Raw genomic sequence first — 56,646 nt, 5'->3', positions numbered from 1 at the left:
TTTCCTTATCTGCTTGGCACTGTGTAGTGCTGCAGGCTATGTACCCTTATCGGTCCAGCCCCGGCCAAACTTTAGAAAATTTTTGTGCGAGTGGAATGCCTGCCCGCAGTGTGCTGCCAGACGTATCAAAGCAAGATGCCGCCCGGTACGGTTACCGGGCGGCATCTTGCGGTATTGCTTGCGCTGCGGGGCAGGCTTATTCCACGTTCTGGATCTGCTCGCGCATCTGTTCTATCAGCACTTTCAGCTCTACCGAGGCCTGGGTGGTTTCGGTGGAAACCGATTTGGAGCCTAGCGTATTGGCTTCGCGGTTCAGCTCTTGCATCAGGAAGTCCAGGCGTTTGCCAACCTGGCCACCGGTTTTCAGGATGCGGCGTACTTCCGCCAGGTGGGTCGTCAGGCGTTCCAGCTCTTCGTCTACATCGATCTTCTGGGCAAACAGGGCAAATTCCTGCTTGATGCGATCGTCGTCTACATTGCCCAGTGCTTCTTGCAGGCGTGCGGCCAACCTGGTGCGGTAAGCTTCCAGAATCACCGGCAGGCGTGGTTTGACGTCTGCGATAATGCGGTCCATACCGCTGATCCGGTCTTGCAGTACCTGGGCCAGTTTGCTGCCCTCGCGCCCGCGGGTATCGCGGAAGTCGCCCAGTACGGCGTTCAGGCCTTCCAGGCACAGCTGGTGCAGCACTTCCGGCGCCAGCGAGTTCGATTTGAGCACGCCAGGCCAGCGCAGCAGCTCGCCCATGCCCAGGTCGCGTACTTGCGGGGCTAGCTCGCGTACTTCGGCGCTGACTGCCAGCAGGCGTTGTACGGTGTCGCGGTTCAGCTCCAGCTGTGGGGTATCATTGTCGGTCTGGTTCAGGCCGATGCGGCATTCCACTTTACCGCGGGTCACGCGGCCGCCGATCAGCTCGCGCAATTGTGGTTCGATAATGCGCAGCTCTTCCGGCAGGCGCATTTGCACGTCAAGATAGCGGTGATTGACCGCACGCAGCTCGATCGACAACAGGCCACCCGGAAACTCGCGGGTGGTAGAGGCAAAGCCTGTCATGCTTAAAATCATGGGGGCTCCCGAAACAGAATGAATAATTGGAAACAGACCCCGGATCGTTCTATCGATCCAGAGGCTGGCACACTATAACAATGGACACTACGCAATCCAAGCAGCGAGCACTGCCGGTAGGTACCCGGCTGGAAGACTACACCGTGGTGCGCAGCCTGAGTTCCGGCGGCTTTAGCGAGGTTTACCTGGCACTGGACCAGTACGACCGCAAATACGCTATTAAGGAATACCTGCCGCTTTCCATGACCGGGCGGCGCGGGCAGACCGATGTCACTGTACTGAACGAGCTGGACCGGGAGGCGTTCAAGCTGGGGTTGAAGTGTTTCTTTGAAGAGGCGCGCATTCTGGCCGCCATTCAACACCCCAATATCGTGCGGGTGACGAACTTCTTTCGTGCCAACCAGACGGTCTACATGGTGATGGACTATACCGAAGGCAGACCGCTGGCCAAGGAAATCGAGCTGTCACCCAAGGGCCTGGCCGAGCCGCGCCTGCGCCGCTTGTTTGCCGAGCTGATAGGCGGCCTGCGCGAGGTGCACCTGCAGCATCTGCTGCACCTGGATATCAAGCCGGCCAACATATACCTGCGCCGTAACGGCACGCCGGTGTTGCTGGACTTTGGTGCCGCACGGCAGACGCTGGGCCGGGCGCAACACCTGGCCAGCATGTTTACCCCCGGCTACGCGGCGCCCGAGCAGTACGATGCCCAGGCCAAGCTGGGGCCGTGGACGGATATCTATGCGCTGGGGGCCTGCATGTACGTGGCCATGGGCGGGGACAAGCTGCAGTCTGCCGACCAGCGCCTGAAACAGGACAAAGTCGTGCCGGCCAGCAAGGCGTTTGCCCGCTACTATTCGCCCGCCCTGCTGGCACTGGTAGACGAGTGCCTGGGGCTGGACCCGCTCACCCGCCTGGCCAGCCTGAGCGAAATGCAAAAGCGGCTGCGTGACAAAAACTATGTTACACCCGAGCCACCGCGCGGCGTAGCCGCCTGGTTTGGCCGGCTGATAGGGCGATAAGCATGAAGTTTGCCATTGCGGTAGATACCCGGGTAGGTAGCCGCCCCTATAACGAAGACCGCATCGGGGTAGTCTGTACCCAGCAAGCCCAGCTATTGGTACTGGCCGATGGCATGGGTGGCCACGCCCATGGCGAGGTGGCGGCGCAGATTGCCGTAGACGTATTTAGCGAGCTGTTCAAAAAAGCTGCCAAGCCGAAGCTGCAGCACCCGCGGCGCTTTTTGCTCAATGCCGGGCAAGAGTCGCACCAGGCCATACTGGACCACGCCATTCGCCACCGCATGAGCGAAGTGCCCAGCACCACGCTGGTGGTAGCGGTGATTCAGGATGGCGAGGCCTGGGTGGCGCATGCCGGTGATTCGCGCTTTTATCTACTGCGCGACGGCCAGGTAGCCTGGCGTAGCCGCGACCATAGCCATGTACAGCGCCTGATCGATACCGGCTTTCTGAACGAGGCCGACGCGCACGACCACCCGGCCCGCAACCGCATCTACAACTGCCTGGGCGCCATAGGCGAGCCGGATATCGAGCTGGCAGACACCCAGGCACTGGCAAACGGCGATACGCTGCTGCTGTGTTCCGATGGCGTGTGGGGGCCGCTGCGCGACGATGAAATCGCCCGCGCCTTTGTTGGCCGCTTGCCCGCCATGGTGGTGCCGGCTTTGCTGAGCGTGGCAGACAAGCGCGCCGGCGTGCACAGCGATAACCTGAGCGCCATTGCCTTGCAGCTACTGTCCGACGAGCAGTATGTGCCCGGGCGTGATGGTTTCATTGATAGCGAAACCCTGGCCGATACCCAGGCAGAACAAACCTGGCAGTCCACCCTGATGGACAGCGAGCTGACCCAGGGCTTGCCCCGCGGCTGACAGGCGTCAGCCCGCTGGCGCTTTGCGTTAGAATGCCGCTTTCTGACGCACCCCGAGAAACCGCATGCGCCCATCCCAACGCGCCGCAGATGCCCTGCGCACCGTCCGTCTTACCCGCCACTACACCAAACATGCCGAAGGCTCGGTGTTGATAGAGTGTGGTGATACCAAAGTGATCTGCACCGCCAGCGTAGAAGAGTCGGTGCCATCATTCCTTAAAGGCAAAGGTCAGGGCTGGGTAACGGCAGAGTACGGCATGCTGCCACGCTCTACCGGCAGCCGCATGCGCCGCGAAGCCGCCAGTGGCAAGCAGTCTGGCCGCACGCAGGAAATCCAGCGCCTGATTGGCCGTAGCCTGCGCGCGGTGGTAGATCTGCAAAAGCTGGGCGAGCGCCAGATCCTGATCGACTGCGATGTGATTCAGGCCGATGGTGGCACCCGTACCGCCAGCATTACCGGTGCCTTCGTGGCGCTGGCCGATGCCATTGCCGGGCTGCTGGCCGCAGGCAAGCTGACAGAATGCCCCTTGCGTGACCACGTGGCAGCCATCTCGGTGGGGGTAGTGGCTGGCCAGCCGGTGCTGGACCTGGACTATATCGAGGATTCCGGCTGCGAAACCGATATGAATGTGGTGATGACTGGCGATGGCCGTTTTATCGAGGTACAGGGCACGGCAGAAGGTGCGCCGTTTAGCCGTGACGAGATGAACGCGCTGATGGCGCTGGCCGAAAAAGGTATTGGCGAGCTGGTAGCCCTGCAAAAGCAAGCGCTGGCAAGCTAGCCAGGCGCGTGCGGCCAACCTTGGCGGGCAACGCCGCCATCATGAAAAAAGGGCACCAAGCGGTGCCCTTTTTCTATCCTGCAGCCGGATTACTTGGCAGCGGAAGCGGCTTTTTTAGCCTTGACAACTTTTTTCTCGGCTTTCTTTTCAGCCTTCTTTTCTACTTTCTTTTCAGCAGCAGGTGCGGAAGCAGCAGGCTTCTTGGCATCAGCAGCGAAACCAGCGGAAGCAGCAACAGCGAAAGCCAGACCAGCAGCAACCAGAGTCAGTTTTTTCATGGTGAAATCCTTTGCAAAATAGGGTGTATACGTTGGGTTCAACGCTTGGCGCCATGTTAGGTAGCTGCAGGCTGCTTGTCTGTTATGAATTGTTCATCGTTGTATCGCTTTGTTGCTCAGGCCAGCTCAAGGTAAAGCGCGCCCCGCCTAGCGTGCTGTCATCGATGCGGATCTGGCCATGGTGGGCCAGCATGATCTGCTGCACGATGGCCAGGCCCAGGCCATAGCCCGCCTGGTTTTTATCGCGGCTGGGGTCTAGCCGCACAAACGGCTCCAGCACGCGGCTACGGTCGGCCGCCGCAATACCGTGCCCGTTATCCGCCACGCTGAGCTGCTGCTCGCCATGTTGCACCTGAAACCCCAGCTCGATCTCGCCGCGGCCATAGTTGGCCGCATTGTTCAGCAGGTTATCCAGCGCGCGTGCCAGTAGGGTAGGGTCGCCGTGCAGGCTGTCCTGGCATACCCGCAGCCTTACCCGCAGCTGTGGGTGGTGGCTGCTCAGGTCGTCCAGGCGCTGGCGCAGCCAGGCGTGGGCGGGCAGGGTGACCGGCTGCATGGGCAAGTCGGGGCGGCCTAGGCGGGCGTGTAGCAGCAGCTCGTCAATCAGCGAGCCGATGCTGCTCAGGTCGCGCTCTATGCCGTCGTGTACCGGGTTGGCCGCATCCACGTCCAGCAGCGCCAGGCGGTAGCGTAGCCGCGCCAGTGGTGTGCGCAGCTCGTGGGCTACCGCATTGATCAGGGTTTGCTTGCTTTCCAGTAGCCGCTCCACGCTTTCGGCCATATGGTTGAAGCCACGCGCCAGCGGCTGCAGGCCAGAGGCAGGCGCCAGGCTGACGCGCGCCTGAAACTGTCCCTGGCTGAGCTGTTTGGCCGCGTTTTCCAGCTGTACCAGCTCGCTCCAGTGTGGCCGCATCCATAGCAGTACCGGTATGGCTAGCGATAGGCCGATCATGGTGAGCAGCGCGTAGTCCAGCCATTTGAGCTCGTGCATGAACACCAGGTAGCTCATGGGCCCGGCCACCAGGGCGTAGGGCGACTGTTTGACCCGCTGCAGATAGGTCAGGTCGTCTTCCAGCATCACGATATCGCCGCGTACCAGGGCCTGCATGGATTGTGCGTCCAGCGGCAGGCTTTGTAGCGGCTGCAGGGCCACGTTGAAATCCAGCTCGTGGTCCAGCTTGGCCAGCTCTGCCGGCCATTGCTGCTGCGGCACGCCATCCAGCGTGTGCTCGATCAACGTCAGCGTGGTTTTCAGTAGGTCGGCCAGCGCGCGGTCGCCGGCTTTTTCGGCGACCTCCTTGTACACCAGGCCGGCCAGCGACACGGCCACCAGAAAACTGAAAATCAGCAACAGGTAAAACTGGATAAACAGTTTGCGCATGGTTTACCAGCCCGCAGGCGAGAACAGGTAGCCTTTGTTACGTACGGTCTTGATGCGCTGGGGGGCCAGCGGGTCATCGCCCAGTTTTTTGCGCAGGCGCGAAACGGCAATGTCGATGCTGCGGTCCAGGCCATCGTAGCTCAGGCCGCGCATCACGCGTAGCAGGGTATCGCGGTCTTGCACTTCGCCAGCGTGGCTGGCCAGCTGCCACAGCAAATCAAAATCAGAGGTGGACAGCGCGATGCGTTCGCCATCCAGCAGCACTTCGCGGCAGGGCTCATCAATGACCAGCGTGCCAAATGTCAGGTGCTGTGGCTGGCTGGCCGGTGCCGCGCTGGCTGGGCTGGCAGGCTGGTGCTGGCGCAGCTGGGCGCGCAGGCGGGCGGCCACCACGGCGGGCGGGGTGGTTTTGAGGATGTAGTCGTTGGCACCCAGCTCCAGCCCCAGGATATGGTTCATGTCGCTATCCAGCGAGGTCAGCATCACGATGGGGCCGTGGAAGGTTGGCCGCAGCTCGCGGCACAGGGTCAGGCCGTCTTTGCCGGGCAGCATGATATCCAGCAGGATGAGTGCGGGCTGCACGCGGGCAACGGCATCCAGCGCGGTGTCCCCGCGTGGCTCGATGATCACGTCCAGATCGTGGCGCGCCAGAAAGTCGCGCATCAGCGCGGCCAGCTCGGCGTCGTCCTCAACAAAAAGCACGGTGTGTTTCATGGGGCGCAGTCGGCTAAAAAACGGAGTATCGCCGCCTGTGCTTTCCCCGGCAAGCCTGTGTCTGTAACAGCATGATTGCCGGGCGGCGTCTTAGCGTTTTTCTACCTCAAAGGCGCCGGCCAGGGTGGCGACTTGGGCAGCCTCATTGGCCAGGCCGGCAATGGCGAGCCTGGCGGTGGCGATTTGTTCGGTAGAGGCGTCGAATCGGGCCGAAATCAGTGCCATGCGTTCAGCCAGGTGGCTGGCGGTGGCGGACTGCTGGGCGTTGGTCACGGCAATCTCCTGCATCATCATGTTCATGTCCCCCGAGCTTTGCTGCAGGGTGCCCAGCCTGGCTTGGGTGTGCTGCACGGTTTCTACGCCTGCTTTGGTTTCCTGGGTGATGGCCGCGATGGCGTCTACCGTGCCTTTGGCGGCCTGCTGGACATTGCTGACCAGGTGTTTGATTTCGTCGGTGCTCAGGCTGGTGCGTTCGGCCAGCTTGCGTACTTCGTCCGCCACCACGGCAAAGCCGCGGCCGCTTTCGCCTGCGCGTGCTGCTTCGATGGCGGCATTCAGGGCCAGCAGGTTGGTCTGGTCGGCAATATCGTGGATGGTTTGTGTTACCTGGGAAATGCTGCCAATGGCACTGGATAGCGCACGAATGGTGTTCTGTGCTTCTTCCACAGCGTGTGCGGCGGCCTGGTTACGGTGCTGCGAGCTGGCCATCTGCGCCACACTTTGCTGCAGGTCTTCTCGGGTGTGCTGGCTTAGCCGTGCGGTGTGTTCGGCATGGGCGGCGACTTGTTCTATAGATGTGGAGAGCTCTTCTACCGCCGCGCCCATCTGGGTCACGGCCGTGGTGCTGTCATCGATATGCCCCAGCAGCTCGCTGACCGCCACTTGTACATGCTGGGTATTGCACGTTTGCTGCTGTGCCGACATTTGCAGGTTATCCAGCATGACTTTCAGGTTGACCTGCATATAGGCCAGCGCCGTTTCTATCTTGCCCTGGTCGCCGGCCCGGTGGATGCTCAGCGGGTTGGTCAGCTTGCCCTGGGCAATGTTGCGACAGGCGTGTAGCAGCGCTTGTTGTTGTTGCTTGCGCTGGCGTTCCACCCATAGCCATGCGCCCGTCGCCAGCATGCCTAGCGCACTGATCAGCAGGCCGCTGTTGTCCGGGTGGGTCAGGCCAGCCAGGACGACCATCAGCGTCATCAGGGTGACGTACAGCGGGCGGAACCACACCATGATACGGCCTGTTTTCGGGGGCTTTTGCCAGCGTTTACCCGCGCGAATGGCAGCGTAGGTTTGCTCGGCTTGCTGGATATCGGCCCGGCTGGCCGGGGTGCGTACCGACATATAGCCAGTGATATTGTCGCCTTCCAGTACCGGTACGACAAAAGCGTCTACCCAGTAGTAGTCGCCGGCCTTGGTGCGGTTTTTCACCAGCCCTTGCCAGCAGTTGCCCTGTTTGATGGTGTGCCACATATCCTTAAACAGGACGGGCGGCATATCCGGGTGGCGCACCATATTGTGTGGCTGGCCGACCAGCTCTTCCCGGCTAAAGCCGGAGAGCTGTACAAAGCTGTCGTTTGCATAGCTGATCGTGCCATCCAGCGTGGTGCGGGTCACGATGATGCCTTCGGTAAACGGTATTTCGGTCTGGCTGACGGGCAGGTTGGTGCGCATGGTGATTGGGCCGGTAAGGGTAAAGTAGTAAGGGCTGTATCAGTGGCTATCCAGCAAGAGCTGCTGGATATCGGGTAGCTGCGCCTGCCAGGCGTCTGGCTCTTCATGGCGCAGCACGTGGTCGTCGGCATGGGGGCCATAGCGTATGGCCAGGTTGACGCTTGCCGGTTTAAGGCGCTGGTTGCGCAGGGTGTCAAAAAACACAATCACTTCGGGGCGGGTCAAATCGCCATCGGTATGGCGCCTGACCACCGCCAGCTTGCCGCTGGCCAGGCGTACCAGGGTGCCCGGCGGGTAGATGCCAAAACAGTGCACCACGTCGCGTACGGCTTGCGGGTCGAAGTGGTTTTTGCCCAGGTCAAAGATTTTCTTGATAGCCACCGGTGCCGGCAGGCCTTTGTGATAGCAGCGGTCAGAGGTAATGGCGTCGTACACATCGATAATGGCCGCTTGTTGGCCGTATACCGAAATGGCGTCCCCTGCCAGCCCTAGCGGGTAGCCGGTGCCGTCGTAGCGCTCGTGGTGCTGCAAGGCAATGGCGCGGATGATGGGCGAGCGGATACCGTTTTCATCCAGAATCATCTGGCTAAAGCGTACGTGCTCGCGCATTTGCTGGCGCTCTTCCGCGGTGTGGCGGCCAGGTTTGTTCAGCAGCGGTAGCGGGATGCGTGTCTTGCCTATGTCGTGCAGCAGCCCGCCCAGGCCCACCTCCACCACGATATCGTGCGGTGCGCGCTGGTGGTGCTGCAGAATCATCAACAGCAGGGCCACGCTGACCGAGTGCTCAAAGGTATAGGCATCCTTGCTGTACATCTGCGCCACCATGCGCAGTGCCAGGGCGTTGCGGTCCAGCGAGCCGGATAGCTCGCTGCTGATGTCGCGCAGGGCCGTGATATCCAGCCTTTGCCCCAGCCGGGCGTCTTTCATCAGGGTTTGCGTAATGGCCTCGGTACGCTGCACGATGTCGCGCGCCAGGGCAAACTCCTGGCTTAAGGAGGTGGCGCGGGCTGGCGCGCTGTGCTGCGGCCGGCCGGTGGCACTGGCTGGTGCAGCGGGGCCGGATACCGGTGCGATATCCCGGCCTTTTTCGATGTCGATATAGAAGGTTTGTATGCCTTCCTGCCGCAGCATGCCGATTTGCGCTGCATTGCGGATGGAAAAGCGTGATAGCCAGAACGGGTGTGTCGTCCAGTCACAATCCAGGCTGGCGACATACATGCCCACCATGGCCTGGTCGATATGGATTTTCCGTAATTTAGGCATTGTATTTCTTGCCGTCCGGTACGAAGTAGTTCACCAGGCTGTTCAGCGTTTGCGCTACCTCGTGCAGCTTGGCCGACATGGCGTAGGCTTCTTGCGTGTCCTGGCGGTTGGATACGATCAGTTTCAGGATGAGGTCGATCTTGTCCAGGAAGTCTTCCAGCGCAAAGGTTTGCAGGCGGTTCAGGTTGGTGATGCTGGCCAGGCAGTCGCGGGTTTCGGGCGGCACTGCGCTATCGGCCAGCAGCGTTTCCAGCAGGGTGAGCTGGTTGGATAGCTCGTAGATGAAATCCAGCGACATGAACGACTTGGCTTCTTCCAGCTTGTCGTGTTGCACCTCGGAATGGTCGCTGATCTCGAACAGGGCCGTATTCAGGCTCAGGCAGGCGGTATCGATCTGGCCGGCCAGCAGGTTCAGCTCGTCCATGACAACCTTCAGATGCATTTGCATGATCACGCTGGAGCGCAGCAGGTGCCCGGTTTCGCCTGCACCGTCTAGCGGTACATCGCCGGTAAGGTCGCCTTCGGCAATTTTTTCGAAGTTTTCGATGGCAGAGTCCAGCGGCCGCACGATCTGGCGCATGAACACCATGCCAAACGCCACCACGGTCACGATGCCCAGCACGATACCCAGCAGCGAGATATCGACAATCTGCTCATTGCCTTGGTTGATGCGGCCAACTTCCCGCGCCGACTGGCGCAAAATCTGCTGCCGGTTTTGTGCGGCGATCTGCACCAGCGTATGTATTTGCTGGCCCAGGCTGGCATCCAGGGCCGTGCTGCGTGCCAGACGGGCGGCATTGTTCAGCGCATCCAGCCCCTTCAGGCGGTCACGCATGTCTGCCGGGGTGTGCGGGTTGGCCGCATAGTGCTTCGCCAGCTGGGCAATGCGGGCCTGGCGCTGTTCGGCCGGGGCGGTCTGGGCGCGGATCGCGTCGATTTCCAGCTGGCTGATGGTGTCCAGCTTGCGCAGGTATTGCGCGTCGGCCTTGTTGATCTGCCCGGTACTATGCCGGATGGTGCCTATGCCCAGCATGCCACCGGTGATGAGCAGGGCAATCACGAATAGCGAGCCGGCGATGTAACCCGACTTGATCGACAGCAGCCGTTTCAGGTAGCCCGGCTTGGCCAGCTTGACCTTCGGCTGGGCATACACGCGTTTGGCTTCTTTTACCTGCGCGTCGCTAGCGGCATAGCGCACCGACATATAGCCCACGACCTTGCCTGCTTTGCGAACGGGCACGATGGTGGCCTGAACCCAGTAAAACCCGCCATCTTTGGTGCGGTTTTTCACAAGGCCGCGCCAGGGCTTGTTTTGCTCCACCGTGGCCCACAGGTCGGCAAAGGCGGCCGCTGGCATGTCCGGGTGACGCACGAGATTGTGGGGTTTGCCTATCAGCTCTTCGCGGCTGAAACCGCTGATGGTGATAAACGCGTCATTGGCATAGGTAATCATGCCGCTCAGGTCGGTCTTGGACACGATGGCGGTGTGCAGGGGAACCTTGTATTCGATGTCGCTCATGTCTTACATCCAGATCCGTTTGATAGCCAGCAGCGCGGTTTTGCAGCGCTCGGGGGAAATGCAGCCTTTGATTTCGTATTTGGCGTTCAGGGTGTCGCGCGGGGTGGGTTCGCTACGCGGGAAGCCCTTTTCGTCAATGATGGAGTACACCATCGGGCTTTTACGGGTGTAGTTCGTGTTCTTCACGACGCCGATCTCGCCGCTTTGCAGCGCCACGACAGTGCCGGCGGGAAAGCGCGTGAGCTTCTTGATGAGCAGCCCGATATGGCTTTCCAGATACTTGCTGTCCTTTTGCAGGTACAGCTCTTTCAGCGTGTTGGCCGGGTAAATGCCGGGCCGCCATTTGTTGGCGATGGTCATGCCGGCGTACGCGTCTGCCAGCCCCAGCAGCAGCGATAGCTCGTGCGCTTCCCCGCGCGTTTTGGCTAGCGGGTAGCCCCGGCCATTGGGTTGCTCGTGGTGTTCGTACACATGCAGTAGCCACTGCTTGTCCTGTATGCCGTGCTTTTGCAGCAGTTTTACCGCCGTGCTGGTGTGCTCCCAGACCGCCAGCTGTTCCAGCTCGCCCAGGTCTTTTTGTGCCCCCAGGCCTTTATCAAAGTGGTACAGCGCCAGGTCGCGCGTCAGGGCGGCGCACAGCAGTGAATCCAGTGCCATGTCGTCATGGCAAATCTGGCTGGCCAGCATGTAGCACACCGCCGCCCCCAGCACGTGCTTGTTGGCGCGCAGGTCTTGCCCGTGCTGCTGCAGGTAGAGCGCGGCCAGTACCGCATCGGGGTCGTGCGCGATAAAGCCCACCAGCTGGTGGGCCCGGCTGCGCATCAGCTCTTCTACATTGGCCAGGTTGCTGGGCGGGCTCAGGATAATGCGATGAATCCGCGCGATGGCTTCGACAAAGCTGGCCATCTCGATAAATACGCTGGTCTGCTGCTCAGGGCGGCGAACCGTGCGCGTCTTGATTTCTTTTGCCGATGGCAAGTCGCCCGCTTCGGATATACCGATGAAATAGCCCCGCTCTACCAGTTTTTCGGCAAAGCCAGGCATGGACACCACAAAGCCTTTGCGCAGGATCAGGTTTCCCGAGCGGTCGAAAATCGAATAATCGATAGGCTTGTGCATCTGTATGTCTGCAAACCCCAGTTTCCGGATGAGCTGCGCCATAAATATCTTTAAGTACTCCTTATTTTATTTTGAATAAAATATATTGCTATTGCTTTGGAATTAACAAAATATTGAAAATATGGCTGGTATTTATAGGGAAACGAATGCTAGTGGATGGTTTGGGGTGAGACTTGATCCAGATCAAATACGGCGGGTGTTGCAAATGGGATATCGTCATTTGTCGCTGATTCAACACAGACCACCGCCATACCTGTGCCGCTGGCCGCTGTCAGGCACGAAAAGTGTGGCGTGGGCCGGCTGTAGGCAAGGCCGCCCCCGCAGGATGCACCGCAGGTAGGGAAGGCCGGGCCGGCAAGATTGACCGCCAAGGCCCGCGCACGGATAATCCGCACTCTTTTCAAATGCTTACGGCCCCGCCGCCTTATTGATGACCGCAGCACCCAAAGCCCTGCCGCCGCGCACCCTGTCCGTTGCCCCGATGCTGGACTGGACTGACCGCCACTATCGCTACTTTGCCCGCCTGATTACCCGCCATACCTGGCTGTACACCGAGATGGTGACCACCGGCGCGCTGCTGTACGGCGACGTGGGCCGCCACCTGCGCTACCACGAGGCCGAGCACCCTATCGCGCTGCAGCTGGGTGGTAGCGAGCCGGACGAGCTGGCGCGCTGCGCCCGTCTGGCACAGGAATGGGGCTATGACGAGGTAAACCTGAACGTGGGCTGCCCGTCGGAGCGGGTGCAGAAGGGCGCATTTGGTGCCTGCCTGATGGCCGAGCCGCAGCTGGTGGCCGACTGCGTGAAGGCCATGCGCGACGCGGTGGATATCGATGTCACCGTCAAGCACCGCATCGGCATCGATGACATCGACAGCTACGACATGATGCGGGCGTTTGTGGACACCGTGGCCGACGCCGGCTGCCATACCTTCATCGTGCACGCGCGCAACGCCATCCTGAAAGGCCTCAGCCCCAAGGAAAACCGCGAGATCCCGCCGCTGAAGTACGACTATGTGTACCGCCTGAAGCAGGAGCGCCCCGATCTGGAGATCCTGATCAACGGCGGCATCAAGACCAATGCCGAGATCGCCGGCCACCTGCAGCATGTAGACGGCGTGATGGTGGGCCGCGAGGCCTACCACAACCCCTACCTGATGGCCGCCTGGGACGCGCAGTTCTACGGCGACGCCCACGACGTGCCGTCGCGCGGCAAGGTGGTAGAAGCGCTGTTGCCTTATATCGCCGACCGCCTGCAAGACGGCAGCAGCGTGCGCCACATCGCCCGCCACGTGCTGGGCCTGTTCCACGGCGAGCCCGGCGGCCGCCAGTGGCGCCGCATGCTGTCCGACGCCAAAGCGCTGAAAGACGCTGACGAAAGCCTGCTGATCCGCGCGCTGCTGGCCACGCACGGTTGAACTGTCACGCAGTCCTTGTAAGATAGCCAAGTCATCCCACGCCCGGTTCGCCGGGCCCAGGCTGCTGACAAGGTGCCAATCCAGGTCTTACCGGGCCCGGCACAGCCGGGCCGCACCGCATACGTACCTGAGTCCGCAGCCTTCCTGTTTACAAGACGCACCCTGCTTGCCCGGCAATCAGGGCGCGTCATCAATCTGCGCCCGGCTTGCCGGGCTTTTGGGTTTTATGGCGAGTACCCCTGCCAGCAGCAAGGTTGGCCGCGCTACCCGCTGTGGAGTAAAGCATGATCAATAAACTGGTACTGGCCAGCAATAATGCCGGCAAGCTCAAAGAATTCGCCGCCCTGCTGGCCCCGCTGGGCATCGAGGTGATTCCGCAGGGCCGTCTGAACGTGCCCGAATGCCCCGAGCCGCACTACACCTTTCTGGAAAACGCGCTAGAAAAAGCCCGCCACGCCAGCCATGTCACCGGCCTGCCGGCACTGGCCGACGATAGCGGTATCTGCGTGGAAGCGCTGGGCGGCAAGCCTGGCGTGCTGTCGGCGCGCTACGCTGGCGAGCCCAAATCGGACGAGCGCAATAACGCCAAGCTGGTAGAAAAACTGCAGGGTAAAGCTAACCGTCGCGCCTACTACTACTGCGTGCTGGTGTTGGTACGCCACGCCGACGACCCGCAGCCGCTGGTGGTAGACGGCGCCTGGTACGGCGAGGTAGTGGACACCCCGTCCGGTAACGGCGGCTTTGGCTACGACCCGTACTTCTGGCTGCCCTCGCACGGCTGCACCGTGGCCGACCTGCCGGCCGAGGCCAAGAACGCCGTCAGCCACCGTGGCCAGGCCATGCAGGCGCTGCTGGCCAAGCTGCAGGCGCAACTGGCATGAGCGTGATCGATCTGTCTGCTGTGAAAAACGCCCGCAACGCACGGGACGCGAGATCGCGAAACCCAACGAGCGGCGACGAGATAGTACATACCGTACAGCGAGGAGCCGCGACGTGCAGGTGACAAAGATATCGCTTTCCGGGCTAAGCGGGCTAAAAGAGCTGCCGCCGCTGTCGCTGTATATCCACTTCCCCTGGTGCGTGAAAAAATGCCCGTACTGCGATTTCAACTCGCACGAGTTCAAGCCGCAGGCCGGTAGCATTGCCATCCACGATGCGGCTAACGTTGGCCGCAACGGCGTGGGGCAGGGCTTTGACGAGATGGCCTACGTGGACACGCTGCTGCGCGATTTCGAGCACAGCCTGCCCGCTATCTGGGGCCGCCCCATCACCACCATCTTCATGGGCGGCGGCACGCCCAGCCTGTTCAGCCCGCAGGCCATGGACGCGCTGCTGTCCGGCCTGCGCGCCCGTGCGCGCATCCACCCGGACGCCGAAATCACCATGGAGGCCAACCCCGGCACCTTCGAGCTGGAGCGCTTTGCCGGCTACCGCGAAGCGGGCATCAACCGCCTGTCCATCGGTATCCAGAGCTTTCACCCCGGCCACCTGCAAGCGCTGGGGCGCATCCACGACGGCGACGAAGCCCGCCGCGCGGTAGAGATCGCGCTGACGCACTTCGATAACGTGAACCTGGACCTGATGTACGCGCTGCCGCAGCAAACGCTGGCGCAGGCGCTGGCCGACATCGACACCGCCATCGGCTACGGCGTGAGCCACATCTCGGCCTACCACCTCACCATCGAGCCCAACACCCTGTTTGCCGTGCAGCTGCCGGCCAACCTGCCGGACGACGACCTGTCGGCCGACATGCAGGAAGCCATCGAGGCGCGGCTGGAAGCCGCAGGCTACGTGCACTACGAAACGTCGGCCTTCGGCAAGCCCGGCCGCTTTGCGCGCCACAACGTCAACTACTGGCAGTTTGGCGACTATGTCGGCATCGGCGCGGGTGCGCACGGCAAGATCAGCGCCCACGACGGCATCGTGCGCGAGATGCGCTACAAGCAGCCGGCAGCCTATATCCAGGCGGTAGCCGACGGCCAGCCGGTGCACACCCGTAACAAGGTTGGCCGCAAAGACCTGCCGTTCGAGTTCATGATGAACCTGCTGCGCCTCACCGGCGGCTTTGAAAGCAGACTGTTCACCGAGCGCACCGGTTTGCCGGTATCCTGTATCCAATCACAATTGCAGCAAGCACTGGCCGAGGGTCTGATCGAGCAAGACCTTACCCACATCCGCCCCACGCTGAAGGGCCAGCGCTTTCTGAACGAACTGTTAACCCTGTTCCTGCATGAAGAAGGAGAAGTCTGATGGCAAAAGAAATCATCCATACCGATAAAGCCCCGGCCGCAATCGGCGCCTACTCGCAAGCCGTGAAAGCCGGCAACACCGTGTACCTGTCCGGCCAGATCCCGCTGGACCCGGCCACCATGACCGTGGTGGAAGGCGGTTTTGCTGCTGAAACCCACCAGATGTTCAAAAACCTGCAAGCCGTGTGCGAAGCCGCCGGCGGCAGCCTGGACCAGATCGTGAAGCTGAATGCCTTCCTGACCGACCTGTCCAACTTTGGCACCTTCAACGACATCATGGGCCAGTACTTCAGCCAGCCGTTCCCGGCACGCGCCGCCATCGGTGTGGCCAGCCTGCCTAAAGGCGTGCAGGTAGAAGCCGACGCCGTGATGGTGCTGGGCGAGTAAGCTGTTACCTGGTAGTGACAAAACAAAAGCGGCCTGCGGGCCGCTTTTTGTTTTGTCTGGCAAAAAGAGTGTTCAGTGGAGGCTATTCGGCCAACATGGCTTGTACGTTAGGGTAAGGCTTCCGTTGAAAAAAGGGGGTACATCATGATTAGCAGTGCAACGCTGGGGCTGTTTCTGTTGAGTGTCAGCCTGCTATTACTGTCGCCAGGCCCGAACATGGCCTTTTTGCTGTCCTACAGCACCTTGCAAGGACCGAGGGCGGCCTATGCGGTGGCATTGGGCATCGCCCTGGCGGACCTGGTATTGACCCTGCTGACTGCCGGGGGTGTTACCGCCATCTTGTTGGCCTGGCCGCCGATGTTTGATGTGCTGCGGCTGGCGGGCGCCGAGTACTTGCTGTGGCTGGCCTACAAAGCATGGTGCAGCGGCGGGGTAATGGCCTTGGCTAGCGTGCCACAGCGTAGCGAACGCGATATCGTACGCATGGCCATGGTCAATAGCCTGCTCAATCCCAAGGCCTTACTGTTTTTCATGGTGTTTTTGCCGCAGTTTGTCGATGCCAGCCAGGGGAACGTCGGTTGGCAGCTGTGCCAGTTGGGTGGGGTATTGACGGTACTGGCTTTTGTCTTTCATGCCGTACTGGGCTGCCTGGCGGCTTCTGTTAGCGGGTGGCTGGTACGACAACCCGGCTTTGCCGTGTGGCAAGGGCGGGTCCTGGCCATTGTGCTGCTGGGGTTGGCCGCACGGTTGTTGATATTGCAGCGGCCAGGCAATGCTTAGCGCGTAGGATGGGTGCAGCGCAGCGTAACCCATCATCAACCTTGATCTTGTTTTGGACGGTCGTAGGTTGGGCTGAATGAAATGAAGCCCAACGTTTACCGCGCCCCCGCAGTGTTGGCCGCATGCCATCACGGTATTGCGGCCAACCTTTTGTTTTGTGGAGCCGCTGCGCGGCGTGATGGCATGCCGCTTTCCGCGCGGCGGCGGGGTACTTTCTTTTGCGTCGCCAAAAGAAAGTACCCAAAGAAAAGGCGACCCGGGGCTGCTCGAAACCCCGTGCCAAACGGCCCGCCCCAGGCGCCGCCGAACTCGCCCCTTGCTAACGGCGCGGGGCTCAGACAAATCGGCGTCTTAAACCCTGGGGCAAACCGTTTGGCCCGGCTCGCGCCAACGGGGTGGGGCGGCGTTGGTGCGGTCGTACCCTTGGGTAGGGCGACCAGCTCGTAGCTTGGGCTGAATGAAATGAAGCCCAACGTTTACCACGCCCCCGCAGTGTTGGCCGCATGCCTTCACGGTCTTGCGGCCAACCTTTTGTTTTGTGGAGCCCCTGCGCGGCAGATGAACATGCCGCTTTCCGCGCGGCGGCGGGGTACTTTCTTTTGCGTCGCCAAAAGAAAGTATCCAAAGAAAAGGCGACCTGGGGCTGCTCGAAGCCCCGTGCCAAATGGCCGGCCCCAGGTGCCGCCGAACTCGCATCGCTGAGCAAATCAGAGATTTGCACGCAGATCACTAACGGCTCGGGACTCAGACAAATCGGCTGCTTGCGCGTGCGAATCTTTGATTCGCTCAGCACAATCCTGGGGCAATCCGTTTGGCCCGGCTCGCGCCAACGGGGTAGGGCGGCGTCGGTGTGGTGGTGTCTTGACGTAGGAGGGGGCAAAAGCCGGAGGTTGTGCCCACCAATAGGATGAGGGTTGGCCGCACACATTCACTCACTTTACTGCGGCCAACCTTGTACTGCGACCCATGCCCCCTTGGGGAGCGCCGGTAAAAAGTCTGCCGCAAGGTTTTAAGCGGCCGATTTGTTTGAGCCCGGGGCCGTTAGCGATCTGCGTGCAAATCTCTGATTTGCTCAGCGATACGAGTTCGGCAGCGCCTTGCGGTGGGCTTTTTGCCGGGGTTTCGCGGACCGCGGGGGCGAGGGGGGATGAAAGGGGGCGGCGACCCGCCCCCTTCCCGTCAGCCGGGCGGAACCGGCTGTAATTATTATCCGCGAAGCGGATTCAAGACCTTTCATGTTGTCGCACGACAAAATTAAATGCGGTCAACCTTGCGCCGCTTGCCTCGTTACCCACAAAAAAGCCCGCTCATCCGAGCGGGCTTTGCCTTGCTGGCCGTGTGGCTAATAAAAACGATCAACCGTTCTTGCGCGCCATCTGCGGGGCGTCTGCGTGCACGTCGCCGCTGGCGATGCAGGCGGCGGCGGTGAACAGCACGTCGGTGGAGCTGTTCAGCGCGGTTTCGGCCGAATCCTGTACCACGCCGATGATGAAGCCCACGGCCACCACTTGCATGGCCACGTCGTTGCTGATGCCGAACAGGCTGCACGCCATCGGGATCAGCAGCAGCGAGCCGCCAGCTACGCCGGAGGCACCGCAAGCGGCCACGGTGGACAGCACCGACAGCAGCAGCGCGGTGGGCAGGTCCACGTGGATACCCAGCGTGTGCACGGCGGCCAGGCTCAGTACCGAGATGGTGATGGCGGCGCCGGCCATATTGATGGTGGCACCCAGCGGGATGGACACGGCGTAGGTGTCTTCATTCAGGCCCAGCTTCTTGCACAGGGTCATGTTCACCGGGATGTTGGCCGCCGAGCTGCGGGTAAAGAAGGCGGTAACACCACTTTCGCGCAGGCAGGTGAAGACCAGCGGGAACGGGTTGCGGCGGATGGTGAGGCCAACAATCAGCGGGTTCACCACCAGTGCGATGAACAGCATGGCGCCTACCAGTACCAGCAGCAGCTTGCTGTAACCCAGCAGCGCCGACAGGCCGGTGGTGGCCACGGCTTCGGCTACCAGGCCGAATACGCCGACCGGGGCAAAGCGGATGATCACGCCCACGATGCGCGACACGCCATCGGCCAGCTCGTTCAGCAGGGTTTTGGTGCTGTCGCTGGCGTGATGCAGTGCCATGCCCAGCGCTACGGCCCAAGTGAGGATGCCGATATAGTTGCCGGTAGCGATGGCGTTGATCGGGTTATCCACAATCTGGAACACCAGGTTATTCAGCACCTGGCCAATACCGCCTGGCGGGGTGGTACCGGTGGCCGCGGCCACCAGCTGCAGCGTGGTGGGGAAAGCAAAGCTGGCCAGTACGCCGGTAACGGCGGCCAGAAAGGTGCCCAGCAGGTACAGGGTGAGTACCGGGCGCATATTGGTTTGCACGCCCTGCTTTTTATTGGCAATGGCGCTGGCCACCAGCACGAATACCAGCACCGGGGCCACGGCTTTCAGGCCTTTGACGAACAGGCTGCCCAGGAAGGTCAGCGATTTGGCGGTATCGGGGGCAACGCTGGCCACGGCAATACCGGCCAGCAAACCGATCACGATCTGCAGCACGATGCTGCCGTTCATGATGCGGTGGATCAGGGTAGGGTTCTGCTGCATAGGGGTTCCACGGTTCTGTCGTTATAGGTATCTGGCATGCCTGCGGGCGCGCCGGGCTGGCTTGCGGCCAACCTCCAAGACGATTCAAAACTGCAGAACAATCAAACGGGTAACGCCGTACAAGCAACAGCGGGGCGCAGTGTAGCAAATTTTTATTGGTGACAGAATCCTGTATCCAAAAGCCGCTAACTGTCACCATTGTCAGCCTGGTAAAAACAATCTGTTTACCTGTGGCCGCTTTATGCAGATGTGGCCAGCATGGCCTAATGGTGGCTGACCAGTCTGCGCCCCGTTTGTCTGCCGTGTCGCAGGCCAACGCCCGCCCCTAGGAGCCCCGCATGCGCCAGCCTTACCCCTACCAGATCGTGAATGTGTTTGCCGAAAGCCGCTTTGGCGGTAACCCGCTGGCGGTGTTTACCGATGCCGCCGGCCTGTCCGATGCCGATATGCAGCTGATTGCACGGCAGTTCAACCTGTCCGAGACGGTGTTCATCCACCCGGGTGATGAGCATGCGCTGGCCAGCTTGCGCATCTTCACCCCCAGCTACGAGCTGCCATTTGCCGGCCACCCTACGATTGGTAGCGCGGCGGTGCTGCACGCGCTGCGCCAGCCGGGCGATGCCTTTACGCTGCGTACGCAGGCCGGGCTGATTCCGATCGCGCTGCAAGACGGCGTGTTCCGCCTGACTGCCGTGGCCGCCACACAGCGTGCGGCCAACGTTGGCCGCGCCGACGCCGCCGCCATGCTGGGGCTGGACGAAGCCGACATCGCGCTGGCGCCGGTATGGGTAAACGCCGGCAGCGAGCAAATGCTGATCCGCCTGGCCAGCCGCGAGGCGGTGCTGCGCGCGCGGCCCGACCATGCGCTGTTTACGCGCCACGCCACGCTGCGCCCTGGCCGTAGCATTGCGTATCTGTGGTACCAGGCCGACGGTGTGGCCACGGTGCGGCTGTTCTTTGAACAGCAGGGCAGCGTGATCGAAGACCCGGGCACCGGCAGTGCCTGCGCCAACCTGGGCGGCTGGTGCGCGCTGAACGGCCTGGCGCCGCTGTCGTGGCGCATCGAGCAAGGGGCGGCGATCCAGCGCCCCAATGTGCTGTATCTGGACGTAGCGGCCGATGGCAGTGTGCAGGTAGGTGGCAAAGTACAAGCGGTGGCCGACGGGGTATTCACCTTGCCCTAAGGCCAGGTGTTTCCCACAATAAAGGCAGCTGCGGCTGCTTTTTTGTTGCCACCTGCTGCCGTAGCGTTGCGGATACGCCCGCCCCCGGCGCTGTGGCCCCCCCGGCCATTGACGCTGCCGCAGCACGCTGATAGCTTTCTGCGCTACGGCTAGAGCCGTAGCTCGAAACAGGCGTTTGATGGCATGAGGGGTGCCGGACGCCCAAAACACAATACGAGGGAGTACAGATGAAGACATTTGCAAAACTGGCCGCAGTCACCGCCCTGACCCTGTGCAGCAGCCTGGCGCTGGCCAACGGTGCTGGCGGTACCTGGAAAACCATCGATGACGAAACCAAGCAAGCCAAAGCGCTGGTAGAAATCACCGAAGCGGCCAACGGCGAGCTGACAGGCAAGATTACCAAGCTGTTTACCAACCCGGACGCTGTGTGCGACAAGTGCGAAGGCGCGCAAAAAGGCAAGCCGGTCGTGGGCATGACCATCCTGACCGGTCTGAAAAAAGGTGGTGACGGCTGGGAAGGTGGCAAGATCCTGGACCCGAAATCGGGCAAGGTCTACAGCGCCAAGGCCAAGCTGGCCGATGGCGGCAAAAAGCTGGAAGTACGCGGCTTTCTGGGCCTGGCCCTGCTGGGCCGTACCCAGACCTGGGAACGCCAGTAAGCGCGCTGCGCACGGTTAGCCTGGCGGCGAGCTAGCGGCCGGGCGGTTATCAAAACGGGATGGCTTGTGCCATCCCGTTTTGCATTGGGTACAATCGCAGCATGAACGCTACCGTCGACATCGCCAGCCAGCCCATCGTGGCGGCCGCCGCCACCGCCAAAAGGCTGGAAAAGCTGGGCCTGACCCGCCGTTTCGACCTGGTGCTGCACCTGCCGCTGCGCTACGAGGACGAAACCCACCTCTACCCGATACTACAGGCGCCGTACGGCCAGGCGGTACTGGTGGAAGGCGAGGTCACCCACTGCGAGGTGCAGTTCCGGCCGCGCCGCCAGCTGGTGGCGCACATCGAAGACAAAAGCGGCAAGCTGGTGCTGCGCTTCATCCACTTCTACCCCAATACCCAGCAGGCGCTGGCCAAGGGCCGCCGCGTGCGTGCGCTGGGCGAAGTGCGGCGCGGGTTCTTTGGCGACGAGATGGTGCACCCCAAGCTGCGCGAGGTGCACGAGGGCGACCCGCTGGCCGATAGCCTCACGCCGGTCTACCCCACGGTCAACGGCCTGTCGCAGCCGGTGCTGCGGCGGCTGATCCATACCGAACTCAAGGCGCAGCCCATCCCCGAAACCCTGCCCGACGACGTGCGCCGCCGTCTGGGGCTGATGCCGCTGGCCGACGCCGTGCACCTGCTGCACCGCCCCGGGCCGGAGTATTCCGCCACCCAGCTGACCGACGGCAACCTGCCAGCTTGGCAGCGGCTGAAATTCGACGAGCTGCTGGCGCAGCAGCTGTCCATGCGCCTGGCCTACCGCGCACGGCGCGAGGGCAGCGCGCCGGTGATACAGGGCGACGGTAGCCTGCGCGCGCAGCTGGCGGCCAACTTGCCGTTTGCGCTGACCGGTGCGCAGCAAAAAGTGCTGGGCGAGATCGTGGCCGATCTGGCGCAGCCGCACCCGATGAACCGCCTGCTGCAAGGCGATGTGGGCAGCGGAAAGACCATTGTGGCCGCCATGGCCGCGCTGGCGGCGATCGAGGCCGGCTTTCAGGTAGCGCTGATGGCGCCCACCGAGATCCTGGCCGAGCAGCACTACGTGAAGTTGGCCGCATGGCTGGCGCCGCTGGGTATAGAGGTGGCGTGGCTATCCGGCAGCCTGCGCAAGAAAGCGCGTGGCGAGATGGCCGCCAAGATCGCCAGCGGCGAGGCACGGCTGGCGGTGGGTACGCACGCGCTGTTTCAGGACGATGTGGCGTTCGAGCGCCTGGGGCTGGTGATTGTCGATGAGCAGCACCGCTTTGGCGTAGGCCAGCGCCTGGCGCTGCAGCAAAAGGGTGCCGAGCCGCACCAGCTGATGATGTCGGCCACGCCGATACCGCGCACGCTGGCGATGAGCTTTTACGCCGACCTGGACGTGTCGGTGATCGACGAGCTGCCGCCAGGGCGCACGCCCATCGTCACCAAGCTGATCAGCGCCGAGCGCCGCGACGAGGTGGTGCGCTTTGTGGACAAGGCTTGCCGCGAGGGCAACCAGGTGTACTGGGTGTGCCCGCTGATCGAAGAATCGGAAACCCTGCAGCTGCAAACGGCGGTGGATACCCACGTGGTGTTGCAGCAAGACCTGCCGCAGTGGGGCGTGGGGCTGGTACACGGCCGCATGAAGGCAGCCGAAAAAGCCGAGGTGATGGGGCAGTTCATCCGCAATGAGTTGCAGCTACTGGTCGCCACCACGGTGATCGAGGTGGGCGTGGATGTGCCCAACGCCAGCCTGATGGTGATCGAGCACGCCGAGCGCATGGGCCTGGCCCAGCTGCACCAGCTGCGCGGCAGGGTAGGGCGTGGCGCGGCCAAATCCACCTGTGTGCTGCTGTTTGATACCCCGCTGTCGGAGCTGGCCAAGGCGCGGTTGAAGGTGATCTACGAAAACACTGACGGTTTCGAGATCGCCCGCCAGGACTTGAGTATCCGCGGCCCAGGCGAGTTTCTGGGCGCACGCCAGAGCGGCCTGCCCATGCTGCGCTTTGCCGACCTGGAGGTGGACATCGAGCTACTGGAAGCCGCGCGCGAGCTGGCACCGCAGCTGCTGCAACGTTGGCCGCAATACGCTCAGGCACACCTGCAGCGCTGGCTGGCGGGCAGGGCGCATTTCTTGAAAGCGTAGTGGTGCTTGCGGCCAACCTGCCCAGCCGCGTGCACATGAAAAAAGGCTGCCGGTTGGCAGCCTTTTGCATAGTGGCAGCTGGCGTTTACACGAATAGCTTCACACCAAAGTAGTACAGGCTGATGGCCAGGCCCATGCTCACCGGCAGGGTCAGCACCCAGGTCGTGAGGATGGTCTTCACGGTGCTCATTTGTACACCGGAGCGGTTCACCAGCATGGTACCGGCTACTGCGCTGGACAGAATCTGCGTGGTCGATACCGGTGCACCGATGGCGCTGGCCAGGCCGATGGACACTGCCGACATGGTTTGTGCGGCCATACCCTGTGCGTAGGTCATGTCCTGTTTGCCGATCTTGGCGCCCACGGTGTTTACCACACGTTTCCAGCCCACCATGGTACCCAGGCCGATGGCCAGTGCTACCGCAACGATCACCCAGGTCGGGGCGTATTCGGTAGTGGCAGACAGGTCTTTCTGGATGCCTTTCAGCTGTTTCTGGTCCACTTCGTTGATGCCGGCGACCTTGCCGATTTTCTTGGCGGCATCGCCCAGACAGATCAGCTGGGTACGGACGTTCCAGCGTTTGTCTTCTGGCAGCTGCTGGAAGGATTTGGCATCGCCAATGGCAGATAGCAGCTCGCCGGTTTCGTCGATGACCTTGGAAACATCACATTTGTGCGAGTTGCTGGCCGGGTATTTGGCGTCAATGATGGCCTGGTTGCGCTGGTACAGCTCTTTCAGCTGCACGGCGGCAATCTTGGTGTGCTCGATCTGGATCGGCTCGGCGTCCAGGTTCACCACAAAGTGGGCCGGTGCCAGTGCAATCAGAACCAGCATCACCAGGCCTACGCCTTTCTGGCCATCGTTGGAACCGTGGGTAAAGCTCATGCCCATGGACGACACGATCAGCATGAAGCGCGCCCAGAACGGCGGGTGCTTGCGGCCTTCGATCTGCTGGCGCTGGAACGGCGATTTGTGAATATTGGACAGCGGGCGCAGCTTCAGCAGGGTAAACAGCATCAGGCCTGCCAGGCCGGCACCGAACAGCGGCGACATGAACAGCGAAATGAACACGTCGATGGCTTTGCTCCAGTTGATACCGCTGGCCAGCGAGTCGCCGGTGATCAGCGCGTTGCCCACGCCCACGCCCAGGATGGCACCAATCAGGGTGTGCGAGCTGGACGCCGGGATGCCGAAGTACCAGGTACCCAGGTTCCACAGAATGGCGGAGGTCAGCAGGGCAAATACCATCACCATGCCCTGGGTGGAGTTGATGTTCAGCAGCAGATCGGTGGGGATCAGGTTGACAATGGCGTAAGCCACGGCCAGGCCGCCAAAGAATACCCCCAGGAAGTTGAACAGACCGGACAGCATCACGGCTGTCTGCGGCTTCATGGACTGGGTGTAGATAACGGTCGCGACCGCGTTGGCGGTATCGTGGAAACCGTTGATGAATTCAAAAGCCAGGACAAAGGCCACCGAGAGAACCAGGGTGACTGCCAGCGTGGTGTCGAGCCCCGAGAGGAGTTCCAGCATGATGATGTGCAGTGCGTTATCAGAAAGGCGGGATTCTTGGGGTTTGAAGATGACACGTCAAGAGTTTGTAATAATCTTTTTTCGCCTTATCAATATTGGGCCGGATTTGTTATTTCCAGCTTGACAAAGGCGTATTATTTTTGGGTGTAGTTTGTTGATTTTAAAAAGGAAAAAAGCCCTTCAGCGCAGGCTGTAAGGGCTTTGTAATAAAACAGTAATAATCAGCCAAACTTGCCGGTGATGTAGTCTTCTGTTTCCTTGCGCTTCGGTGCGGTGAAGATACCGTCGGTTTCGCCAAACTCCATCAGCTCGCCCAGGTACATGTAGGCGGTGTAGTCAGACACACGCGCAGCTTGCTGCATGTTGTGGGTCACGATGGCAATGGTGTAGTCCTGCTTCAGCTCGTGAATCAGCTCTTCGATGTGGCCGGTAGAGATCGGGTCCAGTGCCGAAGTCGGTTCGTCCAGCAGCAGCACTTCCGGGCGGGTGGCTACGGCGCGGGCGATACACAGGCGCTGTTGCTGGCCGCCGGACAGCGAGTTACCGCTTTGCTTGAGCTTGTCTTTTACTTCGTTCCACAGCGCAGCCTTGCGCAGTGCCCACTCTACACGGTCGTCCATTTCGGCTTTGGACAGGCTCTCGTACAGCTTCACGCCAAAGGTGATGTTGTCGTAGATGGACATCGGGAACGGCGTAGGCTTCTGGAACACCATGCCCACTTTGGCGCGCAGCATGTTTACGTCCACGCTCTTGGCCAGCAGGTTTTGCGAATCCAGAATGATCTCGCCTTCTGCGCTCATGCCAGGATACAGCTCGAACATGCGGTTGAAGGTGCGCAGCAGGGTGGACTTGCCGCAGCCGGACGGGCCGATAAAGGCAGTGACCTGGCCTGCGGGAATATCCAGATTGATATTCTTCAGCGCGTGAAATTTGCCGTAGTAAAAGTTCAGGTTTTTGACCTGGAGCTTGATGGCGTTAGTAGTCATGGTCGTCAAGCCTTAATGAGTAGAGTTGTTTTTGCTGGCAAACCAGCGAGCCAGAATGTTCAGGGTAAGGACGCTGAAGGTAATCAGCAGGGCGCCAGCCCAGGCCAGTGCGTGCCAGTCTTCGTACGGGCTCATGGCAAACTGGAAAATCACGATCGGCAGGTTGGCCATTGGCTGGTTCATATTGCTCCAGAACTGGTTGTTCAGGGCAGTGAACAGCAGCGGCGCGGTTTCGCCGGAAATACGGGCCACGGCCAACAAGATGCCGGTAATCACGCCAGCCTTGGCGGCACGCAGCGTCACGTACATGATGACTTTCCACTGCGGCGCGCCTAGGGCAATGGCCGCTTCGCGCAGGCTGTTCGGTACCAGGCGCAGCATGTTTTCGGTAGTACGTACTACCACCGGGATCACCAGCAGCGCCAGGGCCATGGAGCCAGCCCAGCCAGAGAAGTGGCCGATGGTCACGACATACACTTCATACACAAACAGGCCAATCACGATGGACGGGGCCGACAGCAGAATGTCGTTGATGAAGCGGGTGGCAGGCGCCAGCCAGCCGCGCTCGCCGTACTCGGCCAGGTAAACACCGGCCAGAATGCCGATCGGGGTGCCGAACAGGATGCCAAAGAAGGTCATCTGCAGCGAGCCGGCAATGGCGTTGGCCAAGCCGCCTTTGGAGCCTGGCGGTGGGGTGATCTGGGTAAACACATCTGTCGACAGGCCGGACAGGCCGTGCTGCAGCAGTGTCCAGAGAATCCAGAACAGCCAGAACAGACCAAAGCCCATGGCCAGGGTGGCGGCCAGCATGTTGAAGCCGTTGACCAGGCGACGACGGGCGTAGATGGCGTTATTGCGTTGTGTAGACTGTGACATAACCTTGATCGCTTTCTCGGAACCGATAGCTTGGCTGGTGCTCATGACGGGTTCCGATCAGGAAGAGCGGCCTTCCTGCTTCTTCAGCTGCAGCAACAGCAGCTTGGAGCAGGACAGCACGACAAAGGTAATAAAGAACAGAATCAGGCCCAGCTGGATCAGCGAGGACAGATACAGTTCACCGTTGGCCTCGGCAAACTCGTTCGCCAGCGTAGAGGCAATGGAGTTGCCGGCTTCAAACAGGCCGGTAGCGAAAATGGACGAGTTACCGATAACAAAGGTCACTGCCATGGTTTCGCCCAGCGCGCGGCCCAGGCCCAGCATGATGCCGCCTACCACACCGGTTTTGGTGTAGGGCAGGACCACGTAGCGCACGACCTCCCAGGTGGTGCCACCCAGGCCGTAAGCAGATTCTTTCAGCATCGGGGGGACGACTTCAAACACGTCGCGCATTACCGAAGCAATAAACGGTATCACCATGATGGCCAGAATCAGGCCGGCGGTGAAGATGCCGATGCCCATCGGCGCGCCCTGGAACAGGAAGCCTACCAGCGGCAGATCGCCCATGTTTTCCAGGATCCACGGTTGTACGTATTCGCCAAACAGCGGGGCAAACACAAACAGGCCCCACATGCCGTAAATGATGGACGGGATGCCTGCCAGCAGCTCTACTGCAATGCCCAGCGGGCGTTTCAGCATGGGTGGGCACAGCTCGGTCAGGAAGATGGCAATGCCAAAGCTGATGGGCACGCCAATCAGCAGGGCAATAAACGATGTGATCAGCGTGCCGAAAATGGGTACAACGGCACCAAATTGTTCGGTAACCGGGTCCCACTCGCTGCTGGTAAGAAAGCCCCAGCCAAAGTGGCGGATACTCGGCATGGCACCGATCAGCAGTGAAACCAGAATGCCGATAAGCATGGCCAGCACGAGGAAGGCAAAGAAGCGTGTTGCTACCCGGAAGACCGAGTCGAGCAGCATCTGGCGTTTCAGATGGGCTGAGTACTGATTATTTTCCATGGGAAATCTCTAAGCGCTTGCAGACAAAAAGCCGGGAACGGGTCCCCGGCCTGCGTTGCTTGATGCCTGTGGGCATTATTTCCAGATCGGGGCGCCGGAGGCGTCGGTGATCTGTTTCCAGCTATTGCGAATGGTGGTCTTCACATTGGCCGGCATTGGCACGTAGTCCAGCTGGACGGCAGTGGCGTCACCATTGCTGTAAGCCCAGTCAAAGAACTTCAGCGCTTCCTGGCCTTGGGCCGGCTTGTCCTGCTTCTTGTGCATCAGGATGAAGGTAGCGCCCGACAGCGGCCAGGTGTCTTTGCCCGGCTGGTTGGTCAGAATCAGGTAGAAGCCAGGTGCTTTAGCCCAGTCAGCGTTGGCCGCAGCAGCCTTGAAGGTGCTGTCATCCGGGTTTACGTAAGCGCCAGAGGCATTCTGCATCTGGGTGTGGGCAATCTTGTTCTGTTTGGCGTAGGCGTATTCCACGTAGCCAATCGCGCCCTTGATGCGGGTTACATAGTTGGCCACGCCTTCGTTACCTTTACCGCCCACGCCCACGCTCCACTTTACGGCGGAGTTGGCACCAACAGTGCTGTTCCACTCTGGGGATACCTTGGACAGGTAGTTGGTGAAGATGAAGGTGGTGCCGGAGCCGTCAGAGCGGCGTACTACAGTAATCTTCTGGTCTGGCAGTTTTACGCCCGGGTTCAGCTTGGCGATCGCGGCATCGTTCCAGTTGGCAACTTTGCCCAGGTAGATGTCTGCCAGCAGCGGGCCGGTCAGTTTCAGCTGGCCAGCGGTAATGCCTGGCACGTTGATCACTGGCACCACGCCGCCGATGACGGTCGGGAACTGGGTCAGGCCGGCTTTATCCAGCTCTTCCGGCTTCAGTGGCATGTCGGAAGCGCCGAAATCCACTGTTTTGGATTGAATCTGTTTAATACCACCACCGGAGCCGATGGACTGGTAGTTCATGTTGTTGTTGGTCTTGGCCTTGTAAGCCTCGGCCCATTTGGCGTACAGCGGGTACGGGAAGGTTGCGCCGGCGCCAGTGATATCTGCCGCAAACGCGTGGCCTGCTACAAAACCGGAAAAAGCCAGAGTGGCGACCAGGCGGGTAGTGTGTTTCATTGCGTGCTCCAAAGTTTAACGGCGTGTTGCGATGGAGTGCATCGTAATGGTTGGTGATTTCAGAAATATTACAGTTCGTCACATTGCAGCCGGTGGGGTGGGCGCGGGTATAATTCGCCCATTCTCAATGGTTCACCTAAAGGTAGGGCGCAATGAATAGCAAGCTGGTAATTGGCAACTGGAAGATGAACGGGCGTACTGCGGCCAACCAGGCTCTGGTGGCCAGCATGCTGGCAGATGCCGACATTAATCGTACCGGTGTGGGTATTGCTGCGCCTGACATCTATCTTTCACAACTGGCCACTATGCTGCAAGGAAGTCACATGGCTGTGGCCGCGCAGGATGCCAGCCGGTTTGCCAGTGATGGTGCGTATACCGGCGAGACCAGTGCGGCCATGTTGGCCGATATCGGTTGCCAATATGTGTTGGTCGGCCATTCGGAGCGTCGTCAGTATTTTGGCGAAGATAATGCGGCGCTGTCAGCCAAGCTGCAGGCGGTGGTAGCCGCCGGTATGGTACCGGTGCTGTGTGTGGGTGAAACCCTGGCGCAGCGCGAGGCTGATCAGGTTGATGCAGTCATTGGCCAGCAACTGGAAGCATTGGCTGCTATAAAAGGACAGCACTACGTCGTAGCGTACGAGCCGGTCTGGGCTATCGGTACTGGCAAGGTGGCCACTATCGAACAAATAGACGAGGTGCATAAGCAGATAGGGGATGTTGTATTGCAATGCTATGGTGCGTCTGATAGTATTCGCGTCCTCTACGGCGGAAGCGTCAAAGCAGACAATGCGGACGCAATCCTGTCGCTGGCAAGTGTCGGTGGCGCCTTGGTTGGTGGTGCGTCCCTCGAGGTTAACGGATTTGGCAAGATTTGCCAGGCTGCTAAAAAGTTGATATAGTATGGAACTCTTGAATACGTTTGCACTTGTCACGCTGTTGGTTTCTGCGCTGGCAATTATCGTCCTTGTCTTGATGCAGCATGGCAAGGGGGCTGATATGGGAGCTGCCTTTGGTGGTGGTGGCGGTTCTTCGGGAAGCCTTTTTGGTGCAAGCGGTTCCGCTAATTTCCTGAGCAGGGCAACCGCCGTGTCGGCTGTCGTGTTCTTTTCGATGTTGATGTTAATCAGCTATTTGCATGTCGCAAACGACAGCAAGCTTGGCGTAATGGATTCGAGCATCGAAAAAGCGACATCGCAAATCCCGGGCGGTGCTGCTAAGGGTAATGCCTCCGGCGTGATTCCGGAATAAAAGTTAAAATTGTGCCGACATGGTGAAATTGGTAGACACGCTATCTTGAGGGGGTAGTGGCCGTAGGCTGTGTGAGTTCGAGTCTCACTGTCGGCACCACATTCAAAAAACAGGCCGCCGGGATTCCGGTGGCCTGTTTTGTTTGGAGTCAAGGGGGTCTGTCCTCCTTTCTTTTAGGGGTGTGCGGGAAATGCTGCAAAATTACTTTCCCATTCTGTTGTTTGTCGTCGTCGGCCTCTTGGTCGGGGTAGGTCCGCTGGTTCTGGGCTGGTTGCTCGCACCTAATAGACCTGATCCTGAGAAACTGTCTCCTTATGAGTGCGGTTTTGAAGCCTTCGAAGACGCACGAATGAAGTTTGATGTCAGGTATTACCTGATAGCCATTCTTTTTATCCTTTTCGATCTCGAGGTCGCATTTCTGGTTCCTTGGGCGGTCGTATTTAAGGAATTGGGCGTGTACGGCTTTGGCGTCATGCTGGAATTCCTGACCGTTCTGACACTTGGCTTTATTTACATGTGGAAAAAAGGAGCGCTGGAATGGGAGTAGAAGGCATTCTCGAAAAGGGTTTTGTCACTACCACTGCTGACAAGCTGATCAACTGGACGCGTACCGGCTCGCTGTGGCCAATGACGTTCGGTCTGGCCTGCTGTGCCGTAGAGATGATGCACGCAGGTGCAGCCCGCTACGACTTGGACCGCTTCGGTATCGTATTCCGCCCAAGCCCGCGTCAGTCTGACCTGATGATTGTGGCCGGCACCCTGTGCAATAAAATGGCTCCCGCCCTGCGCAAGGTTTACGACCAGATGGCCGAGCCGCGTTGGGTTATCTCCATGGGTTCCTGTGCCAACGGTGGTGGCTATTACCACTATTCTTATTCTGTCGTGCGCGGCTGCGACCGCATCGTGCCGGTAGATGTCTATGTTCCAGGCTGTCCTCCTACTGCAGAAGCCCTGCTGTACGGCATCATTCAGCTGCAGAACAAGATCAAGCGTACCAACACCATCGCCCGCTGAGGTAAAACCATGTCATTGAAAATGGAAGAGCTCAAGTCGGCGGTTGAACAGGTGCTCGGCGAAAAGCTGGTCAGCGCCAAGATCGCGCTGGACGAGCTGACGATTGTCTGTAAATCCGCTGATACGCTTTCTGTGATGACTTCGCTGCGTGACAACGCTGCGCTGTCGTTTGAGCAGTGCATCGATATCTGCGGTATGGACTACAGCGCCTATAAAGACGAGCCGCAAGATGGCCCGCGCTTTGCCGTTGTCTACCACCTGCTTTCCCTGACGCATAACACCCGCATCCGCGTGCGCATTTTTGCCGAGGACGACAGCTTCCCTGTTGTGCCTAGCGTGAATGACATCTGGTCTGCGGCCAACTGGTTCGAGCGCGAAGCATTCGACCTGTTCGGTATCGTATTCGAAGGCCACCCGGACCTGCGCCGCTTGCTGACCGATTACGGTTTTGTCGGCCACCCGTTCCGCAAGGACTTCCCGGTGTCCGGCCACGTGGAAATGCGTTATGACGCAGCCCAGCAGCGCGTTATCTACCAGCCTGTAACCATCGAGCCGCGCGAAATTACGCCGCGTATCGTCCGCGAGGAGAACTACGGTGGCTGAAATCCGTAACTACACGCTGAACTTTGGCCCGCAGCACCCGGCCGCGCACGGTGTATTGCGCCTGGTTCTGGAGCTGGATGGTGAAGTAGTACAGCGTGCCGACCCGCATATCGGCCTGCTGCATCGCGGCACCGAGAAGCTGGCCGAAAGCAAGACCTTCATCCAGTCCCTGCCTTACATGGACCGTCTGGACTACGTGTCCATGATGTGTAACGAGCACGCTTACTGCCTGGCCATCGAAAAACTGATGGGTATCGAGGTGCCGGAGCGTGCTCAGTACATTCGTGTCATGTTTGCCGAGATCACCCGTGTACTGAACCACTTGCTGTGGATTGGTGCGCACTCCATCGATATCGGTGCCATGACCATGTTCCTGTACGCTTTCCGTGAGCGTGAGGACCTGATGGACTGCTACGAAGCCGTATCCGGCGCCCGTCTGCACGCAGCTTACTTCCGCCCGGGTGGTGTGTATCGCGACCTGCCGGACAGCATGCCGCAATACAAGGCTTCCAAAATCCGTAACGCCAAAGAAATCGCGCGCCTGAACGCCACACGTGCTGGCACCATGCTCGATTTCATTGAAGATTTCACCCAGCGCTTCCCGGCCTGTATCGATGATTACGAAACCCTGCTGACAGATAACCGTATCTGGAAACAGCGTACCGTAAACATCGGTATCGTTACCCCGGAACGCGCCAAGAACCTGGGTATGACTGGCCCGATGTTGCGTGGTTCCGGTATTGCGTGGGATCTGCGCAAGACCCAGCCGTACGACGTATACGACCGCATGGACTTTGACGTGCCGGTAGGCGTAACAGGCGACTGCTACGACCGTTACCTGGTACGCGTAGAAGAAATGCGTCAGTCCAACCGCATCATCGCGCAGTGCGTGCAATGGCTGAAAGCCAACCCGGGTCCGGTCATTACCGACAACCACAAGGTGGCACCGCCTAGCCGTGAAGGCATGAAGTCGAATATGGAAGAACTGATCCATCACTTCAAGCTGTTCACCGAAGGTATGCACGTACCGGAAGGCGAAGCTTACGCTGCGGTAGAGCACCCGAAAGGCGAGTTCGGTATCTATCTGGTGTCCGATGGCGCCAACAAGCCATACCGCCTGAAGATTCGTGCCCCTGGCTACGCCCACCTGGCCAGCCTGGATGAAATGTCGCGTGGCCACATGATTGCCGACGTGGTGGCCATCATTGGTACTCAGGATATCGTGTTTGGGGAGATTGACCGCTGATGTTATCCGCAGAATCGCTAGCCAAGATTGATCGCGAACTGGCCAAGTACCCAGCCGATCAATTCCGTTCCGCGGCCATGTCGGCGCTGCGCATTGCGCTGACCGAACGCCGCGACACGGGGGCAACGCCAGCAGAGCGTTGCCTGAACGCCGACGTGATCGAGTTCGTGGCCAACTACATCGGCATTCCGCCGGTAGCCGCTTACGAAGTCGCCACGTTCTACAACATGTACGACATGAAGCCGGTGGGCAAGTACAAGATCACGGTCTGTACCAACCTGCCATGCGCGCTGCAAGGCGGTGTGAATGCTGCCCAGTACATCTCCGGCAAGCTGGGTATTGCCCTGGGCGAAACCAGTGCCGACGGCAAGTACACCTTGCTGGAAGGGGAGTGCATGGGTGCTTGTGGTGATGCGCCCGTGCTGCTGCTGAACAACCACAAGATGTGCAGCTTCATGACCCCTGAAGCCATCGATAAAAAACTGGCGGAGTTGGAATAATGGCAGTCTTCGTCAATGGTGTGATTTTCGAGGGGGTGGATACCCACGCCCCGGATTGCTGGCGCATCGATGCCTATATGGCTCGTGGCGGCTACCAGGCGCTGAAAAAGATCCTGGAAGCCAACATGCCGCAGGAAGACGTGATTGCCGAGGTGAAAAGCTCCGGTCTTCGCGGTCGCGGCGGCGCTGGTTTCCCTACCGGCCTGAAGTGGAGCTTCATGCCGCGTTCTTTCCCGGGTGACAAGTACGTCGTCTGCAATACAGATGAGGGCGAGCCGGGCACTTTCAAGGACCGCGACATCCTGCTGTACAACCCGCACGCGCTGATCGAAGGCATGATCATCGCCGGCTACGCCATGGGTTGCAAAGCCGGTTACAACTACATTCACGGTGAAATCTTCGAAGCCTACGAGCTGTTCGAAGAGGCGCTGGATGAGGCACGCAAGGCCGGTTTCCTGGGTGAAAAAATCCTGGGTACCGACTTCAGCTTCGATCTGTTCGCCCACCACGGTTACGGCGCCTACATTTGTGGCGAGGAAACCGCGCTGCTGGAATCGCTGGAAGGCAAAAAAGGCCAGCCACGCTTCAAGCCGCCATTCCCGGCCAGCTTCGGCCTGTACGGTAAGCCAACCACCATCAACAACACCGAATCGTTTGCGTCGGTGCCGTTCATCATTCGCGACGGCGGCCAGAAATTCCTGGAAGCCGGCAAGCCGAATAACGGTGGTACCAAGCTGTTCTCGATCTCCGGCCACGTAAACCGTCCGGGTAACTACGAGATTCCGCTGGGCACCCCGTTTGCCACCCTGCTGGAAATGGCTGGCGGCATGAAAGACGGCAAGAAGCTGAAAGCGGTGATCCCGGGTGGTTCGTCTGCCCCGGTACTGCCAGGCGACGTGATGATGGGCCTGACCATGGATTACGACAGCATCTCCAAAGCCGGCTCCATGCTGGGTTCGGGTGCCGTAATCGTGATGAACGAAGATGTCTGCATGGTAAAAGCGCTGGAGCGTCTGGCTTACTTCTACCACGAAGAATCTTGCGGTCAGTGCACCCCGTGCCGTGAAGGCACCGGCTGGCTGTACAAGGTCATCCATCGCATTGCCAACGGCGAAGGCCGCCCAGGCGATCTTGAGTTGCTGGACTCGGTAGGCAACAACATGGCAGGCCGCACCATCTGCGCCCTGGCTGATGCCGCTGTGTTCCCGGTTCGTAGCTTCACCAAACACTTCCGTAATGAGTTCGAGTACCTCATCGAGCACAAGAAGTCTTTGGTGGATCACAAATGGTGTTGAGCGATGCTTGAAATCGAAATCGACGGTAAAAAACTGACAGTCAACCAGGGCAGCACCATTATTGATGCCGCCCATACTGCCGGTACCTACATCCCTCACTTCTGCTACCACAAGAAGCTGTCCATTGCGGCCAACTGCCGCATGTGCCTGGTAGAAGTCGAGAAAGCACCCAAGCCGCTGCCTGCCTGCGCCACGCCGGTAACAGATGGCATGAAAGTGCACACGGCGTCCCCGCTGGCCAAAAAGGCCCAGCAAGGCGTTATGGAATTCCTGCTGATCAACCACCCGCTGGATTGCCCTATCTGCGACCAGGGCGGTGAATGCCAGCTGCAAGATCTGGCCGTGGGCTACGGTAATTCCGGCTCCCGTTACCAGGAAGAAAAGCGTGTTGTGGTAGGCAAAGACATGGGCCCGCTGGTTTCCGCCGAGGAAATGAGCCGCTGCATTCATTGCACCCGCTGCGTACGCTTCACCGACGAAATCGGTGGCTTCCAGGAAATCGGTATGGCTAACCGTAGCGAATTCTCGGAAATCATGCCTTACCTGGGCAAGACCGTGAATTCGGAAATCTCCGGTAACGTGATCGACCTGTGCCCGGTGGGTGCGCTCACTTCCAAACCGTTCCGCTACAGCACCCGTGCCTGGGAGCTGTCGCGTCGCAAGTCGGTGAGCCCGCACGACGGCCTGGGTGCCAACCTGATCGTGCAGGTAAAACAGAACGAAGTCATGCGCGTTCTGCCGCTGGAAAACGAAGCCATCAACGAATGCTGGCTGGCCGACCGTGACCGCTTCTCCTACGAAGGCCTGAACAGCGCCGAGCGTCTGCACAAGCCGATGATCAAGTTCGACGGCAAGTGGCACGAAACCGACTGGCAGACTGCGCTGGAATACGTCGTAAAAGGCCTGAACGGCGTATCTGCCGACCATGGCAAAGACGCTATCGGCTTCCTGACCAGCCCGCACAGCACCACCGAAGAGCTGTACCTGGCTCAGAAGCTGGCGCGTAGCTTCGGCGTAAACAACATCGATGCCGCTCTGCGCCGCAGCGACAGCCGTGTAGCTGCCGCCCAGCAAGGTGCACTGTGGCTGGGCGCCTCCATCACCGAGTTGGCCGCGGCCAAATCGCTGCTGGTCGTGGGCTCCTCGCAGCGCCAGGAACAGCCGCTGCTGGCTTCCCGTATTCGCCAGTCGGTGAAAAAGGGTACCCAGCTGAACGTGATTCACGTGGCGGATGACGAGCTGTTTACCACGCTGCATGCCAAGCTGATCGTCTCCCCGGCTGCGCTGGTGAATGCGCTGGCACAGGTGCTGAAAGCTGCCGTGTCGATCAAGGGTGTGGAAAGCACGCTGGATCTGTCTGCGGCCAACGTTGGCGAGCAGGCGCAAGCCATTGCCGCCAGCCTGTGCGCTACTGACAACGCTGCCGTGATTCTGGGCAACGTGGCGCAGCACCACCCGGCCTTCTCCGAGCTGCTGGCGCTGGCACAAGAGCTGTCCCGCGTGACTGGCGCACGTTTCGGCATTACTGCCGAAGCGGCCAACAGCGTAGGTGCCGACGTAGCGGGTGCGAACCCGGCACGTGGCCCGCTGGGCGCAAGCGTCACCGCTGGCCTGTCTGCTGCCGCCATGCTGGCGGAACCGCGCAAGGCGTACTTCCTGCTGAACACCGAAGTAGAAGCCGACACCTATAACGGCCAGCAAGCCGTTGCCGCCATGAAACAGGCAGCAACCGTGATTGCGCTGACCGCTTACAAAGGTGCCGGCCTGCTGGACTACGCCGACGTACTGCTGCCGGTGGCCCCGTTCTCCGAAACCGCCGGTTCCTTCGTGAACATGGAAGGCAAGCTGCAGAGCTTCAACGGTGTGGTGCGCCCGCAAGGCGAAGCGCGTCCGGCGTGGAAAGTACTGCGCGTGCTGGGCAATATGCTGAGCCTGGACGGCTTCGAGCAGAATTCTGCCGAAGACGTACGCGCCGAGCTGCTGGCCAAGGGTGACATCGCCGCCAAACTGAATAATGCACTGGCTACCACTGCGGCCAACGTGGCTGCACCGGCTGCTGCCGGCCTGGTACGTGTGGGCGAGGTACCGCTGTACCACGCCGACCCGATCTGCCGCCGTGCACCGTCTCTGCAGCAAACCGAAGCCGCCGCTACCCCGGTAGTGCGCGTCAGCCCTGCCGATGCTGCCCGTCTGGGCCTGAACGACGGTGACACCGTTGTGGTAGAGCAGGGTAGTGCCTCGGTAAGCCTGCAAGTACGTGCCGACAAGGCGCTGGCTGAAGGGGTGGTACGCGTTGCTGCGGCTCATCCTGCTACCCAGGCGCTGGCTGGCATGTTCGAACCGATTCAGATCAAGCGAGGTTAATCCATGGAACTTCTGCAAAGTTTGCTGGGTAGCGAGGCCGGTATGGCAGTGTGGACACTGCTGAAAATCCTGGCCATTGTTGCCCCGCTGATGATTGGTGTGGCCTACCTGACGCTCGCAGAGCGCAAGGTGATCGGCTACATGCAGATCCGTATCGGCCCCAACCGCGTCGGCCCGAAAGGGCTGCTGCAGCCACTGGCTGACGGTGTAAAACTGCTGATGAAGGAAATCATCCTGCCGACCCAGTCGAGCAAGGGTCTTTTCCTGCTGGCACCGGTGCTGTCCATCATGCCGGCGCTGGCGGCCTGGGCGGTGATCCCGTTCAACGACACCATGGTGCTGGCCAATATCAACGCTTCGCTGCTGTACATCATGGCCATTACGTCCATGGGTGTGTATGGCGTGATCGTGGCCGGTTGGGCGGGTAACTCCAAGTACTCCTTCCTGGGTGCGCTGCGCTCCTCGGCTCAGATCGTGTCCTACGAACTGGCCATGGGCTTTGCGCTGGTAGGTGTACTGATGGTGTCCAGCAGCCTGAACCTGGTGGATATCGTGAACCAGCAAGGCCAGGGTATGGCCGGTGGCTCGATCTTCTCCTGGAACTGGCTGCCGCTGTTCCCGCTGTTCATCGTGTACCTGGTATCCGGTGTGGCAGAAACCAACCGTGCCCCGTTTGACGTGGCCGAAGGTGAGTCCGAGATCGTGGCCGGTTTCCACGTGGAATACTCCGGCATGGCCTTTGCCATCTTCTTCCTGGCCGAATACGCCAACATGATCCTGGTGGCAGTACTGACTTCGCTGCTGTTCCTGGGTGGCTGGCTGTCGCCGTTCCCGGCGAGCTGGGGCGCGATCGGTGCCTCCAGCATTGTCTGGCTGCTGGTGAAAATGTCCGCGGTACTGTTCTGCTTCCTGTGGTTCCGTGCTACGTTCCCGCGTTATCGCTATGACCAGATCATGCGTCTGGGCTGGAAAGTGTTTATTCCGGTAACGCTGGTGTCGATTCTGGTTCTGGGCGTGTGGATGCTGAGTCCGCTGTCGCTCTGGAAGTGATGGAGTAAAGCATGGAAATGATCCGCAATTTTTTCAAAACCTTCCTGCTGGTTGAACTGGTGCAGGGCTTGATGGTGACGGGTCGTCACTTCTTTGCCCGCAAGATCACCATTCAGTTCCCGGAAGAGAAAACGCCGATTTCACCGCGCTTCCGCGGCCTGCATGCGCAGCGCCGTTACGCCAACGGTGAAGAGCGCTGCATCGCCTGTAAGCTGTGCGAGGCAGTGTGCCCGGCCATGGCCATCACCATCGAGTCCGAACAGCGCGACGACGGCACCCGCCGTACCAGCCGCTACGATATCGACCTGACCAAGTGCATTTTCTGCGGTTTCTGCGAAGAAGCCTGCCCGGTAGATGCCATCGTCGAGACGCATATCTTCGAATATCACGGCGAGAAACGTGGCGATCTGTACTACACCAAACCGATGCTGCTGGCGGTAGGTGACAAGTACGAAGCTGAAATCGCGGCCAACAAGGCCGCCGATGCCAAGTATCGCTAAGGGGGACTCATGAGCTTTCAGGCTGTCGTTTTTTATATTCTGTCGGCGATCCTGATCTTCGCGGGTTTCCGCGTGGTGACGGCTAAAAACCCGGTACATGCTGCACTGTACCTGGTGCTGGCTTTCTTTACTGCGTCCGGCCACTGGCTGCTGCTGCAGGCCGAGTTCCTGGCGATTGCCCTGGTACTGGTCTACGTTGGCGCGGTCATGGTGCTGTTCCTGTTTGTGGTGATGATGCTGGACATCAACGTGGAGAAGCTGCGCGAAGGCTTCTGGCGTCATTTCCCGCAGGCTGCCACCGTGGCGCTGATCATGATGGCCGAGATCGTACTGATCCTGTCCAGCCCGGAAGCACATCTGGCCGATGTGAAACCGGCGGCTGCTGCTGCGGCAGCAGGCGAGATCAGCAACGTGAAGGTGCTGGGTCGTCAGCTTTACACCACATACCTGCTGGCCTTTGAAGCCGCGGCCGTGATCCTGCTGGTAGCCATGGTGGCTGCGATCGGTATCACCATCCGTCAGCGTAAAGACAGCAAGTATGTTGATCCGGGGGTACAAGTACGCGTGCAGAGCAAAGACCGCGTACGTGTCGTGAAAATGGCGGCTACCAAGCGCCAGGACGACGCGGTATCCGATTCTAACGAGCAACAGGCCTGACGGCCGTAGATTGGGAGGACACGTGCTTACACTCACACACTTCCTGGTGCTGGCCGGCATCCTGTTCGCCATCAGCGTACTGGGTATTTTCCTGAACCGGAAAAACCTCATCGTGCTGTTGATGGCCATCGAGCTGATGCTGCTCGCGGTGAACTACAACTTCATCGCTTTCTCGCACTTCCTGTCGGATTCGGCAGGGCAGATTTTCGTCTTCTTCATCCTGACCGTTGCTGCCGCTGAGTCGGCAATCGGTCTGGCTATTCTGGTGGTGCTGTTCCGCAATATGGACACCATCAACGTAGAAGACTTGGGCAGCCTCAAAGGCTAAAGAAACCGGATTTCAATTCTAAAAAGCACGACAAACATGGATATGAAGAGCTTATACCTGCTGATTGCGCTCTCACCTCTGGTGGGGTCGGTCATTGCAGGCCTGTTTGGATGGGCGATTGGTCGCCGTGCTGCTCACGTCGTGACGATTCTCGGCGTGGCAGTATCGGCGGTACTCTCGATTGGCGTACTGAAGGGCTTCCTTGATGGAAGTGCCCAGGTATTCAATGGCCCTGTCTATACCTGGTTGACGGTGAATGGTTTTGAATTCTCTGTCGGCTTCCTGGTGGACTCCCTCACTGCGATGATGCTGGTAGTGGTTACCAGCGTTTCGCTGATGGTGCACATCTACACTATCGGCTACATGCACGAAGACCCGGGTTATCAGCGTTTCTTCAGCTACATCTCGCTGTTTACCTTCTCCATGCTGATGCTGGTGATGTCCAACAACTTCATCCAGCTGTTCTTCGGCTGGGAAGCGGTGGGCCTGGTGTCCTACCTGCTGATCGGTTTCTGGTTCAAGCGCCCTACGGCGACCTTTGCCAACCTGAAAGCGTTCCTGGTAAACCGTGTAGGTGACTTCGGCTTCCTGCTGGGTATCGGTCTGGTCCTGGCGTATTTCGGCGGTTCGCTGAACTACACCGACGTGTTTGCTGCCGCGCCTGCGCTGGCCAGCAAAACCATCCAGATCATCCCGGGTGTGGAATGGTCTTTGCTGACCGTTACCTGCATCCTGCTGTTTGTGGGTGCCATGGGTAAGTCTGCCCAGTTCCCGCTGCACGTGTGGCTGCCGGATTCCATGGAAGGCCCGACCCCGATCTCCGCGCTGATCCACGCTGCCACCATGGTGACAGCCGGTATCTTCATGGTGTCGCGTATGAGCCCGCTGTTCGAGATGTCCGATACCGCACTGAACGTGGTGATGGTAGCCGGCTCGATTACCGCGCTGTTCATGGGTTTCCTGGGCATTGTGCAGAACGACATCAAGCGCGTGGTGGCTTACTCCACCCTGTCGCAGCTGGGTTACATGACCGTTGCACTGGGCGCGTCTGCCTACTCGGTAGCCATGTTCCACGTGATGACCCACGCCTTCTTCAAGGCCCTGCTGTTCCTGGGCGCCGGTTCCGTGATCATGGGCATGCACCATGACCAGGACATGCGCAATATGGGCGGCCTGCGCAAGTACATGCCGATTACCTGGCTGACTTCGCTGCTGGGCTCGCTGGCGCTGATCGGTACCCCGTTCTTCTCCGGCTTCTATTCCAAGGATTCCATCATCCTGGCCGTGCAAGCCAGCAATCTGTCGGCATCGGGCTTTGCCTACTTTGCCGTGATTGCCGGTGTATTCGTTACCGCGTTCTACTCCTTCCGCATGTACTTCCTGGTCTTCCACGGCAAGGAACGCTGGATGGAGGTGAAGCACGATCACCATCATCACGATGATGATCATGGCGACGACCACCACCATGGCCTGGGCCCGAACGACAAACCGCACGAATCGCCATGGGTAGTGACCCTGCCGCTGGTGATGCTGGCGATTCCGTCTGTGCTGATCGGTTTCTTTGCCCTGCACCCGCTGGTCGGTGGCGAGTTCTTCAAAGGCGTGATTTTCACCAACCTGGAAAAACATCCGGGTCTGGAAGCGGCCATGCACCACGCGCATGACGCCGTGGCCATGGGTGCGCATGCCTTCGTCACGCTGCCGTTCTGGTTGGCCGCAGCCGGTGTGGCGCTGGCCTGGTTCTTCTACATGAAGGCGCCGCATATCCCGGCTGCCATCAAGCAGAAGTGCTCCGGCGTACATGCCCTGCTGGAAAACAAATACTACCTGGACGAAATCTATTTCGCCGTGTTCGCCAAAGGCTCCCGTGCGCTGGGTACTTTCTTCTGGAAAGTCGGCGACATGCTGCTGATTGACGGCTTGCTGGTAAACGGCACTGCACGTCTGGTGGGCTACTTCTCCAGCGTGGTTCGCAAGCTGCAAACCGGTTTCATCTATAGCTACGCCGCTGTCATGATTATTGGTGTGCTGGTGCTGATGACTTACTGGTTCAAGCCCCTGATCCTGCGCTAGGGTTGGTTACCGGAATCGATTTAACAAATAGGCTATCTATATGTTTTCTAATCCTTTGAGTCTGGTGATCTGGACTCCGATTGTGGCGGGCCTTCTGGTGCTGGCCACCGGCGGTGACCAGCGTGCCACGCTGGCACGCTGGCTGGCACTGGCCGGTGCCCTGGCGGGGTTCCTGGTATCGCTGCCGCTGTTTACCCAGTTCAACAACCTGCATGGCGGCATGCAGTTTGTTGAAAACCTGCCGTGGATCGAATCCCTCGGGATCCGCTACCACCTGGGCGTAGACGGCATTTCCATGCTGTTTATCGTGCTGAACAGCTTTACCACCCTGATGGTGGTACTGGCTGGCTGGGAAGTTATCCAGAAACGTGCCGGCCACTACATGGCCGCCTTCCTGATCATGTCGGGCCTGATCAACGGTGCCTTTGCGGCACTGGATGCCATCCTGTTCTACGTGTTCTTCGAGGGCATGCTGATCCCTATGTACCTGATCATCGGTATCTGGGGTGGCCCGCGCCGCGTATACGCGTCGGTGAAGTTCTTCCTGTACACCCTGCTGGGTTCCCTGCTGATGCTGGTAGCGTTCATCTACCTGTATTTCCAGGCAGGCAAGACTTTCGAGATCGAAGCCTTCCAGGCGTTGGCCAAGATCCCGCGTGACGTGCAGCTGCTGCTGTTTGTAGCGTTCTTCCTGTCGTTTGCCGTGAAGGTGCCGATGTGGCCAGTCCACACCTGGCTGCCGGATGCCCACGTGGAAGCCCCTACCGGTGGTTCCATGGTGCTGGCTGCCATTACCCTGAAGATCGGTGCCTATGGTTTCCTGCGGTTTGCCCTGCCTATCGTGCCGGATGCTGCGCTGGAAGTAGCCCCGATCATGGTGGGTCTGTCGCTGGTTGCCGTGGTGTATATCGGCCTGGTGGCACTGGTACAAACCGACATGAAAAAGCTGGTGGCGTACTCGTCCATCTCGCACATGGGTTTTGTCACCCTGGGTATGTTCCTGTTTACCGGTAGCCAGATGAATGTCTGGGCGCTGGAAGGCGCGCTGGTGCAGATGGTGTCCCACGGTTTCATCTCCGCCGGCATGTTCTTCTGCATCGGTGTGATGTACGACCGCGTGCATAGCCGCAACATTGCCGACTACGGTGGTGTGGCCAACAAGATGCCGATTTTTGCTGCTTTCATGATGCTGTTTGCCATGTCCAACTCCGGTCTGCCGGCTACCTCCGGTTTCGTCGGTGAGTTCATGGTGATCATGGGCGCGGTACAGGTGAACTTCTGGGTGGCTGCCCTGGCTGCGACTACCCTGATCTTCGGTGCGGCGTACACCCTGTGGATGTACAAGCGCGTGATCTTCGGTGAAGTAGGCAACGACCACGTAGAACACATGCAAGACGTGAACAAGCGCGAGTTCCTGGTGCTGGCCATCCTGGCGCTGGCGGTACTGGGCATGGGTCTGTACCCGCAGCTGTTTGTGGAGAAGATGCACCTCTCCGTAAACGATCTGATTGCGCACGTTGCGCAAAGCAAGCTCTAAGCTTACAAGGACAACGCTAATGAATTGGGCTGATCTCAACCTGATGCCGGCATTGCCCGAGATGTTTCTGCTCGGAGCGGTGCTGTTCATCCTGATGCTTGACCTCTATCTCTCGGATGCCAAACGCGGCATTACCTACGGCCTGTCCCTGCTGACACTGGCGGTAGCTGCGTTCCTGCAGGTATCCACTTTTGAAACTTTCAGCACCATTACCCTCAGCGGTCTGTTTGTCGATGACCCGATGGCGGACATCGTCAAGGTAGCCATGTATGGCGTTACGGCTACCGTGCTGGTTTACACCCGCCAGTATGTAAAAGACCGTGGCCTGTTCAAGGGCGAGTACTACACGCTGACGCTGTTTGCGCTGATGGGCATGAACCTGATGGTATCGGCCGGCAACTTCATCAGCCTGTACATGGGCCTGGAGCTGCTGTCGCTGTCGCTGTGCTCGCTGATTGCCCTGCAACGTGACTCGGCCAAAGCCACTGAAGCCGCGATGAAGTACTTTGTGCTGAGCGCGCTGGCTTCCGGCCTGCTGCTGTACGGTATGTCCATGGTGTACGGTGCTACCGGCACGCTGGACCTGCCTACCGTGGCCAAAGCCATTGCCGGTGGTAGTGCCAACCCGACCCTGATGGTGTTCGGCCTGGTGTTCATCGTGGCGGGTCTGGCGTTCAAACTGGGCGCTGTACCTTTCCACATGTGGGTACCGGACGTTTACCAGGGTTCGCCTACTGCGCTGACGCTGATGATTGGTGCTGCACCCAAGCTGGCTGCCTTCGTGTTTGTCATCCGTATCCTGGTACAGGGTCTGGGTGCCATGGTGGCCGACTGGCAGGGCATGCTGATCATCCTGGCGGTACTGTCCATGGCTATCGGTAACATTACCGCCATTGCACAGACCAACATCAAGCGTATGCTGGCTTACTCCACCATCTCGCACATGGGCTTCCTGCTGCTGGGCCTGATCGCCGGCACGCCGGAAGGCTACGCCTCGGCCTTGTTCTACGCCGTGGTGTACGTACTGACCACGCTGGTGGGCTTTGGCATCCTGCTGGGTCTGTCGCGCGCCGGTTTCGAGTGCGAAACCCTGGACGACCTGAAAGGCCTGAATGGCCGCAACAGCTGGTACGCCTTGCTGATGCTGCTGGCTCTGTTCTCCATGGCCGGTATTCCACCGCTGGCTGGCTTCTACGCCAAGTTTGCCGTGATCCAGGCTATCGTGAACATAAACTTGGTATGGTTGGCCGTGGTGGCCGTGATCATGTCGCTGATTGGTGCCTTCTACTATCTGCGTGCGGTAAAAGTGATGTACTTCGATGAAGTACAAGACAACAGCCCGATCACCATGCCGGTAGACATGAAACTGGTACTGTCGGTAAACGGTATTGCCTTGCTGGTATTGGGCGTGGTGCCGGAACGTTTGGTGGCCATGTGTGTCGAAGCGATGCAACTGTCGCTTCACAGCCTGTAATCAAGGAAACTGTTCGTGGAAACCAGCGTTATCACTCTGCTCGTTCTGGCCTTTATCGCGGCCAACCTGCCATTCGCTACCCAGCGCCTGGCGGGTATCAAGAAACTGGCCAACAAGCATTTTGGCTGGCACTTGCTGGAGCTGGTAGCGCTGTACCTGCTGCTGGGCCTGCTGGCGCGCGTGCTGGAGGGCCGTATCAGCCCGGTGCACGTGCAAAACTGGCAGTTCTACGTGACAACGTTTTCGCTGTTTGTGGTGTTTGCCTTTCCGGGCTTTGTGGCCCGGTACTTCTGGTCGACACGCAGCCACTAAGTTGGCCGCACAGAAAAAGCCCGGCTGCCGGGCTTTTTTCGTTTCTACTTTACTGCCGTATACGTAGTGCTTGGCCTGGATGACATGTGCTGCCAAGGCCTGTGTCTTGCCCTGTGCGGCCAACCTTCGGGCTGTATGGGTAGCGCCTACCTGTGGTCTGCGATACCTGCTTGTGCGTGCTAGCGCGTCGGCTTGCTGCCACGGTGTGGTTGGCCATCTTCTGTTGCAGCTGGCGTGTTATGCGGGTTTGCCCATGAAAAAGCCGCTGCAGGGGCAGCGGCTTTTTCATGCAGGGCAGTGCGTTTAGTAGAAGCGCGCCTCGCCTTGCGGGCGGCTCTTGAAGCGCTTGTGCAGCCAGAAGTACTGTGCAGGCGCTTCGCGGATACGGTCTTCAAGGAAAGCATTCATGCGGCGGGTGTCGGCCATCACATCGTCGGTGGGGTAGTTCTCCCACGCCGGGTAGATGTCCAGCACAAAGCGGCTACCCTCGCGGCGGGCAATGGCCGGTACCACCTTGGCGCGGGCCAGGCCGGCGATGCGCGACAGGCCGGTAATGGTGGCAGCGTCGGTTTCAAAGAATTTCACGAATACCGAGTCGCGTGCGCCAAAGTCCTGGTCCGGCAGATACAGGAAAGGCGTGTGGTCTTTGCGCATGGCCTTGATGATGCTGCGCAGGCTTTCCTGGCGCGACACGATGTAGGCGTTATTGAAGCGGTTACGGCCTTTGTAAAACTGCTCGTCCAGCGTTTTGTTTTTCTGGTGCGCGTACACGCTCACCAGTGGCACTTCCAGGTTCAGGCGATAGGCGCACATCTCGAAGGCAACAAAGTGCGGGTAGAACAGAATCACGTCTTCGCCAGCGTCACGCAGGCGGGTGAGGTGTTCCAGGCCACGGATCTCTACCAGATTGCGCAACCGGTCTGGCGATGACCACCACACCACGCCGTACTCCAGCACCAGCTTCATCATTTCCACAAAGTGGGCGCGTATCAGGGTACGACGCTGCGCCGGGCTCATGTCGGGGAAGCTCAGACGCAGGTTGATCAGCCCCACGCGGCGGCGCTCTTTGGCCAGGGCGTAGGCCAGCTGGCCCAGTAGCCAGGCTAGCGCATGAATCAGGCGCAGGGGGAGTAGGTGAATCAGCCACAACAGGGCCAGGGCGAGTTTCATCAGACAGCTTTCATTCGGAATCGGGGGCAGGCGCACCAGCAGGGCGCTTGTAACGGTTGTAGCTCCACAAGTACTGGGCAGGCCAGCGGCGGATCAGGCTTTCTACTTCGGCATTCAGGATGGCGCCATCCTGCTGCTTGTCGCCGGTAAACGGCACGCTTTGTGGCTGGATGTGCACGGCAAAACCCTGGCCATCAGGCAGGCGCTCGCCGGTAAACCACAGCACGGCCACGTCCTGCATCTGGGCTAGGCGCGGCAGCAGGCTCATGGTAAAAGCAGGCTGGCCGAAGAACGGTGCCCAGATGCCTTCGCCGCTGCCGGGTACCTGGTCTGGCAGGATGATGGTGGCTTCACCCGACTTCAATGCTTTCATCAGGATGCGTACGCCGGCGCCGGTAGCGGGGGCGGTTTTGGCACCCCCACGCGCCCGGCCTTCGTTCATGATCGGGTCCAGCCAGGCCAGCTTGGGTGGTTTGTACATGGCGGTCAGCGGGAAGGGCAGGCGGGCACTGAGATAGCGCCCGGCAATATCGTAGCTGCCCAGATGCGGCGTGACAAAGATCAGCCCCTTGCCTGCGGCCAACGCTGCCTCGACGTGCTCCCAGCCATGGCATTGCTTGACCAGCGATACCATGTAGTCCGGCTCGCGGCACCAGGCGATCGATAACTCCAGCATGCCTTTACCGGTTTCTGCGGCAGACTGTTTGACGAGGGCTTGATAAAGCTGATAACTTCCAGCGATTTTACTCGTGGCTAGGTTCTCGCGTATGCGCGAGCGCACACGGGGTGACGCATAATAAAGCATTCGCCCGAGCAGGCTGCCCAAGGCGTGCAACACAGGCAGTGGCAGGGACGCGAGTGCCTGCAGTATGAAACGTGCGAGTCGGGTCATGGGCTTGTACGCTAACGAAACGCGCTATTTTACCTTAACTCACTGGCCATTATCTGGAACGAAGACAATGAGCGAATATCTCTTTACCTCTGAATCGGTCTCGGAAGGTCACCCGGACAAAGTAGCGGACCAGATTTCCGATGCGATTCTGGACGCCATCCTGACCCAGGACAAATACGCCCGCGTAGCGGCCGAGACGCTGGTGAACACCGGCCTGGCCGTACTGGCCGGCGAAATCACCACCACGGCCAACGTGGACTACATCAAGATCGCGCGTGAAACCATCAAGCGCATCGGCTACGACAGCTCCGAAATGGGCTTCGACTACAACGGTTGCGCCGTAATGGTGTGCTACGACAAGCAGTCGCCGGACATCGCCCAGGGCGTGAACGAAGGCCAGGGCCTGGACCTGGAACAAGGCGCTGGCGACCAGGGCCTGATGTTTGGCTACGCGTGCGACGAAACCCCGACCCTGATGCCGTTCCCTATCTACTACGCCCACCGTCTGGTACAGCGCCAGGCCGAGCTGCGTAAGGATGGCCGCCTGCCGTGGCTGCGCCCGGATGCCAAGAGCCAGATCACCTGCGTGTACGATAGCGCTACCGGCCTGCCCAAGCGCATCGACACCGTGGTGCTGTCTACCCAGCACCACCCGGATGTGGACTACGACACCCTGCGTGAAGCCGTGATCGAGCAGATCGTCAAGCCGGTACTGCCGCCGGAGATGCTCACCGCGGAAACCAAATACCTGATCAACCCGACCGGCCGCTTTGTTATCGGTGGCCCGCAAGGCGACTGCGGCCTGACAGGCCGCAAGATCATCGTGGATACCTACGGTGGTGCCGCACCGCACGGCGGTGGCGCGTTCTCCGGTAAAGACCCGTCCAAGGTAGACCGCTCCGCCGCCTACGCTTGCCGCTACGTGGCCAAGAACATCGTAGCCGCCGGTCTGGCGCGCCAGTGCCAGGTACAGGTTTCCTACGCCATCGGCGTGGCGCAGCCTACCTCCATCGCCGTGGACACCTTTGGTACCAACGTGATCCCGAACGAGCAAATCGTCGAGCTGGTAAAACAGCACTTCGACCTGCGCCCGAAAGGCATCGTGCAGATGCTGGATCTGCTGCGCCCGATCTACGCCAAAACCGCCGCTTACGGCCACTTTGGCCGCGAAGAGCCGGAGTTCACCTGGGAGCGTACCGACAAGGTAGAAGCGCTGCGCGCTGCTGCCGGCCTGTAAGCCAGCCCCGTGAGACAAAAAGCCCCGCAAGGGGCTTTTTGTTTTTCTGGCGCGAATTGCGGCCAACCTTTTAACGATCTTCTGCCATAATGTCGATATTCCGGGGAGCGCTGCGAGGCTAGGCCCCAGGCCCGGAACAGTTCAAAACGGCGCTCACCTGCTTGTTCATCGGCCACCCTACCGGGTCGCCGGAATAACCCGTGCCGGGCACGGGATGCGCGGGTGAGCCATCCCTCCCGGCCTTCGTGATAAAGGATTTGCACGATGGCTGACTTCAACGACTACGTTGTTGCCGATATCAACCTGGCCGCCTGGGGCCGCAAAGAACTGAACATTGCCGAAACCGAAATGCCGGGTCTGATGGCAATTCGCGAGCAGTTCAAGGATGCACAGCCGCTGCGCGGCGCGCGCATCGCCGGTAGCCTGCACATGACCGTACAGACTGCCGTGCTGATTGAAACCCTCACTGCGCTGGGTGCCGACGTACGCTGGGCATCGTGCAACATCTTCTCCACACAAGACCACGCCGCTGCCGCCATCGCCGCTGCCGAAATCCCGGTATTCGCCTTCAAGGGCGAGAGCCTGGACGAGTACTGGGAATTCAGCCACAAGATTTTCGAATGGCCGGAAAACCAGCCAGCCAACATGATTCTGGACGACGGCGGCGACGCCACCCTGCTGCTGATGCTGGGCAGCAAGGCCGAGAAAGACATCAGCGTGGTGGCGAACCCTACCAACGACGAAGAAATCGCCCTGTACGCCGCCATCAAGCGCTACCTGGCCATCGACCCGCAGTGGTACTCCAAGCGCCTGCAACACATCCAGGGCGTAACCGAAGAAACCACCACCGGCGTACACCGCCTGTACCAGCTGGAAAAAGACGGCGCGCTGCCGTTCCCGGCGTTCAACGTGAACGACTCGGTGACCAAGTCCAAGTTTGACAACCTGTACGGCTGCCGCGAATCGCTGGTAGACGGCATCAAGCGCGCTACCGACGTGATGATCGCCGGTAAAGTGGCCGTGGTACTGGGCTACGGCGACGTGGGCAAGGGCTGCGCGCAAAGCCTGCGTGGCTTGGGTGCCACGGTATGGGTAACCGAAATCGACCCGATCTGCGCACTGCAAGCTGCCATGGAAGGCTACCGCGTGGTACGCATGGACGAAGTGTGCGACCAGGCCGATATTTTTGTTACCACCACCGGTAACGTAGGCGTGATCACCCACGACCACATGGCCCGCATGCGCAACAACGCCATCGTGTGCAACATCGGCCACTTCGACAGCGAAATCGAAGTCGCCAGCCTGCGCCAGTACCAGTGGGACAACATCAAGCCGCAGGTAGACCACATTGTCTTCCCGGACGGCAAACGCATCATCCTGCTGGCCGAAGGCCGCCTGGTCAACCTGGGTTGCGCTACCGGCCACCCAAGCTTCGTGATGTCCAACTCGTTTACCAACCAGGTACTGGCGCAGATCGAGATCTTCGCCAACCCGGGCAAATACGACAGCAAAGTGTATGTACTGCCGAAGCACCTGGACGAGATGGTAGCCCGCCTGCACCTGGAGCGCATCGGTGCCCGCCTGACCGAGCTGAGCGACCAGCAAGCGGCCTACATCAGCGTGCCGAAAGAAGGCCCATATAAGCCGGCACACTATCGTTATTGATATTTGATGTCGGTATGGAACGGGCAGGGCAGTAAAATGACCTGCCCGTTTTTGCGGCCAACGTTGGCCGCACCCCGTCAGCGGCGACAGACCGGCACGGGTAGCCAGGGTTCATCACAGACTATTAGCTAGAGTTCGCCATGACAGAACGTAACCGTACTTTCAGTTTCGAGTTTTTCCCGCCGCGCACGCCAGAGGGCGTGGCCAAGCTGCGCACCACGCGCCAGCAGCTGGCGCAGTTCAACCCCGAATTTTTCTCCGTGACCTTTGGTGCCGGCGGCACCACGCGTGACGGTACGCTGTCCACCGTGCTGGAGATCCGCAACGAAGGCTACGCGGCAGCACCGCACCTGTCCTGCATCGGCTCCACCCGCGACAATATCCGCGCCATCCTCAACGAATACCGCAACCACGGTATCCGCCATATCGTGGCGCTGCGCGGCGACATGCCGTCTGGCATGGTAGAGGCGGGCGAATTCCGCTACGCCAACGAGCTGGTGGCCTTTATCCGCGAAGAGCACGGCGACCACTTTCATATCGAGGTGGCGGCCTATCCGGAATTCCACCCGCAGGCCAAGTCGGCCGAAGACGACATCAACAACTTTGTGCGCAAGGTAAAAGCCGGCGCCAATTCGGCCATGACGCAGTATTTCTTTAACGCCGACGCCTACTTCCGCTTTGTGGACGAGGCGCAGGCGCGTGGCGTGGATATCCCCATCGTGCCGGGCATCATGCCGATCGCCAACTTCGGCCAACTGTGCCGCTTCTCGGATATGTGTGGTGCCGAAGTGCCGCGTTGGCTGCGCTTGCGCATGCAGGCCTATATGGACGACAGCGCGTCCATTCGCGCCTTGGGGCTGGATGTGGTGACCGAGCTATGCGACCGCCTGCTGGCTAACGGCGCGCCCGGCCTGCACTTTTACACGCTGAATCAGGCCGGTACCGTGTCCACTATCTGGCAGCGCCTGGGGCTGTAAGCACCGGCTGTACCGATAAACCCCCCGTAGCGTGGCTGCCGGGGGTTTTTTATGCCGGTGAGCCCTTGCCATGGCTGGCGCTGATTACGCGGTGACGCCCCAGTTGTTTGGCTTGGTACAGGCACTGTGCCGCCGCTTCTTGTAGTGCGCCATCGCTGTCGTGCCGTGCGGTATCCAGGCTGGCCACCCCGATGCTGGCGGTCACGCAGGTAGACACGCTGGAGCTGATATGCGGTATGCCCAGCTGCCAGATGGCTAGCCGCAGGTTTTCGGCCAGGCGGTAGGCGCTGGCTGCATCGGTACCCGGCAGCAGCAGGCCAAACTCGTCCCCGCCCAGGCGGGCTAGTACAGCTTGCCCGTTGGCGTGCTGCTGCATCAGCCCCGCCAGGCGTATCAGGCATTGGTCACCTTCCAGGTGGCCAAAGCAGGCGTTGTAGTCGTTAAAAGCATCGATATTGATGAGAAGCAGGGAAAGCGCCTGGCTGCCGTCTTTGCTCTGTGTGTAGTGCTTTGCCAGCTGCTGGCGAAAAACCTTGCGGTTGGCTAGCCCGGTCAGGCCATCGATATTCACCATGCCATCCAGCTTTTCGTGTGCCAACGTCAGCGCCTGGCGTGTGACATCGTGTGCTTGCCGGTATTGGCGCTGCAACAGGGTGTGGCACAGCATTTCGCTGAATAGCCGCATCAGGGTGAGCTCTTTGTCCAGCCAGTCGCGCTTTTGCAATACGCTGTCGCAGCCAAAGAACCCCAGTACCTGGCCTTGGTACGACAGGGTCAGCACGGCAATGCTCTGTATGCCGTGGGCGGCAAAGCGCATGCGTTCGTTGTGGCCTTCTGGTGGCATATCGTCCAGCTGGCTTAAGGCCACCAGGTGCTGCTTGATCAGCTGTGGCACAAACCAGGCAGACTCCTGCAACGGGTAGTTCTCGTATTGCTGTGCTGTGCTGGGAATGCCGGCGCGGCACCATTCCTGGGTGTGATGGATGCGCAGTGACGGTGCTACCTTGAACAGGTAGCAGCGGTCTACCTCCAGCAGGTTGCCTATGCGCGACAGGGCAATGGCAATTTCCCCTTCGATATCGGCGTGGTCCAGCTGTATCAGCCGGCTGGACATTTCCGAGACCATCTGGTGAAAGCGTGATAGCTGGTCCAGCTCGGCGGTACGCATGGCCAGCAGGCTGGATAGGTGGTCGCGCTGCTGCGTGAGCTCATAGCATGTTTGCCGGCTGTGCTGCAGCTGTGCGTCGGCTTGTTTCTCGTAGGCCAGCAGTGTCTGGCCCAGGGCGTCGATTTCGTTTTGTGCCACGATCTGCCCGCCATGCCCCGGGTGATGCCAGCGGGCTGCCAGCGCGGCAACCGGTGCCAGCACCTTGCGCCGCAGGTAGCGCCGCGTCAGCCACACCAAAAGCAGCATGGCCAGCACCAGCTCGGCTATGGCCAGGGCAATGTCTTGCCACAGCCGGTACTCCAGGCTGCGCAGTGACAGGCTAAGGCGCAGGGTGCCCAGTGGCTGGTCGCCCGTGCCTGCCGACTGTACCGGTAGCTCGATACGATGGCTGGCCGGTAGCGTGCTGGGCAGCGCCAGATGAACCTGGCCACGGGTATTGAGCAGGCTCACCTCGGCCACGCCATCCAGGCTCTGTATGCCTTGCAGCAGCTTTTTCTCCATGGCCGGGTCCACATCCCACACGCTTTGTGCCAATAGCGGCATGAATTGCTGCTGTACCTGCTGTGGTATGCGCTGCAGCAGCTGTTGTTGTAGCTGGCTGCCCAGATAGAAACGCACGCCTGCCACCAGCAGGCAGCAGGTAAAGCTGGCGAGCAGCGCGTGGATAAGCCACTGCGGGATGAGCGGTTTGACAAGTTTCAAGGCAGGCATTCCAAGAGGATATCGCTGCACTATAGGCAGTTGCAGGGGGCTTGAACAGCGTAGCGCGGGCGTGAAAAAGGCAGCCCGCAGGCTGCCTTGGCAAACAGGGCCGGTTTTATTGGCCCAGATGGTAGATGGGCAACGAAGTGGTCTGTTTGAACTCTTTCAGTACAAAGCTGGATTTCACGTCTTCCACGCCGGGCTGCTGCAACAGCTCGTCCATGACAAAGCGGGAAAAGTGCTGCAGGTCTTCAAAGTACACCTGTAGCAGGTAGTCCATCTCGCCCGTCATCGCGTAGCAGTTCACTACCTCTGGCCAGCGTTGTACCGCTTCCATAAAGCTGGTCAGATGCGCGCTGCCACCACGCTTTTCCAGTGATACGCGTACGAAAGCCTGCAGGCCCAAGCCCAGTTTGGCAGGGTCGAGCAGGGCGACGTATTGGCGGATCACGCCAGATTCTTCCAGCTGTTTCAGCCGGCGCAGGCACGGGGAGGGTGACAGGGCAACTTTCTCGGCAAGTTCGACGTTGGTCAGACGTCCATTGGCTTGCAGGGCTGCCAACATTTTGATGTCGGTCTTGTCCAGGTTGGCCGTAAGCATGTTATCTCCTGATTTGGGGTTTGCTCTGGAATTTTGTTTTATGTTTTTTACTTTCTCGGCACTATATCGCAAGAAAATTGCCAGCAAGTTTACTTAGAATAAAGCGCCTGAGCCAGACATTTTACACGGTGGCAGCAGATCACCGCAGGCTGAGTGAATAAGAGGAGACGCCCGTAGCCCGTAGAGCAGGCTATAGGCAGACAATTCGGGCATTTTCACGCTGGCGACCAGACCAGCGGCATGGTGCTGTGTTGTATTTTCATCTCCCGCTCTGCCCTGGCGCACCCGTGTGACTGGCACGTCGCTGCAATACCCTACAGAGAAGCAGGCCGTACAGGCCGCAAGAGGAGAGAGAGATGAAAATGGAACATCAGCTGATGAACCCGCTGGCTACCGATGGTTTCGAGTTCGTGGAATACACCGCCCCGGATGCCGAGGGCGTAGAGAAGCTCAAAGCGCTGTTTCTGTCCCTGGGCTTTATCGAAGTAGCCCGCCATCGCAGCAAAAACGTTAGCCTGTTCCGCCAGGGCGACATCAACTTCATCCTGAACGCCGAGCGCAGCCAGCCGGCTGCCGAGTTTGCCCATGCCCACGGCCCGTCGGCTTGCGCCATGGCCTGGCGCGTGCAAGACGCCGCCAAGGCCTACGAGTACGCACTGGCCCACGGCGCCACCCCGTACACCCGCCCGGTAGGCGCCATGGAGCTGAACATCCCGGCGGTGGAAGGCATCGGCGGTTCGGCGCTGTACTTTGTGGACCGCTACGGCCACGACAAGAACATCTACGATATCGACTTCGTGCCGCTGGCAGGCGTAGAGCAATACCCGGCTGGTGTGGGCCTGAAAGTCATCGACCACCTGACCCACAACGTGGTGCGCGGCAATATGGAAAAGTGGGGCGGCTTCTACGAGAACATCGCCAACTTCAAGGAAATCCGCTATTTCGATATCGAAGGCAAGCTCACCGGCCTGGTGTCCAAAGCCATGACCAGCCCGTGTGGCAAAATCCGCATTCCGATCAACGAGTCGTCCGACGACAAGAGCCAGATCGAAGAATTCCTGCGCCAGTACAACGGCGAAGGCATCCAGCACATCGCGCTGACCACCGAAAACATCTACGAAACCGTGGAAACGCTGAAAGCACGCGGTACCCGCTTCCTGGATACCCCGGACACCTACTACGCCAAGGTGGACCAGCGCGTGCCAGACCATGGCGAAGACCTGGCCCGCCTGCAGAAAAACAGCATCCTGATCGACGGTGCACCGGTAGAAGGTATCCTGCTGCAAATCTTTACCGAAACCGTGATCGGCCCCATTTTCTTCGAGATCATCCAGCGCAAGGGCAACGAAGGCTTTGGCGAAGGTAACTTCCGCGCGCTGTTCGAATCCATCGAAGAAGACCAGATCCGCCGCGGCGTACTGAAGGCCGACTAAGCCCACGCCACCGTAGCGCGGCAATGGATTGCACACCGCGCGCCGCCGCTATGGTAGCCGGCTATATATAAGGTTGGCCGCAGCCCATGCTGCGGCCAACGCATATCGATACTGCAAGACGAGACACACACATGAAACTCGCTACCTATCAGAACCAGACCCGCGACGGCCAGCTGCTGGTTGTCAGCCGCGACCTCACCCGCGCCGTGGCCGTGCCAAACATTGCGGCCAACCTGCAGGCCGCGCTGGATAACTGGGCGCAGGCCGAGCCCAAGCTGCAAGAAGTGTACGCCGCGCTGAATCAGGGCGAGGTAGCCGGCGAATTTGCCTTCGACCAGGCGCGCTGCCACAGCCCGCTGCCACGTGCCTACCAATGGGCAGACGGCTCTGCCTACCTGAACCACGTCGAGCTGGTGCGCAAGGCGCGTGGCGCCGAGGTACCGGCAAGCTTTTATACCGACCCGCTGATGTACCAGGGTGGCTCCGACGCCTTCTTGCCACCGCGTGCCGGCATCCCGCTGCGCGACGCAGCCTGGGGGCTGGATTTCGAGGGCGAAGTGGCGGTGATTACCGGTGATGTGCCGCTGGGTGCCGACGCTGCCGAGTGCGCCAAGCACATCCGCCTGCTGATGCTGGTGAACGACGTGACCCTGCGTAACCTCATCCCCAACGAGCTGGCCAAGGGCTTTGGTTTCTTCCAGAGCAAGCCCGCCACCGCCTTCTCGCCAGTGGCTGTGACCCCGGACGAGCTGGGCGACGCCTGGCAAGACGGCAAAGTCCATCTGCCACTGCTAGTGGATTACAACAAGGCCTTTTACGGCAAGCCGAACGCTGGTGTGGAAATGCAGTTCAACTTTCCGCAACTGGTGGCCCATGTATCGAAAACGCGCGAGCTGGTGGCGGGCAGCATCATCGGCTCTGGCACTATCTCCAACCACGATCGCAGCGTAGGCAGCTGCTGCCTGGCCGAACAGCGCATGATCGAGATCATCGATACTGGCGCGGCCGTCACCCCGTTCATGAAACTGGGCGATAGCGTGCGCATCGAGATGAAAGACGCCGCCGGCCACAGCATTTTCGGCGCTATCGAACAAACCGTGGTGCCGCATGGCTGATGCGGCCAACGTTGGCCGTACCCTGTACGGCTACTTCCGCTCCTCCGCCGCCTACCGCGTACGCATTGCCCTCAACCTGAAAGGGCTGGCGTACCGGCAGGCGCCGGTCAGCCTGGTCAAAGCCGAGCAGCGCAGCGCCGACTTTCTGGCACTGAACCCGCAAGGACTGGTGCCAGCGCTGCAGGATGGCGAGGTGCTGCTGACGCAGTCTCTGGCCATCTGCGAATACCTGGACGAAGCCTACCCGGATACCGTGCAGCTACTACCCGCCGACCCGGTACTACGTGCGCGCGTCCGAGCCGTCGCCCAGGCCATCGCCTGCGACATCCACCCGGTAAATAACCTGCGCATCCTGAACTACCTCAAGAACGAGCTAGCCGCGCCCGACGATGTGCGTAATGCTTGGTACCGGCACTGGGTGGCAGAAGGCTTTGCCGCGCTGGAGCAGCAGCTGGCGGCCAGTGCCGGGCAGCATTGCTTTGGCGATAGCATCACCCTGGCCGATGCCTGCCTGCTGCCGCAGGTATTCAATGCCCAGCGTTTTCAAGTAGATATGGCCGCCTTTCCACTGCTCAGCCGCCTTGCGGCCAACCTTGAAGCCCTGCCTGCCTTTGCTGACGCCCACCCGTCCAGGCAGGCGGATGCCACCTGATTGGTCTCAGTGTGTAAGCTAAAACCGCCGAAAAGGCGGTTTTTTCATAAAAAAGCTTGACGCCTTATGCGGCTTTTGATTTAATGCGTGTCTCTGATGCAGCACGCAAGTGTTGAGCAAGAAGGCCAATTAGCTCAGTTGGTAGAGCAACGGATTGAAAATCCGTGTGTCCTTGGTTCGATTCCGAGATTGGCCACC

General features: G+C 59.9%; 52 protein-coding genes, 2 tRNA genes and 1 riboswitch. Of the genes, 36 read left to right on the top strand and 18 right to left on the bottom strand.

Features of this window, described 5'->3' with window-relative positions:
• Positions 1–196 precede the first annotated feature (196 nt).
• Positions 197–1,063, bottom strand: a complete 867-nt coding sequence (locus FLQ44_RS17460) for a YicC/YloC family endoribonuclease (protein WP_147695419.1) — start codon at positions 1,061–1,063, stop codon at positions 197–199.
• An 80-nt stretch (positions 1,064–1,143) separates the two neighbouring features.
• Between FLQ44_RS17460 and FLQ44_RS17455 the strand changes: the two genes are divergently transcribed.
• From FLQ44_RS17455 to rph, 3 genes are all read left to right on the top strand, one after another.
• On the top strand, positions 1,144–2,082 hold the full coding sequence (locus FLQ44_RS17455; RefSeq protein ID WP_147695418.1) for a serine/threonine protein kinase: 939 nt from the start codon (positions 1,144–1,146) through the stop codon (positions 2,080–2,082).
• 2 nt (positions 2,083–2,084) lie between these two features.
• Positions 2,085–2,948, top strand: coding sequence for a PP2C family protein-serine/threonine phosphatase (locus FLQ44_RS17450; RefSeq protein WP_147695417.1), 864 nt, complete (start codon positions 2,085–2,087; stop codon positions 2,946–2,948).
• A 64-nt stretch (positions 2,949–3,012) separates the two neighbouring features.
• Entirely contained in the window at positions 3,013–3,729 is a 717-nt protein-coding gene (gene rph, locus FLQ44_RS17445) for a ribonuclease PH (protein ID WP_147695416.1), read from the top strand.
• Positions 3,730–3,818: 89 nt separating this feature from the next.
• Here rph and FLQ44_RS17440 read toward each other — a convergent pair whose 3' ends face one another.
• From FLQ44_RS17440 to FLQ44_RS17410, 7 genes are all read right to left on the bottom strand, one after another.
• Positions 3,819–4,007 (bottom strand): hypothetical protein, encoded by a 189-nt coding sequence (locus FLQ44_RS17440; RefSeq protein WP_147689030.1) that lies wholly within the window; start codon positions 4,005–4,007, stop codon positions 3,819–3,821.
• Between the two features lie 82 nt (positions 4,008–4,089).
• Positions 4,090–5,388 carry a two-component system sensor histidine kinase RstB gene (rstB, locus tag FLQ44_RS17435; RefSeq protein WP_147695415.1) on the bottom strand — a complete coding sequence of 433 codons (1,299 nt, stop codon included), beginning with the start codon at positions 5,386–5,388 and terminating at the stop codon, positions 4,090–4,092.
• 3 nt (positions 5,389–5,391) lie between these two features.
• The gene (rstA, locus tag FLQ44_RS17430) at positions 5,392–6,090 is read right to left on the bottom strand and encodes a two-component system response regulator RstA (protein WP_240801326.1); all 699 of its coding nucleotides are present in this window, start codon (positions 6,088–6,090) and stop codon (positions 5,392–5,394) included.
• A gap of 102 nt (positions 6,091–6,192) precedes the next feature.
• A complete protein-coding gene (locus tag FLQ44_RS17425; protein WP_147695413.1) occupies positions 6,193–7,773 on the bottom strand; it encodes a methyl-accepting chemotaxis protein in 1,581 nt (526 codons plus the stop codon).
• Between the two features lie 39 nt (positions 7,774–7,812).
• The gene (locus FLQ44_RS17420; RefSeq protein ID WP_147695412.1) at positions 7,813–9,036 is read right to left on the bottom strand and encodes a cyclic di-GMP phosphodiesterase; all 1,224 of its coding nucleotides are present in this window, start codon (positions 9,034–9,036) and stop codon (positions 7,813–7,815) included.
• A complete protein-coding gene (locus FLQ44_RS17415) occupies positions 9,029–10,555 on the bottom strand; it encodes a methyl-accepting chemotaxis protein (protein ID WP_147695411.1) in 1,527 nt (508 codons plus the stop codon). Before FLQ44_RS17415 ends, FLQ44_RS17420 begins: the two co-directional genes overlap by 8 nt.
• A gap of 3 nt (positions 10,556–10,558) precedes the next feature.
• A complete protein-coding gene (locus FLQ44_RS17410; RefSeq protein ID WP_147695410.1) occupies positions 10,559–11,674 on the bottom strand; it encodes an HD-GYP domain-containing protein in 1,116 nt (371 codons plus the stop codon).
• A gap of 430 nt (positions 11,675–12,104) precedes the next feature.
• Here FLQ44_RS17410 and dusA point away from each other — a divergent pair, with 430 nt between their 5' ends.
• The 5 genes from dusA to FLQ44_RS17385 all read left to right on the top strand — a co-directional run bounded on the left by dusA (position 12,105) and on the right by FLQ44_RS17385 (position 16,507).
• The gene (gene dusA / locus FLQ44_RS17405; protein ID WP_147695409.1) at positions 12,105–13,091 is read left to right on the top strand and encodes a tRNA dihydrouridine(20/20a) synthase DusA; all 987 of its coding nucleotides are present in this window, start codon (positions 12,105–12,107) and stop codon (positions 13,089–13,091) included.
• Between the two features lie 284 nt (positions 13,092–13,375).
• Positions 13,376–13,972 carry an RdgB/HAM1 family non-canonical purine NTP pyrophosphatase gene (gene rdgB, locus FLQ44_RS17400; RefSeq protein ID WP_147695408.1) on the top strand — a complete coding sequence of 199 codons (597 nt, stop codon included), beginning with the start codon at positions 13,376–13,378 and terminating at the stop codon, positions 13,970–13,972.
• A gap of 118 nt (positions 13,973–14,090) precedes the next feature.
• On the top strand, positions 14,091–15,341 hold the full coding sequence (gene hemW, locus FLQ44_RS17395; protein WP_439144942.1) for a radical SAM family heme chaperone HemW: 1,251 nt from the start codon (positions 14,091–14,093) through the stop codon (positions 15,339–15,341).
• Complete coding sequence (locus FLQ44_RS17390) at positions 15,341–15,727, top strand: RidA family protein (protein WP_147695406.1); 387 nt, start codon at positions 15,341–15,343, stop codon at positions 15,725–15,727. The genes hemW and FLQ44_RS17390 overlap by 1 nt, the downstream gene beginning before the upstream one ends.
• A gap of 144 nt (positions 15,728–15,871) precedes the next feature.
• Positions 15,872–16,507, top strand: a complete 636-nt coding sequence (locus tag FLQ44_RS17385) for a LysE family translocator (protein WP_147695405.1) — start codon at positions 15,872–15,874, stop codon at positions 16,505–16,507.
• A gap of 1,355 nt (positions 16,508–17,862) precedes the next feature.
• Here FLQ44_RS17385 and sstT read toward each other — a convergent pair.
• On the bottom strand, positions 17,863–19,113 hold the full coding sequence (sstT, locus tag FLQ44_RS17380; protein WP_147695404.1) for a serine/threonine transporter SstT: 1,251 nt from the start codon (positions 19,111–19,113) through the stop codon (positions 17,863–17,865).
• A gap of 338 nt (positions 19,114–19,451) precedes the next feature.
• On the opposite strand from sstT, the gene FLQ44_RS17375 reads away from it, so the two are divergent.
• The 3 genes from FLQ44_RS17375 to recG all read left to right on the top strand — a co-directional run bounded on the left by FLQ44_RS17375 (position 19,452) and on the right by recG (position 23,106).
• Complete coding sequence (locus tag FLQ44_RS17375) at positions 19,452–20,297, top strand: PhzF family phenazine biosynthesis protein (RefSeq protein ID WP_147695403.1); 846 nt, start codon at positions 19,452–19,454, stop codon at positions 20,295–20,297.
• A gap of 227 nt (positions 20,298–20,524) precedes the next feature.
• On the top strand, positions 20,525–20,956 hold the full coding sequence (locus FLQ44_RS17370) for a DUF2147 domain-containing protein (protein WP_147695402.1): 432 nt from the start codon (positions 20,525–20,527) through the stop codon (positions 20,954–20,956).
• Positions 20,957–21,057: 101 nt separating this feature from the next.
• Positions 21,058–23,106, top strand: a complete 2,049-nt coding sequence (recG, locus tag FLQ44_RS17365) for an ATP-dependent DNA helicase RecG (RefSeq protein ID WP_147695401.1) — start codon at positions 21,058–21,060, stop codon at positions 23,104–23,106.
• 85 nt (positions 23,107–23,191) lie between these two features.
• On the opposite strand, the gene FLQ44_RS17360 is transcribed toward recG, so the two are convergent.
• The 5 genes from FLQ44_RS17360 to pstS form a co-directional block, all read right to left on the bottom strand.
• Complete coding sequence (locus FLQ44_RS17360) at positions 23,192–24,640, bottom strand: inorganic phosphate transporter (protein WP_147695400.1); 1,449 nt, start codon at positions 24,638–24,640, stop codon at positions 23,192–23,194.
• Between the two features lie 221 nt (positions 24,641–24,861).
• Positions 24,862–25,626 carry a phosphate ABC transporter ATP-binding protein PstB gene (pstB, locus tag FLQ44_RS17355; RefSeq protein WP_147695399.1) on the bottom strand — a complete coding sequence of 255 codons (765 nt, stop codon included), beginning with the start codon at positions 25,624–25,626 and terminating at the stop codon, positions 24,862–24,864.
• A gap of 12 nt (positions 25,627–25,638) precedes the next feature.
• Positions 25,639–26,502 (bottom strand): phosphate ABC transporter permease PstA, encoded by an 864-nt coding sequence (pstA, locus tag FLQ44_RS17350; RefSeq protein ID WP_147695451.1) that lies wholly within the window; start codon positions 26,500–26,502, stop codon positions 25,639–25,641.
• A gap of 57 nt (positions 26,503–26,559) precedes the next feature.
• On the bottom strand, positions 26,560–27,522 hold the full coding sequence (pstC, locus tag FLQ44_RS17345; RefSeq protein ID WP_147695398.1) for a phosphate ABC transporter permease subunit PstC: 963 nt from the start codon (positions 27,520–27,522) through the stop codon (positions 26,560–26,562).
• Positions 27,523–27,597: 75 nt separating this feature from the next.
• The gene (pstS, locus tag FLQ44_RS17340; protein WP_147695397.1) at positions 27,598–28,635 is read right to left on the bottom strand and encodes a phosphate ABC transporter substrate-binding protein PstS; all 1,038 of its coding nucleotides are present in this window, start codon (positions 28,633–28,635) and stop codon (positions 27,598–27,600) included.
• 152 nt (positions 28,636–28,787) lie between these two features.
• Between pstS and tpiA the strand changes: the two genes are divergently transcribed.
• The 18 genes from tpiA to FLQ44_RS17250 all read left to right on the top strand — a co-directional run bounded on the left by tpiA (position 28,788) and on the right by FLQ44_RS17250 (position 44,836).
• On the top strand, positions 28,788–29,534 hold the full coding sequence (gene tpiA, locus FLQ44_RS17335; RefSeq protein WP_147695396.1) for a triose-phosphate isomerase: 747 nt from the start codon (positions 28,788–28,790) through the stop codon (positions 29,532–29,534).
• A gap of 1 nt (position 29,535) precedes the next feature.
• A complete protein-coding gene (gene secG / locus FLQ44_RS17330; protein ID WP_147695395.1) occupies positions 29,536–29,883 on the top strand; it encodes a preprotein translocase subunit SecG in 348 nt (115 codons plus the stop codon).
• Positions 29,884–29,896: 13 nt separating this feature from the next.
• Positions 29,897–29,982 (top strand) — tRNA-Leu (locus FLQ44_RS17325).
• A 91-nt stretch (positions 29,983–30,073) separates the two neighbouring features.
• Positions 30,074–30,430, top strand: coding sequence for an NADH-quinone oxidoreductase subunit A (gene ndhC / locus FLQ44_RS17320; protein ID WP_017509631.1), 357 nt, complete (start codon positions 30,074–30,076; stop codon positions 30,428–30,430).
• Positions 30,421–30,897: a NuoB/complex I 20 kDa subunit family protein gene (locus FLQ44_RS17315; protein ID WP_017509630.1), complete on the top strand. Its 477-nt coding sequence runs from the start codon at positions 30,421–30,423 to the stop codon at positions 30,895–30,897. Before ndhC ends, FLQ44_RS17315 begins: the two co-directional genes overlap by 10 nt.
• A gap of 9 nt (positions 30,898–30,906) precedes the next feature.
• Positions 30,907–31,500, top strand: coding sequence for an NADH-quinone oxidoreductase subunit C (locus FLQ44_RS17310; RefSeq protein WP_147695394.1), 594 nt, complete (start codon positions 30,907–30,909; stop codon positions 31,498–31,500).
• The gene (locus FLQ44_RS17305; protein ID WP_017509628.1) at positions 31,493–32,746 is read left to right on the top strand and encodes an NADH-quinone oxidoreductase subunit D; all 1,254 of its coding nucleotides are present in this window, start codon (positions 31,493–31,495) and stop codon (positions 32,744–32,746) included. Before FLQ44_RS17310 ends, FLQ44_RS17305 begins: the two co-directional genes overlap by 8 nt.
• Positions 32,746–33,246 (top strand): NADH-quinone oxidoreductase subunit NuoE, encoded by a 501-nt coding sequence (gene nuoE, locus FLQ44_RS17300; protein WP_147695393.1) that lies wholly within the window; start codon positions 32,746–32,748, stop codon positions 33,244–33,246. The genes FLQ44_RS17305 and nuoE overlap by 1 nt, the downstream gene beginning before the upstream one ends.
• Positions 33,246–34,541, top strand: a complete 1,296-nt coding sequence (gene nuoF / locus FLQ44_RS17295) for an NADH-quinone oxidoreductase subunit NuoF (protein ID WP_147689014.1) — start codon at positions 33,246–33,248, stop codon at positions 34,539–34,541. Before nuoE ends, nuoF begins: the two co-directional genes overlap by 1 nt.
• Positions 34,542–34,544: 3 nt before the next feature.
• Entirely contained in the window at positions 34,545–36,905 is a 2,361-nt protein-coding gene (gene nuoG / locus FLQ44_RS17290) for an NADH-quinone oxidoreductase subunit NuoG (protein ID WP_147695392.1), read from the top strand.
• Between the two features lie 3 nt (positions 36,906–36,908).
• Positions 36,909–37,955 (top strand): NADH-quinone oxidoreductase subunit NuoH, encoded by a 1,047-nt coding sequence (nuoH, locus tag FLQ44_RS17285; RefSeq protein ID WP_147695391.1) that lies wholly within the window; start codon positions 36,909–36,911, stop codon positions 37,953–37,955.
• 20 nt (positions 37,956–37,975) lie between these two features.
• Positions 37,976–38,455 (top strand): NADH-quinone oxidoreductase subunit NuoI, encoded by a 480-nt coding sequence (gene nuoI, locus FLQ44_RS17280; protein ID WP_206208950.1) that lies wholly within the window; start codon positions 37,976–37,978, stop codon positions 38,453–38,455.
• A 9-nt stretch (positions 38,456–38,464) separates the two neighbouring features.
• The gene (locus FLQ44_RS17275) at positions 38,465–39,112 is read left to right on the top strand and encodes an NADH-quinone oxidoreductase subunit J (protein WP_017509622.1); all 648 of its coding nucleotides are present in this window, start codon (positions 38,465–38,467) and stop codon (positions 39,110–39,112) included.
• 22 nt (positions 39,113–39,134) lie between these two features.
• Positions 39,135–39,440, top strand: a complete 306-nt coding sequence (nuoK, locus tag FLQ44_RS17270; protein WP_026108088.1) for an NADH-quinone oxidoreductase subunit NuoK — start codon at positions 39,135–39,137, stop codon at positions 39,438–39,440.
• 36 nt (positions 39,441–39,476) lie between these two features.
• Positions 39,477–41,513 carry an NADH-quinone oxidoreductase subunit L gene (gene nuoL, locus FLQ44_RS17265; protein ID WP_147695390.1) on the top strand — a complete coding sequence of 679 codons (2,037 nt, stop codon included), beginning with the start codon at positions 39,477–39,479 and terminating at the stop codon, positions 41,511–41,513.
• Between the two features lie 40 nt (positions 41,514–41,553).
• Positions 41,554–43,050 (top strand): NADH-quinone oxidoreductase subunit M, encoded by a 1,497-nt coding sequence (locus FLQ44_RS17260; protein WP_026108086.1) that lies wholly within the window; start codon positions 41,554–41,556, stop codon positions 43,048–43,050.
• 19 nt (positions 43,051–43,069) lie between these two features.
• Positions 43,070–44,524 carry an NADH-quinone oxidoreductase subunit NuoN gene (gene nuoN / locus FLQ44_RS17255; RefSeq protein WP_147695389.1) on the top strand — a complete coding sequence of 485 codons (1,455 nt, stop codon included), beginning with the start codon at positions 43,070–43,072 and terminating at the stop codon, positions 44,522–44,524.
• A gap of 15 nt (positions 44,525–44,539) precedes the next feature.
• The gene (locus FLQ44_RS17250; RefSeq protein ID WP_147695388.1) at positions 44,540–44,836 is read left to right on the top strand and encodes a DUF2818 family protein; all 297 of its coding nucleotides are present in this window, start codon (positions 44,540–44,542) and stop codon (positions 44,834–44,836) included.
• A gap of 303 nt (positions 44,837–45,139) precedes the next feature.
• Here FLQ44_RS17250 and FLQ44_RS17245 read toward each other — a convergent pair whose 3' ends face one another.
• Positions 45,140–46,006: a lipid A biosynthesis lauroyl acyltransferase gene (locus FLQ44_RS17245; RefSeq protein WP_147695387.1), complete on the bottom strand. Its 867-nt coding sequence runs from the start codon at positions 46,004–46,006 to the stop codon at positions 45,140–45,142.
• Between the two features lie 10 nt (positions 46,007–46,016).
• Positions 46,017–46,898, bottom strand: a complete 882-nt coding sequence (locus tag FLQ44_RS17240) for a lysophospholipid acyltransferase family protein (protein ID WP_147695386.1) — start codon at positions 46,896–46,898, stop codon at positions 46,017–46,019.
• Between the two features lie 67 nt (positions 46,899–46,965).
• On the opposite strand from FLQ44_RS17240, the gene metK reads away from it, so the two are divergent.
• The 3 genes from metK to metF all read left to right on the top strand — a co-directional run bounded on the left by metK (position 46,966) and on the right by metF (position 50,777).
• Complete coding sequence (gene metK / locus FLQ44_RS17235; RefSeq protein ID WP_147695385.1) at positions 46,966–48,135, top strand: methionine adenosyltransferase; 1,170 nt, start codon at positions 46,966–46,968, stop codon at positions 48,133–48,135.
• A 96-nt stretch (positions 48,136–48,231) separates the two neighbouring features.
• Positions 48,232–48,297, top strand: a riboswitch (S-adenosyl-L-homocysteine riboswitch).
• Between the two features lie 102 nt (positions 48,298–48,399).
• A complete protein-coding gene (gene ahcY, locus FLQ44_RS17230) occupies positions 48,400–49,800 on the top strand; it encodes an adenosylhomocysteinase (RefSeq protein WP_147695384.1) in 1,401 nt (466 codons plus the stop codon).
• Positions 49,801–49,940: 140 nt separating this feature from the next.
• Entirely contained in the window at positions 49,941–50,777 is an 837-nt protein-coding gene (gene metF / locus FLQ44_RS17225) for a methylenetetrahydrofolate reductase [NAD(P)H] (protein WP_147689003.1), read from the top strand.
• Positions 50,778–50,826: 49 nt separating this feature from the next.
• Here metF and FLQ44_RS17220 read toward each other — a convergent pair whose 3' ends face one another.
• Together FLQ44_RS17220 and FLQ44_RS17215 are read right to left on the bottom strand one after the other, a co-directional pair.
• The gene (locus FLQ44_RS17220) at positions 50,827–52,647 is read right to left on the bottom strand and encodes a sensor domain-containing diguanylate cyclase (protein WP_170253021.1); all 1,821 of its coding nucleotides are present in this window, start codon (positions 52,645–52,647) and stop codon (positions 50,827–50,829) included.
• A 115-nt stretch (positions 52,648–52,762) separates the two neighbouring features.
• Positions 52,763–53,248, bottom strand: a complete 486-nt coding sequence (locus tag FLQ44_RS17215) for an Lrp/AsnC family transcriptional regulator (protein WP_017509610.1) — start codon at positions 53,246–53,248, stop codon at positions 52,763–52,765.
• Between the two features lie 356 nt (positions 53,249–53,604).
• Here FLQ44_RS17215 and hppD point away from each other — a divergent pair, with 356 nt between their 5' ends.
• The 4 genes from hppD to FLQ44_RS17195 all read left to right on the top strand — a co-directional run bounded on the left by hppD (position 53,605) and on the right by FLQ44_RS17195 (position 56,644).
• The gene (gene hppD / locus FLQ44_RS17210; protein WP_147695382.1) at positions 53,605–54,681 is read left to right on the top strand and encodes a 4-hydroxyphenylpyruvate dioxygenase; all 1,077 of its coding nucleotides are present in this window, start codon (positions 53,605–53,607) and stop codon (positions 54,679–54,681) included.
• 131 nt (positions 54,682–54,812) lie between these two features.
• Positions 54,813–55,796 carry a fumarylacetoacetate hydrolase family protein gene (locus tag FLQ44_RS17205; protein ID WP_147695381.1) on the top strand — a complete coding sequence of 328 codons (984 nt, stop codon included), beginning with the start codon at positions 54,813–54,815 and terminating at the stop codon, positions 55,794–55,796.
• A complete protein-coding gene (gene maiA / locus FLQ44_RS17200; protein WP_147695380.1) occupies positions 55,789–56,448 on the top strand; it encodes a maleylacetoacetate isomerase in 660 nt (219 codons plus the stop codon). The genes FLQ44_RS17205 and maiA overlap by 8 nt, the downstream gene beginning before the upstream one ends.
• A 123-nt stretch (positions 56,449–56,571) precedes the next feature.
• Positions 56,572–56,644, top strand: a tRNA-Phe gene (locus FLQ44_RS17195).
• Positions 56,645–56,646: the final 2 nt, after the last annotated feature.

This window comes from Vogesella mureinivorans (assembly GCF_007644035.1).
In the GTDB taxonomy this organism is placed as follows: Bacteria; Pseudomonadota; Gammaproteobacteria; order Burkholderiales; family Chromobacteriaceae; genus Vogesella; species Vogesella mureinivorans.
The sequence above is the reverse complement of the archived record's forward strand: the minus strand, read 5'-3'. Positions and strand labels throughout refer to the sequence as shown.

Excerpts from the sequence above, each read along its gene's own strand:
- FLQ44_RS17460 (WP_147695419.1), bottom strand. The coding sequence starts at position 1,063 with ATGATTTTAAGCATGACAGGCTTTGCCTCTACCACCCGCGAGTTTCCG.
- FLQ44_RS17455 (WP_147695418.1), top strand. The coding sequence starts at position 1,144 with ATGGACACTACGCAATCCAAGCAGCGAGCACTGCCGGTAGGTACCCGG.
- FLQ44_RS17450 (WP_147695417.1), top strand. The coding sequence starts at position 2,085 with ATGAAGTTTGCCATTGCGGTAGATACCCGGGTAGGTAGCCGCCCCTAT.
- rph (WP_147695416.1), top strand. The coding sequence starts at position 3,013 with ATGCGCCCATCCCAACGCGCCGCAGATGCCCTGCGCACCGTCCGTCTT.
- FLQ44_RS17440 (WP_147689030.1), bottom strand. The coding sequence starts at position 4,007 with ATGAAAAAACTGACTCTGGTTGCTGCTGGTCTGGCTTTCGCTGTTGCT.
- rstB (WP_147695415.1), bottom strand. The coding sequence starts at position 5,388 with ATGCGCAAACTGTTTATCCAGTTTTACCTGTTGCTGATTTTCAGTTTT.
- FLQ44_RS17425 (WP_147695413.1), bottom strand. The coding sequence starts at position 7,773 with ATGCGCACCAACCTGCCCGTCAGCCAGACCGAAATACCGTTTACCGAA.
- FLQ44_RS17420 (WP_147695412.1), bottom strand. The coding sequence starts at position 9,036 with ATGCCTAAATTACGGAAAATCCATATCGACCAGGCCATGGTGGGCATG.
- FLQ44_RS17415 (WP_147695411.1), bottom strand. The coding sequence starts at position 10,555 with ATGAGCGACATCGAATACAAGGTTCCCCTGCACACCGCCATCGTGTCC.
- FLQ44_RS17410 (WP_147695410.1), bottom strand. The coding sequence starts at position 11,674 with ATGCACAAGCCTATCGATTATTCGATTTTCGACCGCTCGGGAAACCTG.
- dusA (WP_147695409.1), top strand. The coding sequence starts at position 12,105 with ATGACCGCAGCACCCAAAGCCCTGCCGCCGCGCACCCTGTCCGTTGCC.
- rdgB (WP_147695408.1), top strand. The coding sequence starts at position 13,376 with ATGATCAATAAACTGGTACTGGCCAGCAATAATGCCGGCAAGCTCAAA.
- FLQ44_RS17390 (WP_147695406.1), top strand. The coding sequence starts at position 15,341 with ATGGCAAAAGAAATCATCCATACCGATAAAGCCCCGGCCGCAATCGGC.
- FLQ44_RS17385 (WP_147695405.1), top strand. The coding sequence starts at position 15,872 with ATGATTAGCAGTGCAACGCTGGGGCTGTTTCTGTTGAGTGTCAGCCTG.
- sstT (WP_147695404.1), bottom strand. The coding sequence starts at position 19,113 with ATGCAGCAGAACCCTACCCTGATCCACCGCATCATGAACGGCAGCATC.
- FLQ44_RS17375 (WP_147695403.1), top strand. The coding sequence starts at position 19,452 with ATGCGCCAGCCTTACCCCTACCAGATCGTGAATGTGTTTGCCGAAAGC.
- FLQ44_RS17370 (WP_147695402.1), top strand. The coding sequence starts at position 20,525 with ATGAAGACATTTGCAAAACTGGCCGCAGTCACCGCCCTGACCCTGTGC.
- recG (WP_147695401.1), top strand. The coding sequence starts at position 21,058 with ATGAACGCTACCGTCGACATCGCCAGCCAGCCCATCGTGGCGGCCGCC.
- FLQ44_RS17360 (WP_147695400.1), bottom strand. The coding sequence starts at position 24,640 with ATGCTGGAACTCCTCTCGGGGCTCGACACCACGCTGGCAGTCACCCTG.
- pstB (WP_147695399.1), bottom strand. The coding sequence starts at position 25,626 with ATGACTACTAACGCCATCAAGCTCCAGGTCAAAAACCTGAACTTTTAC.
- pstA (WP_147695451.1), bottom strand. The coding sequence starts at position 26,502 with ATGTCACAGTCTACACAACGCAATAACGCCATCTACGCCCGTCGTCGC.
- pstC (WP_147695398.1), bottom strand. The coding sequence starts at position 27,522 with ATGGAAAATAATCAGTACTCAGCCCATCTGAAACGCCAGATGCTGCTC.
- pstS (WP_147695397.1), bottom strand. The coding sequence starts at position 28,635 with ATGAAACACACTACCCGCCTGGTCGCCACTCTGGCTTTTTCCGGTTTT.
- tpiA (WP_147695396.1), top strand. The coding sequence starts at position 28,788 with ATGAATAGCAAGCTGGTAATTGGCAACTGGAAGATGAACGGGCGTACT.
- secG (WP_147695395.1), top strand. The coding sequence starts at position 29,536 with ATGGAACTCTTGAATACGTTTGCACTTGTCACGCTGTTGGTTTCTGCG.
- ndhC (WP_017509631.1), top strand. The coding sequence starts at position 30,074 with ATGCTGCAAAATTACTTTCCCATTCTGTTGTTTGTCGTCGTCGGCCTC.
- FLQ44_RS17315 (WP_017509630.1), top strand. The coding sequence starts at position 30,421 with ATGGGAGTAGAAGGCATTCTCGAAAAGGGTTTTGTCACTACCACTGCT.
- FLQ44_RS17310 (WP_147695394.1), top strand. The coding sequence starts at position 30,907 with ATGTCATTGAAAATGGAAGAGCTCAAGTCGGCGGTTGAACAGGTGCTC.
- nuoE (WP_147695393.1), top strand. The coding sequence starts at position 32,746 with ATGTTATCCGCAGAATCGCTAGCCAAGATTGATCGCGAACTGGCCAAG.
- nuoF (WP_147689014.1), top strand. The coding sequence starts at position 33,246 with ATGGCAGTCTTCGTCAATGGTGTGATTTTCGAGGGGGTGGATACCCAC.
- nuoG (WP_147695392.1), top strand. The coding sequence starts at position 34,545 with ATGCTTGAAATCGAAATCGACGGTAAAAAACTGACAGTCAACCAGGGC.
- nuoH (WP_147695391.1), top strand. The coding sequence starts at position 36,909 with ATGGAACTTCTGCAAAGTTTGCTGGGTAGCGAGGCCGGTATGGCAGTG.
- FLQ44_RS17275 (WP_017509622.1), top strand. The coding sequence starts at position 38,465 with ATGAGCTTTCAGGCTGTCGTTTTTTATATTCTGTCGGCGATCCTGATC.
- nuoL (WP_147695390.1), top strand. The coding sequence starts at position 39,477 with ATGGATATGAAGAGCTTATACCTGCTGATTGCGCTCTCACCTCTGGTG.
- FLQ44_RS17260 (WP_026108086.1), top strand. The coding sequence starts at position 41,554 with ATGTTTTCTAATCCTTTGAGTCTGGTGATCTGGACTCCGATTGTGGCG.
- nuoN (WP_147695389.1), top strand. The coding sequence starts at position 43,070 with ATGAATTGGGCTGATCTCAACCTGATGCCGGCATTGCCCGAGATGTTT.
- FLQ44_RS17245 (WP_147695387.1), bottom strand. The coding sequence starts at position 46,006 with ATGAAACTCGCCCTGGCCCTGTTGTGGCTGATTCACCTACTCCCCCTG.
- FLQ44_RS17240 (WP_147695386.1), bottom strand. The coding sequence starts at position 46,898 with ATGACCCGACTCGCACGTTTCATACTGCAGGCACTCGCGTCCCTGCCA.
- metK (WP_147695385.1), top strand. The coding sequence starts at position 46,966 with ATGAGCGAATATCTCTTTACCTCTGAATCGGTCTCGGAAGGTCACCCG.
- ahcY (WP_147695384.1), top strand. The coding sequence starts at position 48,400 with ATGGCTGACTTCAACGACTACGTTGTTGCCGATATCAACCTGGCCGCC.
- metF (WP_147689003.1), top strand. The coding sequence starts at position 49,941 with ATGACAGAACGTAACCGTACTTTCAGTTTCGAGTTTTTCCCGCCGCGC.
- FLQ44_RS17215 (WP_017509610.1), bottom strand. The coding sequence starts at position 53,248 with ATGCTTACGGCCAACCTGGACAAGACCGACATCAAAATGTTGGCAGCC.
- hppD (WP_147695382.1), top strand. The coding sequence starts at position 53,605 with ATGAAAATGGAACATCAGCTGATGAACCCGCTGGCTACCGATGGTTTC.
- FLQ44_RS17205 (WP_147695381.1), top strand. The coding sequence starts at position 54,813 with ATGAAACTCGCTACCTATCAGAACCAGACCCGCGACGGCCAGCTGCTG.
- maiA (WP_147695380.1), top strand. The coding sequence starts at position 55,789 with ATGGCTGATGCGGCCAACGTTGGCCGTACCCTGTACGGCTACTTCCGC.